Raw genomic sequence first — 57,671 nt, 5'->3', positions numbered from 1 at the left:
AGGTGTTACAGTTGCAGTCGGGGTCGCGGTTGGTGTAGGTGTTGCAGTAGGTGTAGGCGTTGCAGTAGTTGTTGGTGTTGCAGTAGGTGTAGGTGTAGGTGTCGTTGCAGGCGTAGCGGTTGGCGTAGGCGTCGGGCCGTTATCAGGAACAGGCACATAGCCGGGAGTCGTGTAGATTTTGCCCAGCACAGAGGTTGCGAGTGTTCCATAGGAGCCATTCACAACGGTTTTGCCCCAATCGGTTAAGTTGCCGGAAGGTCCGTTAGACAAGTCGAGATATTCGACCCCTCCGCCGTTTCCGTACCAGGACCAAGCCAGCCATCCGACGCCTTTTTCCTGTGAATAGCTCATTATCGTCGCTTCGTCTACATCTCCGCCGGTATGCTTGAAGCCGAACTCACCGACAATGACCGGCACACCAATGGCGAGGGCGTTATCGATGTTGCTTTTCACTGTTGCTGCTGTTCCTCCGGCATATTCATACATATGGATGGAGAAGATGGTATTGCGCAAAGGGTCGGAATTGAACACGGCATTGCCGCTTGTGAAGATGGAGGTTGGATATTGTCCCCACCCTGCGGCATCTACAACCAGCGTGTTCTTGATTCCGGCAGCCCGGAGGGCGGGAATGGCGGACTGGTAGGCGCTGGCCCAGGAAGCTGTACCCCAGGAGCCGAACCATTCGTTCGCAATGTTGACGATGACCCGGTCTTCTTTGCCAATCAGGGCATCCTTGATGCTGATCCAATAGTTCACGGCCGCGTTCAGGTCGGAGGCGTTGTCCGAGCCGGTCGCGTCATGCACCTCAAGCATGGCAGTCAGCTTGTATTGATCGCACAGCGCGAGGATATTCTTCACATCGGACAGGCTGTCGAGGGACCACTTGCTCCCATTGGACAGCACGATGCGAATTGTATTGGAGCCGGTTGCCGCAATGGCCGGAATGGCTGTCGCCAGATCGTTTTTGTACCAGGTATGGGCATGATTGACACCTCTCATTACAAAGGGGCTGCCTGTTGCGTCATATAACTTGGTACCGCTTACATAAAAGCCCTTAACCGAGGCCCCCGCCGCTGCCGCTTGCTTCTGAGGAATAGAGAAGGAGAGGAGAAGTGCACAGGCTAAAGCTACAAGACTAAAGCTTCGGAACGAAAAACGCTTGCCGGATTTCATTACAAGTTCCTCCTTGTCAACATTGGATTTTTCATTTTGTCTGCGTATACTCTCAGAAGTGTATGACGAACCTGGCCCCAGACCACCTCCTGACATCCATATATATCCAAGATAACATAAAAAGGTTTGTTTGGGTATGTTTATATAGTTAGGATAACAAAAAAATCATCACACCCTTATTTACTTCTTTTGCAGTACAAAAGCGATAAAGTTCAAGTATTTCCCGCCGCCGGCTTCCATTGTTTTGCGGTCATTAACCGCAATCTCATTTTCTTGGTTCAGCCACACGTCCCAGAGCTCCTCATTGCCCTCCATCTCGTAGATGGAAATGACGTTGGCGTCTTTACATTGATTTAAAATTTCTGTCCAGTAGTGAATATCACGCAGGTAGATAAGCTGTTCCGGCGTCCATGAGAGAAGTAATTCTTCCGGCAGATTATCATGGCAATCTTTTTTCATACCGGGAACACAGGCATAAATATAACCGCCGCTTTTGACGAAAGGCAGTAGCTTTGCATCCAGGTATTCCGGGTCGCGTCCCCAATAATTATAAGAATCCGTGCTTACTACCGCATCGAAAAATTCTTTTTCAAATGGCAAATTGGTGGCGTCGGCCTTGACCGGTATAATCTGTTCGCGGGTTAACCCCATCTCATCCCAAAAATCCCGGTTTACCTGCGGTTCGCTCCAAAGATCGGCGGCGTAAACAGTGAACCCGTAATCTTGAGCAAGCATAATGCTGGTAACCCCTTGCCCGCTGCCCAAGTCGCAAACAAGGCTTCCGGCAGGAATGTTATGCTGGATAAGCATTTCCTCCTGCAATTTTAAGGGGTTAGGCCCCATCATTTTTGCTTGTAATTCGGGCGTATTGTATTTTTGGCTTATCATATATTTCATTGTGATTGCTCCTTTTCTTTATTCATTTTCGCTGTGTTTTTTTGCATAAAGCGCTCGATGTGCGCCGCCAGGAGCTTCGCGCCTTTCTCTTTGTCCGCGGATACGTCGTAAATACTCAACAGCAGGTGAAATGGTGCATAAAACTCAAGTGCTAATTGCTTCGGATTACTTTTGCTCAAAGCACCTTGTTCTATCATTTCGCGAAACAAATCCTCCATATAATCTACCGGCCCGCCGGCAAGGCACTTTTGATACAGCTCTGCCATATCAGGATTTCTGTATTGCTCCAATGTAATCATTCTGCGGAAATTGCAGCCAAATTCATCCTCTGTCCAAAAACGGAATTGCGCCTTGATGAAAGCGTCAATGTTATCTACAGAAGTATGGTGGTATGGCAATGGCGCTTTCTCGAATACCTCTGCTGGAACCTCAAACTGCTGCGCCCGCTCATCATCCATTTGATAGATACGCTCTACAATGCTGTCAAATATATCCCGCTTATTCTTGTAGTGCTTATACAAAGCGCCTTTTGTCATTCCAAGCTCCCCGGAAACAGCGCTAACGGAAACAGCTTCATAGCCATCTCGCGCGAACAAGCGGAGTGCGGTATGCAAAATATTTTCTTTTGTACCCGGCATCTAAAAACCCCTCTCAAAAGCAGTAAACCATCGTTCACCTTATATTGTAGTAAACGATGGTTTACCTGTCAAAACATTGACAACAAATTTGGAATTGACTATACTTTCAGTAATCTTATAGCTTACATACGTTGAACGAGACAGTAGCAGCCTTTGTCCCTGTCACAGAAAGCCGGGGGGTGATGGAACCCGGTACACACAAGGATTGCGAATTACACTCTGGAGTATCTTGGGTAATGCCAAGCGGAATCAAGCGAACGTTAACTCGCTGTGAGTGGTGCGGATCTGGCCGTCAGGCTGTCCGTGCAATTTGGGTGGTAACACGGTTAATTATAGTCGTCCCTGTGTCTGATTAGACAAGGGGGCGATTTTTTTGTGGCCTGAACCACCGGGATTTGCAGGCGGCGCTGCTTGCTCAACGTGTATATGGATACGAAAATTCGAATAAAGGGGCTGTACAGCTTGAACATTATTGATGAACTGGAATGGCGCGACGCGATTAACCAGCAGACGGATGCCGAAGGATTGCGCGAATTGACGGAGACGAAGGCCGTATCGCTCTACTGCGGCGTTGATCCTACGGGCGACAGCATGCATATTGGCCACCTGATTCCATTCATGGTGCTGAAACGCTTCCAGCTCGCCGGACACCGTCCGGTGATCCTGATCGGCGGAGCCACAGGCACAATCGGCGATCCGAGCGGCCGCCAGAGTGAGCGTTCCCTCCAGACGATGGAGCAGGTGCAGGAGAATGTGGATGCGCTGACTGCGCAAATGAAGAAGCTGTTTGTGACCGAAGGCGATAATCAGGTGCGTATGGTCAACAACTACGACTGGACGCAGAAGATTAACGTCATTGAGTTCTTAAGAGATTATGGCAAAAACTTCAGCATCAACACGATGCTTGCGAAGGATGTAGTCTCCAGCCGTCTGGAGAGCGGGATTTCGTTCACTGAATTCTCCTACCAGATTCTGCAGTCCATCGACTACCTGCATCTGTACCAGCATGAGGATGTGCAATTGCAGATCGGCGGCTCTGACCAATGGGGGAATATCACAAGCGGACTGGACCTGATCCGTAAAAAAGAAGGCGGCGAAGCCAAGGTCTTCGGTCTGACCATCCCGCTGATGCTCAAAGCGGACGGCACCAAATTCGGCAAAACCGCCGGCGGCGCCGTATGGCTCGATCCGAAGAAAACAACGCCGTACGAGTTCTACCAGTTCTGGGCCAACACCGACGACCGCGATGTGGTGAAATACCTCAAGTACTTCACGTTCCTGACGAAGGAAGAAATCGAAGCGCTGGCGGAGAAGGTGGAGACGGAGCCTCATAAACGCGAAGCCCAAAAAACGCTGGCGGAAGAAATGACCCGGTTCGTGCACAGCGAGGAGCTGCTGGAGCAGGCGAAGCGCATTACCGCAGCGCTGTTCAGCGGAGATATCCGCTCGCTGACTGCGGAGGAAATCGAGGAAGGCTTCAAGGAAATGCCAACCTACACCGCAACCAAGGATTCGAAGAACATCGTGGACTGGCTGGTGGACTTAGGCATTGAGCCGTCCAAGCGCCAGGCGCGCGAGGACATCACCAAGGGAGCGATTTCGCTGAACGGCGAGCGTGTTACTGATGTCGCGGTGGAAGTGACTGCCGGGGATGCCATCGGCGGACGTTTCATCATCATCCGCAAGGGCAAGAAGAATTACAGCCTGGTCAAGCTGGGCTAAGGCTGCAAGCGGACGATCCGCAAACAAGCACAAGCCGTCAACCTCAGAGGGGTTGGCGGCATTTTTTTTGCTCACTGATATAGCACAAGTTCAAACGCAGTCCGGTTGGCACGGTTATCCAGTACCAGTTCACCGCCCTGCCGCTGCATCATTTTCCTGGCGATGGCAAGTCCCAAGCCGGTTCCTCCGTCTCCTTGCCTGGAGGAATCTCCCCGCACAAAAGGCTCAAAGATTACCGCCTTCAATTCATCGGAAATGCCGACACCGTTGTCGATGATCGCAATCCGCACCGAATCCTTTTTTTGCTCCAGCCGGATGGCGACCTCTGTGCCTTTGGGGTTGTACCGCAGTGCATTCGACAGCAGATTGGAGAGGGCGCGCCGCATCAGGACAGCATCATGGGGGACCCGCACTTCGTCAGATGGAATTTCTACATTCAATACGAACTGCTTATCCTCAAATTGCTCATAATAATCTGCCGTTGCTTCTCTAAGCAGCTCTGCAATATCTCCAGGCTCCATGTTTACGGGAAAATCAGGGCTATCCAGCTTGGACATTTGGAAAATATCATCAATGAGCGCGGTGACAAACTGGGATTTGGTATATATGAGCTGCAAATACTTCTCCCTCTTGTCCTCATTGTCGGCATATCCGAGCTGCAGCGCTTTGGCGTAGCCCTGAATGGTGGTGATGGGGGTCTTCAAATCATGGGAAAGGTCCACCAGCATCCGGTCCTTGCTCATCTGCAGTCTGTGGTTCTCGGCTTCTGTCCGCTGCAGCGATTCGGCCATGTCATTGAAATATTGCTGTACCTGTACGAATTCATCGCTTGCCTTGATGTTCAACCGCTTTTGAAACCTGCCCTGCTGCATTTCCCGGATGCCTTCGGCAATCTGCCCCAGCGGCTTGGTGATTTTTCTGGAGGTCCACAGACTGTAGAACAAGACATTCAGGCCGAACAGGAGCAGCAGAGGCAGCAGCGAGTAGATAGTAACCGTAATGGTGCCCTGGTCCACGTCGACAACCACTATCAGAAACCCTATAAAAACTGCACCGAGTGTACATGTGAACAGAATATAGGATTTGACCAGCCTGGACAAAAGGGTGTTTGACTTCAGCGGAATTCATCCTTTCTTGCGAACTTGTAGCCAAGGCCCCGTATGGTGCGGATAAATACCGGCTGTCTGGGGTTGTCTTCGATTTTCTCTCTGAGCCGCGACATATGAACCATAATGGTGTTGGCATCTTCAAAATAATCATCGTCCCACACCTGCTCGAATAGCTGTCTTTTGGTCCAGACCCGGCCCGGAGCACCCATTAAGGTCCGCAGCAGGTTATATTCAATGGCGGTCAGCGGGATTTCATGATCCTCCTTGTACAGCATGCAATCCTGATGATCCAGCTTCAAGGGCCCGATGATGGTTGGCTCTACATGCTCCTTAGGTTCTTCGGCAGCGGGATCATTAAATTCATAAGTCCGTCTGAGCATGGCCTGCACACGCGCCACCACCTCCAGCGGATTAAAGGGCTTGGCTATGAAATCATCCGCACCAAGCTGAAGGCCGAGGATTTTGTCGCTGTCCTGATTTTTGGCGGAAATAAAAATAACCGGAATGGTGTATTCCGCACGCAACTGCTTAAGCAGCCGGATGCCGTCCATCTCGGGCATCATGATATCAATGACAGCCAGGTCTATTTTCTGTTCACAGATATGTCTCCAGGCTTCAGCGCCGTTGCGCGCTTCGAGTACCTGCAGATTCTCCGTCTCCAGGAACATCCTCAGCAGCTCTACAATATCCGGATCATCATCCGCCAGCAAGACGGTTCTGCTCATTGTGGCTATACCCCTTCCAAGATAGCTTGCTTTTTCCCAGTGTAGCATCCTTATCCTTGTATCCAGCTATTGTAAGGTAAATTTAAGATTGAGGGAAGATTGGAGACAGAAGCGGGTCTTATGCTGAATCCGTAAAACTCAATACGACATGGAGGTTATATGGATGAGGATCATATCCCAAAGGCTGCTTATCTTGCCGGTTCTATTTACATTGCTGCTTGGCTGTGGCGGGGCTGAAGCGGCGGCTGCACCTGACGCCTTGACTGCCGGCCAGCTTGAACAAATTGTTGATCCGATTATGCAGGACGGGCTGGACAACCGGCATGTTCCCGGCACGGCGGTGGTTGTGACCCAGGGAGAGCAGATAATTTGGAGCAAGGGCTATGGTTACGCAAATGTGGAGCAAAAGCTTCCAGTGGACCCTGCCCGGACGGTCATGCGTGTAGGCTCAATTACCAAAACGCTCACTGCCGCAGCCGCCATGCAACTGACAGAGCAGGGAAAGCTGACGCTGCATGAGGATGTTAACCGTTTTTTGCGTACGTACAAGCTTCCGGTTTTCGAGGATCAGCCCATTACGCTGCACCATCTGCTGACGCATACTTCCGGTCTGGATGAATTTGTGTACAGAATAAATGCTTCTTCGCGCGAAGATACGCTGTCCGCAGAACAATATTTGCGCGAATATGTAAGCCCGCAGACTCCGGTTAGGGAACCAGGCCAGGAATATGAATACAGCAATGCAGGTATGGGTCTCGTCGGCAATGTCATTGAACAGGTTACCGGTTCGGGCCTGGGTGAGTATATGGGCAAGAATCTGTTCACACCGCTTAAAATGTCCAGTGCAAGCCTGACAGTTCCGGCGGGCAGCCCGGACATGGCGAAATCCTATGAGTATTCCGGGGGAGCGTACCATGAAATTCCTTACACTTATTTAAGCATTCCGGGGGCAGGGGGGCTTAGTGTCGTTCCCAATGAGTTCGCCCATTTCATGATTGCACTGCTGAACCGGGGGGCGTTCCGGGGTACGGATATCCTTGAGCCTTCCAGCGTAGATCAGATGGAGCAGAGCCAATTTGCCGAGCACCCGGATGTGGCAGGAGTAGGATATGGCCTCTTTAGGGGGCGGCTTGCCGATGGAAGCCTGACGCTGACGCATACCGGAGACATTGAAGGCTTCAGCGCCAAAATGGAGCTGATTCCCTCGCAGAAGCTTGGTATTCTGATCGTCAGCAACGGAGCTGCGGAAGGCGTGAATATAAACGATAAAATAACGGATGCGATTACCGGACTTATTACAGGAGCAGCAACCGCTGTGAAGCCATTGCCGCTTTCCCTGGAACAGTTGCGGAAATATGAGCATACCTATTTATCTGCTCCCGCGCCGCAGCAGGGCTGGGGCAAATGGTTGTATTTTCTTGGCGGCAAGAAATTCAAGATTACAGCGGCTGAAGGCGGGGTGATCCTGAGCGGGGTACTTCCAGACGGGACGGGGGAACAGCGGGAGAAGCTTTTTGTACCGGTTGCAGAGGATCTGTTCCAGGAACAAGGCGGCACGCAGCAGCTATGGTTCGACCGGCAGCATAATTTCCGCATGACCTATATCCAGGGAACCACTATGGAAGAGGCGCCGGAGTTCTGGCAGCAGCCTTCCACGCTTATTGCGCTGTACCTGGGCTGCGGATTATTAATTTTGGTGCTGTTCCTAATCTGGCTGATCCGTTATGTACTGCGCTTGTTCCACAAGACTAATAAGCCTGTATCCCTGCATATAGGCATAATTACATTATCCCTGACCGTCTTTCTGATCGTTCAGTTAAACTACGGCAATTCGGCAATCACCTTCGGGTATCCCGCATGGTATGCTTGGGGAGTTTCTTCATTGCCATTTCTCTCTGTGATTGCTGCAGTTCATCTGATCTGGCGGGATGGCGCTAAGGGCTTGCGGGATAAAGGGGCTCCGCTGGCACGCTGCGCTGCTGCAGCCGGCTCCATTGCGTATTCAGCGTTTTTATTCTATTGGAATATGCTGTCCATCCATTTCTCATAGCTTGCAGAGTTAAAAGGCTGTCAACCCTCCAAGGGTCCGACAGCCTTTCTAGTAGAAGAGCCGCGTCTCAGGTGCGCTCGTCCGTTAGATATGTTTTCACTGGTGGAGGGGAGTAGTTCAGAAATTGGCGGATCATGCCCTCGGGCGTGGTATCGGTGAGGACCATGGACCGGTGCTTCTCCGGCATGAACTGCTCCCGTGTCATCTGGTCAAGCAGGGCAATGAGCGGGTCGTAATAATGCTGGACGTTCATGATTCCGCAAGGCTTCTGATGCAGCCCTAGCTGCGCCCACGTAAAAATCTCAAAGTACTCCTCCATCGTTCCCGGACCGCCCGGCAAAGCGATGAAGCCTTCGGCGAGCTCTGACATTTTTAATTTGCGTTCGTGCATAGAGTCTACCATGATCAATTCCGTCAACTGCTTGTGTTCAATTTCCCGGCGTTTGAGAAAATGGGGCAGGACTCCGATCACGCTCCCGCCGGCATTAAGAGCAGCGTCCGCCACCTCGCCCATCAAACCGACAGTCGCCCCGCCGTAGATGAGGGTGATGCCGCGTTCTGCCAGCACTTTCCCCAGCGCATGGGCGCTTTCCTTATAGACGGGAGAAGCACCGTCACGTGATCCGCAGAATACAGCGATACTTTTCATGGTTGATAACTCTCCTTTGCATAGTAAGATCAACTCACCGGAAGCCTCTCACGGAGCACACATCTTAACGGTAGCACATCACTGGGCGGATTGCACATCGGTAATTCCTGATGGTTTGTATCTGGATTGGCAGAAATGTATATCATAAGGATATACATCGTAAAGGCGGTGGGGTATAATTGAGCCAACAAAAGGGAAAGGATGCGAGGATCATGACGACTGTAACACTCAGTAAGTGGGGACACAGCAGCGCGATTCGCATACCCAGTCAATTCATTAAGCGCTTGAACCTGGAAGAAGGATCTGAAGTCGAAATTATCCTGACACCCGAGAATGACTTATTATTGCGCCCCGTCAAAAAACCAAAAGAAGCGGACGAGGATCTGCGCGCTCATTTGCAAATGCTGCTCTCAAAAATAAAACCGGGCACATCTCATGACGAGGTCGATCTTGGAATTGAAGGAGACGAATTGTTGTGACAGTCCCGAGACGCGGAGATTTAATTTGGCTTGACTTTAATCCTCAGACCGGACATGAACAAGCGGGGCGGCGCCCAGCCATTGTGCTGTCAGATTCCAGTTTTAATGAGTTAACCGGTTTTGCCGTCGTATGTCCGATTACGACACAGATCAAGGAATATCCATTTGAGGTTGTTTTACCGGAGGGGCTGCCTTTTTCGGGTGTAATTCTGACTGATCAATTCAAAAGCCTGGATGTGGTAAAACGCCGGATCAAAGTTGTCGGACATCTCAGCCCCGAGTCGGATTGTATGAAGGCCGTTCTCCGCAATACGAGATCCATCCTGGCATGAATATGTGCTGAGGCAGTTTAAAAGAGATTATGTTTTTCCTTGCCAAGAGGAACGCATGGTCTCTTTTTTTTGAAAACTGTGTTGATAATTAGAGTAAATCATAGCTTTGTCGGGTATTTCGGCTGGGATACTTATGCTATCGTCATTAATGAAAGCGTTTAAATTCACTGGGGAGGGAATTGAATGGCGAGACTTAGATCAAAAAAATGTTTTATTCTGTTCGTTGTGGCAGCCATGCTGCTGGTGAACTTCTTAGGGGTGATAGATCCTTACCGGACACCGGTTGCTTCCGCCGCACCCGCGAGCGGTAATTTGCTGGCCAATCCGGGCTTTGAAGCGGATGGAGCGGTGACCACTGCGCCGGCAGGCTGGAAGACGGTTACGACGGCGGGGACAGTGACGACGCAGGCTGCGGGCAAAACGGGTTCTTACTCGGTAAACGTAGCTTCGACGAGCAAAACGGGGTCTTTTGACGCGCCTTCGGCGGGAATTTATCAGACCTTTACGGGACTTGAGCAAGGTACATATACCTTCCAGGCATGGATTAAGACAAGCGCCTATAAGGCGGCTTCCTCTTCCGGGCCGGATACATCCGCTTATCTGGAGGCCAAGAACACGGGAGCGCCTGTTATCCGCTCTTATATCAACGGCTATCCAAATGCAGACGGCTGGGTATTGATCGTGATGCGCAATGTCATCTCCTACAATGGTCAGGCAACAATCGGCCTCTACCTTCAGAATGCGGCACCTGGAATGTCAGTCTCCATGGACGAGGCTTCCTTCACGCTGGAGCTAAGCGACCAGAATCCGGTTCAGAACTGGGGATTCGAGAACGGGCTGAACGGCTGGACAGCGGCGGGGGATGCAGCAGTACAATCCTCTGGAGCAGATTCTGAATTGAAAGCGCTTAAGCTTGCCGCTGGTGCCAAGGTATCGCAAGCAGTTCCGCTTAAGCCGAATACGAGCTATATCGCTTCCGTAAGAGCCAAGGTGGGACAAGCAGCGGGACTAGTGAAAATCGGCGTATCAGGTATTACCAACGCACGCAGTGCTCCATCTGCAACAACGGACTATTCCTTGCTGACGGTAGGGTTCGCGACTGGCGCTAATGAGACGCAGGGCACACTCTACCTTGAGAATGCAGGAACCGTTGACGCGACCCTTGACAGCGTAGATCTGTTCGAAATGGACAATACGATTATCAAAGGTGTCGATATCTCCTTCCTGCCTTTGATCGAGGATTATAACGGCCATTATTATGCCAACGGCGTACGCCAGGATTTCTTCGATATTATGCAGAACCGGGGAGTTAACGCCGTCCTGCCGATGACATTCGTTGAAGCGGGGAACACGGTACAGGATTATCAGATGCTCAAAGGTTATTTTGACAAAACACATACCATCGCTTTAGCCCAAAGGGCAAAGGCGCACAACATGAAGTTCGTAGCGTCCTTCCACTATAGCGACGGCTGGATGAGCGCCGGCAAGGCGATCAAACCTCAGGCATGGCAGAATCAGAGCCTTGATCAGCTTCAGACGACGATGTACAACTACAATTATGATTTTCTCAAGAGCATGGACGATGCCGGCGCTCTGCCGGACATAGTCAAGATCGGTAATGAAGAGAATGCAGGGATCGTATGGGATGACGGAAAAATATGGTCGAGCGGGCGTGCGGGTTATGCCAAGCTCATCAATGCCGCCTACCAGGCGATGAAAGACGTTGCTCCGGCAATGAGAGGACATCTTCATGTCAACAACGGTTATGATCCGGCATCAACCAATGCCTGGTTTGATGCCAACACAGCCGCCGGAATCACATGGGACGGCCAGGATTATTCCTTGTACGGCGGACGGCCGACAGGGTCCATCTACAATATGCTGCGCAACAATCTGGTGAAGTGGCCGGATAAGGATGCTATTTTCGTGGAGACGGGCTTCAGCAACACGGGAACCAACTACGGAGCGTCCAACGGCTCCAATATTACGAACGGCTATTATGAGAAATCAGAGCGGGGCCAATATAACTGGCTGATTGATTATATGCAGGCCTTACAGGATGCGCCGAATCCGACGAACCAGCAGGTAGGCTTCTTCTACTGGGCCGCTGAATGGATTGAGAAAGGCGACGGCTACGATGGTCCGAACAGCCCGTGGCTGCCTGGCGGTTCCTCTGCGGAATGGGGGAACTCCGTTGGCGACCGCACCTTGTTCACCTATGATGGACAAGCCTTGGACGGAACCTACGCCTATTTGTGGAGAGGCAAGCCCATTGCCAAGCCGCTGGGCGGGGAAGTTGCATTCTCCGATGATTCGGCTACTTATGCCGTTGCTCCGGCTGGTGTAACAGGGATTGCAATGAAGGACAAGAGTGTGGAGGTCGCAGCAGGCGGCATGAAGCAGCTTGTGGCCACTGTCGCTCCTGCGGACCAAGTGACCAACTCCCGCATGACATGGGCATCGTCCAATCCAGCCGTTGCCAAGGTCAATGAAGCCGGTATCGTCACAGGCGCGGCGGCAGGCACCGCCACGATTACGGTTCGGACGGTGGATGGCGGCTTCACGGATACAAGCACGGTTACGGTTACGCAGGCTGTACCTGCCGGCAGTATCACCCTTACCGGCAACGAGCTGTCGGGCGGGGCAATGTCCCTGATTGTAGGCCAAACCTCGCTGCTCAAGGCAGTGCTGCCTCAGGTGGCAACTAATCAGGTTGTCAAATTTACTTCGTCCGATCCTTCGGTAGCTGTGTTCTTGGGTGAACCTGTACAGACAGCTACACCGGGGATCTTGTACCAGCAAAGCAATGTGACTTCCGGTGTGACCGTTATCGCCAAGAAGGACGGCAAGACGACGATCACCGCTTCAGCAATGGACGGGTCGGCTTCCCAGTCCTTTGAGCTGACGGTTGCCAAGGTGCCGGTAGATGCTGTCACGCTGGATGCTACCGATGTGAAGCTGGCCATTGGCCGCACCAAGCAGCTCAAGGCAACGGTCTCACCAGCCAATGCTTCGTTCCCGGGAGTGACATGGGCGTCCTCCGATGAACAGGTGGCGACAGTAGACAGCACAGGACTTATCACGGGCAAGAATGTCGGCACTGCCACGGTTACGGTCACAACGAAGGATGGGGCCAAGAAGGCGCAGGCTTCTGTGGTTGTCACCAATGTGCTGACAGAAACAATTACCCTTAACGTAAGCTCCGTCCGCCTCCGTGCGGGAGAGGCAGCGGCCCTCACAGCAGATGTGCTGCCTGCCGATGCTAAGGATAAAGGACTTAGCTGGACTATAGGCGACAGCTCAATTGCCACCGTGAGTGACCAGGGAACCGTCACCGCGATCCAGAACGGTACGACGACACTGACCGTCAACGCCCTTGACGGCGGGGCTTCCTTGACCATTCCGGTGATTGTCGCCGATGTTCTGAACGTAACGGGTGTCACTGTCTCACCTGAAACCGTAACGGTTGAAGCAGGCAAGACGGCGCAGCTCACTTCGGCAGTGGTCCCGGCTTCCGCCGATAATCCGAAAGTAAGCTGGAGCTCGAGCGATCCGGCAGTTGCGGTTGTGGATGAGAACGGGCTGGTCACGACGTTACAATCCGGTACTGCAATTATTACAGCTACGACGGAGGACGGCGGATTTACGGCTGCCTCGACGATTACGGCTACAGACCTCTTGTCGCAAGGCAAGACGGTAACGGCGAGCAAGTCCGCTGCCGCTAGTCCTGCCGGAAATGCAGTGGATGGCAACAATGCATCGGCATGGTCGCCAGGCGGATTCGTGGTTCCTTCGACCCTTACGGTTGATCTGGGCCAAACGGCTGTCATTGACTCCACGCTGGTCAATGCCTGGGTAGCGCAGAATTATACGATTGAAGTGTCCGAAGACGGCACGAATTATACGAATATCGCTACCCGCAACGATATTATCAGCGCGCACACGAAGAAAGAGGCAGTGATTACTACCGATGTATCTCCGGCAGACACTTATGCGCGTTATGTCAGATTAACGGTGACGGGAGTCATCAAAATCGGATCATCCCAGCAGTGGACCGGGATCAATGAATTCAAGGTATTTGGACGATTCGTCGCTCCGGTACAGTCCATTGTCTTCAAGAATGCACCGTCCACGCTGGTTATCGGCGATTCTGCTGCTTTGTCGGCCGAAATTTCCCCGGTCAACGCAGATCCGCGTCTCGTCTGGTCCACCTCCAATCTGAGTGCTGTTACCGTTGATCAGAACGGTAAGATAACAGCCGCTATGCTCGGAGGCACACAAGGCGATATTGCCGACACGGCAGTTATAGCCTTAACGGCTAAGTCTGGTATAGCAGCAAGCCAAACCATCGGGGTCAAGATTCCGATTATGGTGGAAGGGATCTCGATCTTTTATAAGGGGACCAACTTGCCCGACGACCGGCTGGACCTGATTCCAGGGCAGAAGGCCAAGCTTCACGCCAATATTTTTCAAGGCAATGCGGATTACAAGTCGGTTGTGTGGTCTTCGGATGATCCGGAAGTGGCAGCAGTAGACGCAGCTACCGGCGAAGTTACCTCTATCCGCGAAGGCACCGCCAAGATTACGCTGACTGTGGATTCGTACAAGAATCTGCCAGGGGGCAATGAATTCTCGGCCAGCATTGACGTTCATGTCATTTCTGCCCCGGCAGCTCCGGGCAATCCGAGCGCTGCGGCGAAGAGCGCCAATGCTATCGAGGTGAACTGGAGTGCAGTAAATGGTGCGACTGGCTACAACGTCTACCGCTCGGATTCAGCAGACGGTGAGTATGTCAAGCTAAATGCTGCACCGCTGCCAGGCACTTCTTATACCAACAATGGATTGAATGCATCCACAATGTATTATTACAAAGTGACGGCAGTGAATCTTGCAGGTGAATCAGACCAGTCGGATGTGGCATCCGCTAAGACGGCTGAGGGGCCGGCAACTGTCGTGAAGGTCACTTATGTCGAAGTGACTCCGGCTGAGGTCACGCTTACTGAAGGCATGAGTGCGCAGTTGACGGCTCAGGTCACGCCGCAGAATGCGACAAATCAAGCGGTAAGCTGGAGCTCCAGCGACGCGGCGGTGGCAGAGGTGAGTGCCAGCGGGGTGCTGACAGCGAAGAAGGCGGGTACAGCGACGATCACGGTTACAACCGTTGACGGTTCGTTTACGGCAACCACACAAGTAACGGTAGAGGCCGTGCCGCCAACTGTTGTGCGAGTGACTTATGTCGAGGTAACACCGGTTAAGGTGACGCTGACCGAAGGCAAAAGCTCGCAATTGACCGCGGTAGTAGCCCCGCAGGATGCGACGAATCAGGCGGTGAGCTGGAGCTCAAGCGATACAGCAGTGGCAGAGGTGAGCGCCAGCGGTATGATAACAGCGAAGAAGGCTGGCACAGCCATGATCACGGTCATGACCGTTGACGGCTCGTTCACAGCGGCTACGTTGGTAACCGTAGAGGCCGCGCCGCCGGTAGCGGTGGCCGTAACAGGTGTTAGCGTAACGCCTTCAGCCGCAACGCTGACTGAGGGCGGGAATTTGCACTTAACGGCTGCGATAGCGCCTAAGGGGGCAACGAATCAGGCGGTGAGCTGGAGCACCAGCAATGCCTCCGTTGCTACAGTCAACGCTAGGGGTCTTGTTTCCGCAGTAGCTCCGGGAACGGCAATCATTACGGTAACCACTGCGGATGGGAAATTTACCGCTTCGGCTACGGTTACGGTGCAGGCAAAATCCTCCGGGTCAGGTGATTCGGGGAACTCTGGAAACTCGGGAAACTCGGGGAATGAATCGCCATCGAAGGGGATCGTGCCAACGGTAACGGTTGATCAGAGCGGCAAGCTTAATGTGGGGGCAGCACCGGATAGCCAGGGAGCTGTAGCTGTAACCCTGTCACAGCAGGACCTGGAGCAAGCGATTAGTCTTAGCTCAGGCGGCAAACTGGAGATAGCCATCCAGCCTGATGCGGGTACTAAGGAAGTTTCAGTAGTCCTCCCTGTCGCTCAGTTGAAGGGTCAAGGGAACGACAAGGTTAATCAGATCAGCATTAATGTAGGTGGAGCAAGCGTCTCGTTCAGTACAAATCTGCTTAAAGAGTCCAGCGCAGCGGCAGCTAAGCTCCTGCAATTAACGGTTACGCATGTTGATCAGACTGCACTTCCGAATGATTTGCTTGGAGCAATAGGCAGCTCCGCTCAGGTCTATAATTTCACACTGACGCTTGACGGAACTCCGGTCACATCGTTTGAACCGCAAAATCAAGTTGAAGTCGCAATGGATTACGCGCTTAAGCCGGACGAGAATCCTAAGCAGGTAGTCATTTATTACATTTCCGACAAGGGTACGCTTGAAGTTGTCAAGAACGGCAGATATGATGCTAAATCGAAGAAGGTTATCTTCAAAGCAGCCCATTTCAGCAAATATGCCGCCGCTTATGCGCAGGTCAATTTCTCCGATCTGGCAAAAGCCGGATGGGCCGCCGATGCAATAAAAGCGATGGCAGCCAGAGAAGCGATCAGCGGGTATGGCGATGGCAGCTTTAAACCAGCGGCCGCAGTAACCCGGGCAGAATTTATCACGATGCTCTTGAACGCTTTTGACCTGGTGGATGATCAGGCCGTCAGCACCTTCAGCGATGTAAAGGCAGGAGCCTGGTATGCCTCTGCTATTGCATCTGCGGAAAAACTGGGCATCGTCAACGGCAAGCAAAGCGGAGCCTTTGGCGTTAACGACACCATTACCCGCCAAGAGATGGCGGTCATGGCCTACCGCGTTTCGAAGCTGCTGAACCTGGATTTAAAAGGCAGTTCAGCCGCCGATGCTTTTGCCGACCAGTCTAAGATAGCTGGTTATGCAGCAGAGGCAATCGCAGCTCTGAAGCAGGCCGGATTAATGTCGGGCCTTGGCGCTAACACTTTCGGACCGGAGCTCTCAACAACAAGAGCCCAAGCCGCTGTCCTGATCAATAACGTATTTGAACAAAGTAATTAAATGTAACGATAAAGGGGCTGTTGACGGCTATCAAAAGATGGCTGTCAATGGCCTCTTTGCCGTTGACAGATAAGTTATCAGTACTTAAATATTGTTGTTTTATTCTGGGGCTGGTATCTATGCGGTTATTGGTAGGATATACTATACTTAACAAAGAGGATATTCCATATTAATGTATATCTGTGATTACAAAATGACTTTTTGAAAGGTAAGAATGCCATGAAATTGAAAATTAACAATTTTAATATGATCTCAAGCGCAGAGATTGAATTATCTGGGTTGACAGTAATAGCTGGAGAAAACGATACGGGTAAGAGTACAATTGGGAAGTTGCTATTTTCAGCCATAAAAGCTTCTAATATGTCTCGCGTAAAGCAGACTAAAAAAAATAAGACTCCTGCATATGAAGGGACTTTTAAACAAGTGCTTTCGCTTGTATTTGATGACTATGAAGCATCAAATTCAAAAATAATAATATCAAGTGAAAGTAGTGAGGTATACCGAATTGAAAGTGATCATAAGGGGTGGTTTACTCATAAAGGTAATATAGATTCACTACAGTTACTTGATGCAACATATATTGAAAGTCCTATCGTATGGAGTCTTGTAGACTTTTTTACAACTGTTGGGAAAATAAGAGAACAGGATCAAATGTTTAATATTGCTGATGAGATTAAGTATCCTTATCTGCTATGGGATTTATACAGGAAGTTAGTGCTGAAAAGGTCATATCGAGTTGAAGAAAATGAGACGTATGATCAAATTCTTGAAGCTATTCGTAAAATTGTTGGAGGAAACATTACCTCAAGTTTTGAAAAATTTTATTTCAACAGGCTGCAGGACAACAAGCAGTTTCCGGTAACTACTGTAGCTACAGGCATTAAAAGCTTTGGATTGTTGGAAATATTGACCATTAATAAGTACATTAATCCTAAAAGTATCATCATAATAGATGAACCAGAAGTCCATCTTCATCCGTCTTGGGAGGTAGAGTATGCAAAACTTGTTTCCCAATTCGTTAGACTAGGTGTAAAAGTAATTGTTACTACCCATAGTTTGTACATGGTAAAAGCTTTAAGGGAATTCACTAAAGATATTCCAGATAACGTGAAGTTTTATTTGACAAGTAAGAGCGAAAATCAAATGTCCGTTATTGAAGATGTTTCGAAAGAAACGCATAAAATATTTAAAAAGTTTGCTGATCCTTTGCAGGATATTGTGTGGGGGAAGTCATAAATGAGTGAATCTGTCCTTACGGCATTTTATGAATATGGGCTAAATGAAGGCTTGTTTGAATTACAACCAATTAAGGATTTAGCTGCAACAGCCTGCACATCACTGGAACTGGAGGTTATAGATTTTGATAAGACAAAGGAGAGAGTATCAGAGAAGTTACGATTGGCGCAGCAACCAAAATCCTGTGACGCCTTAAAGATAATACCCCAAAACAAATCTATCTTATTCATTGAAATGAAGAGTTTCAAGAAATTCAAGCGATGGATGTTACTGCCGAAATCACGAGATGAACACGAAAGTATAATAGTCAAACAAATCAAAAAATATAACATTGCTCAAAAAATACATGACAGCATAATGATTTTGGATCAAATATGGAAATGGAGTGGAGTAAGCAGAGGGGAGAAACTTGAAATCCAAACTATTATTCTTACAGATATTCCTTTGCTGGAAGAGAGAAATTCAGAAGCACTAATTGATTTTACACTCCTCTATTTGGCTGATGGCGCAATTTCCGAAGACTTGCTAATACAGGCGAAGATACTTCAAGCTTTAGAAAACCTTATTGATCTTAAAGAAAAACCATTGTTAAAAACATGTAATGAACTACCTGGTATGTTTAAATAAATGAAATTAATTATAAATAATTGAAAGCAGTGCGTCTTTGGTTATTTGAGACTCGCTGCTTTCTTTATATGATCTATTGTGGTTTGATTCAGAATTGTTAGTAGCAAGCGAGAGCCGTATTACTTTCTAACGCTGACTTAGTTTTGAGTGCCTCTTCGGAATCATCTAAAAAAACCACGGAACAATCTTTAGTTTTGAGTAAGACGTGCTTTTGTCAGTATGCTACGATTTTGGGTGAGAAAGGGGGAGGCTTCTTCCACATATGTAAGCGCTTAACTCAACTAAACCAAAATCATACAGAGGAGTGCAGTAAATGAGTAAAATGATCAAACAGGTCTTTTCGGTCTTACTCGCAGCAATCCTGCTTATTCCGGCAGGCTGGCATGCTCCCGTTGCGAAAGCTGCGGCACAGAAGCTGGAGAATACAAAAACGGTTTATCACGAAACCTTTGCGAATGGTGCAGGCAAGGCCGTTCAATCAGGAGGAGCCAGCCTGACGGCTGTTACCGGCAAAGCTTTTGACGGAAACACAGATGGGGCGGCGCTGTACGTAAGCAACAGAACGAACAACTGGGACGCGGCTGATTTCAGCTTCAGCGACCTTGGTCTCGCTAACGGGAAGACCTACACAGTGACAGCAACCGTGTATGTTGACGCAGAGGTGAATCTGCCAAGCGGCGCAAATGCGGCACTTCAAACCGTAAGCAGCTATGGAAACTATGCGGAAATCCCTTATGAGGCTGGCAAAGCCGTCACCTTGACTAAGGAATTTACTGTGGATTCGAGTAAAGATACGGCTCTGCGCATTAACTCCAACGGTGATGGAGCCGCTGTTCCTTTCTACATCGGAGACCTCCTCGTCACTGAGAAGGCCGCTTCGGGCGGTGGAGAAGAGACGCCGAGAAACCCGGCTTTGCCTTTTACCACAATCACCTTTGAAGATCAGACTGCAGGCGGCATTGAAGGCAGAGCCGGAACGGAGAAGTTGACCGTTACCAATGAACAGAATCATACCAAGGACGGTTCCTATGCTCTGAAGGTGGAGGGCAGATCAGCCACCTGGCATGGACCGTCATTGCGTGTGGAGAAGTATGTGGACAAGGGCAGTGAATATACCATTTCAGCCTGGGTCAAGCTGATTGATCCTGCAAGCACGCAGCTCCAGCTCTCTACACAGACTGGCAGCGGCGGCAGCGCGAATTACGTGGCTCTGTCCCCCAAAACAATCAGCACCAGGGACGGCTGGGTCAAGTTCGAGGGCAGCTACCGTTATAACAGTGTGGGCGGTGAATTTTTAACAATCTATGTCGAAAGCTCAAGCAACGCAACAGCATCCTTTTATATTGATGATATCAGCTTTGAGAAAACAAGCTCAGTTCCAGTCGTCATACAAAAGGACCTGGTACCTGTAAAAAATACGTATCAAAACGATTTTCTGATCGGCAATGCGATCTCTGCCGAGGATTTGGAGGGTGTCCGGCTTGAGCTTCTAAAAATGCATCATAATGTCGTTACCGCCGGCAACGCCATGAAGCCGGATGCACTGCAGAACGAGAAGGGCAAATTCACCTTCGGCGCGGCAGATACAATGGTTGATAAGGTGCTGGCTGAAGGAATGAAGATGCATGGGCATGTCCTGGTATGGCATCAGCAGTCTCCAGAGTGGATGAATACCGCCAAGAATGCGGAGGGCAAGGACATTCCTCTGGGACGGGATGAAGCTCTTGGGAATATGAAGACCCATATCAAGACCGTCATGGAGCATTTTGGCGGCAAGGTGATTTCCTGGGACGTTGTTAACGAAGCGATGGGCGATAACCCGCCTAATCCGTCCAATTGGGAAGATTCGCTGCGGAAGTCCCCTTGGTATAATGCCATTGGAGCAGATTACGTTGAGCAGGCCTTTTTGGCGGCAAGAGCAGTGCTCGATGAACATCCGGAGTGGAACATCAAGCTGTATTATAACGATTACAACGAGGATAACCAGAACAAGGCCCAGGCCATCTATAACATGGTCAAAGCCATCAATGATAAGTATGCGCTTACACATCCCGGCAAACTACTCATAGACGGTGTAGGCATGCAGGCGCACTACAATATCAACACCAACCCTGAGAACGTTAAGTTGTCGCTGGAGAAGTTCATTTCCTTGGGCGTAGAAGTGAGCATTACCGAGCTTGACGTTCAGGCTGGAAGCGACTACCAATTATCTGAAAAGCTTGCAAATGCCCAAGGTTATTTATACGCGCAATTGATGGAGCTCTATAAAGCTCACGCTGCAAATATCGGGCGGGTCACCTTCTGGGGATTGGATGACGGCACGAGCTGGAGATCCTCCAATAATCCGCTTTTGTTCGATAAGAATCTGCAGGCCAAACCGGCTTACTATGCTGTCACCGACCCGGAGAAATTTATGAAAGAGCATCAGCCTGATGTAAAGGATGCCAATCAATCTACTGCGGTTTATGCTACGCCTGTAATTGACGGAACTGTAGATGCGGTGTGGAGCAAGGCCCCTGAGCTGCCGGTGAACCGGTTCCAGATGGCTTGGCAAGGGGCGAGCGGTGTGGCGAAAACCCTCTGGGATGATCAAAATCTGTATGTTCTAATCCAGGTTAGCGACGCACAGCTCGACAAAACCAGCAAAAACGTATGGGAACAGGATTCCGTCGAAATGTTCCTGGATGAGAATAACGGGAAAACCACGTTCTATCAAGCCGATGACGGGCAGTTCAGAATCAATTTTGACAACGAAGCTACCTTCAATCCGGCCAGTATGGCTGACGGCTTCCAATCGGCAACCAAGGTATCCGGGACGAACTACACGGTGGAAGTGAAAATTCCGTTCAAAAAAATAACGGCAGGCAACGACAAAAAAATCGGTTTTGACGTACAGATCAACGATGCCAAGGACGGTGCCCGTCAAAGTGTAGCCGCATGGAATGATACGACCGGCAATGGCTATCAGGACACTTCCGTTTACGGCGTGCTTACTCTTACGGGCAAACCTGCCCAACCGAATGATGGCGGCAATAACAATAACAATAACAGTAACAGCGGCAGTATTCTCTCGGCTCCTCAGGCTGGAAACGTTGAGAGCAAGGATGGCGTTGTTACAATCACACCGAAATTAACGACCGACAAAGGACAGGCGAAGGCAACGGTTACGGGCGATGAGCTGAAAAAAGCGCTGGAGCAAGCCGCTCCGGAGGCCAGCGGCAAGAAACAGATCATCATCGAAGTGCCGAAGCAGGGTGATGCAGCATCGTATGAAGTACAGCTTCCGGCGCAAAGCTTGAAGGGCCAGGCGAACTATGTGCTATTGCTGAAGACAGAACAAGCAACACTCCAGCTTCCAAGCAATATGCTGTCTAACATGACAGACAATACGGAATATGCCTCTATCCGCATAAGCCGGGTTGCACCGGATAGCCTGGATGCGGCATTGCGCGGGCAAATTGGCAAGCGTCCGGTAATAGCTCTGCAAGTGCTCGCTGGCGGGCGTGTGGTTGCATGGAACAACCCGAATGCGCCTGTAACGGCAGCTATTCCTTACACGCCAACAGCAGATGAGCTTGGCAACCCGGATTCACTTGTGGTTTGGCAGCTTGCCGATAACGGCAAACAGGTCCCGATCCCGAACAGCCGATATGACGCGGCAAGCGGATGTCTTGTTTTCCAGACGGCTGAGTTCGGCACCTATGCGGCAGCGTATGCGCCCGTAACCTTCGAAGACCTGGGGAACCTATCTTGGGCACAGCAGGCTATTGCGGCTATGGCTGCCCGCGATATCGTTCAGGGCACCACAATGAACAGCTTCTCCCCTGCTGCTGAGATGAAGAGAGCGGACTTCATCGCGCCGCTTGTGCGGGTCCTTGGGCTGAAAGGCACAGGCCAGGAGAGCACAGCAGCCTTCAGCGATGTTCCGAAGGATGTGTATTACAGCAGTGAGCTGGCGATCGCGAAGCAGTTAGGCATCGTCACCGGCTATGGCGACCATACGTTCCAGCCGGACAGTCCAATTACCCGCCAGGAAATGATGGTGATCGCTTCGCGCGCGCTGGCGGCAGCCGGCACAGTGCCAAACGGCAGCGGAACCTTGGATGCCTATTCCGATACGGACCGCATTTCGGGTTATGCCAAAGACAGCCTGAAAGCTCTGGTGAAATACGGAATTGTGAGCGGCAAGAACGGTAAATTGGCCCCGAACGATACGCTTACCCGTGCTGAAGCGGCAGTTATTCTATATCGTATTTGGAAGCTGTAAGCCTAATAAAAGTCTAACAAACCGCCCGTTGCCGGATGCTCTCCGGCGGCGGGCGGTTTTCTGCTGGAATATAATATTCATCTGGAGCCCAGAATAATGGAAAAATGATTTTCGGAATAACGGTTGACACCGTTTTCAGCTTGTGATAAATTGTTTCCGAGGCTTGTTACCGGTAATGCGGGCAAAACCACAGTGGAAATGATACATTCATTGCCATTGTTGTTTTGCCCTTTTTTATTCCTCAAAAAAACAGGTGGTCTAATGTGATAATCAAACAAATCTTCAACAATAATATCGTCAGCACACTCGATGAGAAGAACCAGGAGCTGCTGATCCTCGGCCGGGGAATCGGGTTCCAGTTCCGTGCAGGCGACCGGATTGATGAACAGCGGATTGAGAAAGTGTTCCGCCTTCAGGACTCCTCCATATACGAGCGGTTCAAGGCGATAGTTACAGAGATGCCGATTGAGATTCTGCAGGTGACCGATGATATTGTTACTCTGGCACGGATGCAGTTGAACAAACAGATCAGTGACGGGATTTACGTATCGCTTTCGGATCATATCCACTTTGCGGTGCAGCGGCTGGAGCGGGGGCAGATTGCCCGCAACCCGTTGTCCTGGGAGGTGCAGCATTTCTACAAGGCTGAATATGATGTGGCGAAGGAAGCGCTGACCATTTTGAAGGAACGGCTCGGGGTGGAATTTCCGAAGGACGAAATTTGCAATATCGCGCTTCATTTCATTAATGCCGAGGTCAATGATTCCATGAATGATGTGACTCATCTGATGCAACTGCTGCAGGAGATTATGAACATTATCAAATATCATTTCGGCGTGGATATGGATGAGGACAGCGTCAACTATTTCAGATTCATTACGCATCTCAAATATTTCTGCCAGCGGGTAATTACCCATTCCAGTCATGACGACACAGAGGAGTATCTGTATGAGGTGGTCCGCAAGAACTATCCCGATACCTTCAAGTGCATCCGCAAGATTGAAGCGTTCATTCTGAAAAATTACGAGTATGTGATGACGCATTCCGAGCAGTTGTATCTGACACTGCATCTGGAGCGGCTGATGAAATCGAAATAACAAGGGGCTTGTTACTGTTCAATCAGGCAAAACCCGGATGAAGCACGGCACGCGTATATGCGCGGAGTCACGTGTTCATTCGGGTTTTTTTATTACCAAAATTAGTAGGAGGGAACACAATGAAACATCAAGAAACAGCGCAGCAAATCGTCAAGTCTGTGGGCGGAGTGTCCAATGTCAATTCAGTGTACCACTGTGTGACGCGGCTGCGTTTCGATCTTAAGGATAACAATAAGGCCGACCAGGCCGCACTCAAAAAGCTGGATATGGTTATGGGCACCAACATCTCGGGTGAACAATTCCAGGTCATCATCGGCAATGATGTGCCCAAGGTATTCGATGAAATGGTCAAGGAATTCCCGGCTCTGAAGCAAAGTGCTGAAGGCGGCAAGCAAGAGGGCGAGAAGAAACAGAATGTCATTCTGAAAATTTTTGAAACGATTGCAGGCGTATTCGCACCGATGCTGCCGGCCATTACCGCCGCCGGTATCCTCAAGGGGCTGCTCGCCTTATTTGTAACCTTAGGCTGGATGTCTGCGGGAACGGATACGTACCGGATTCTGTCCGCTATCGGCGATGGTGTGTTCTACTTCCTGCCAATACTGATCTCTTTCAGCGCAGCGCGGAAATTCGGCAGTAATCCGTTTATATCCGTAGGACTGGGCGCAGCGCTGATGTACCCGGATATGGGGGTACTGCTCTCGAGCGGGAACCCGGTGCATTTTATCGGCATTCCGGTTACAGCCGTCTCCTACGGCTCCTCCGTTATTCCGATTCTGCTGGCGGTCTGGCTGCTGTCCTATGTGGAAAAGGCAGTAGACCGGATCATTACACCTTCCCTGAAGCTGCTGCTGGTTCCGCTCATTTCGCTGCTGGTCATGGTTCCGGTTACGCTGATTGCCATCGGACCGCTGGGCACACTGATCGGTGACGGCTTATCCGGCGGCATCAACTGGCTGCTCACAGAGGGTGGCCTGTTCTCCGGGATCATCCTTGGCGGAGCGATGGCCCTGATCATCATGACCGGGATGCATTATGCGCTGGTTCCGGTTATTATCAGCAATCTGGCGACACTCGGCTTTGACAAATTCCTGCCGCTGACTTACATCTCCAATATGGGTCAGGCTGGTGCTACGATGGGCGTATTCCTGCGGGCGAAGGACAAGAAGCTGAAATCCGTCGCCTTGTCCACCAGCGTCACCGCCTTGATGGGTGTAACTGAACCGGCGATGTACGGTGTCAATATGAAATACAAGAAACCATTTATCGCCGCGATGATCGGGAGTGCTGCGGGCGGCGGCTTTGCCCTGGCCTTCGGAGTCAAGGCATATGCGCTGGCCGGCAACGGCGGGATACCCGGTCTGCCCGGACTGGTTGGACAGACCTTCTGGTACGCCCTCGGCGGTATGGGGATCGCCTTTGTGATCGCCGCTGCGGTCACGGTTATGCTCGGCTTCAAGGAGGATGCCGATGATGCGGAACTAATCTCCGCGAGCATCGCTCCTCCGGCAGCCCCGGCTCCGGCAGCGGTTCCTGAGGAAGCAGCCTCTGCGACTGCAGACGACACGGCGTATGCCCCGATGACGGGCAGAGCGGTTCCGCTGAAGGAAGTGAACGATCCTACCTTTGGCGACGAGCTAATGGGTAAAGGCATTGCCTTTGTGCCCTCGGTTGGCGAGCTGGTATCTCCAATCAGCGGTACCGTCATGAATGTCTTTAAGACCAAGCATGCGATGGTAATCCGCAGTGCCACGGGCATGGAGCTGCTGATTCATGTCGGCATTAATACAGTGAAGCTGCGCGGGCAATATTTCGAAGCCCATGTGCAGACGGGCGACCAGGTGGAGGCAGGCGATAAGCTGCTGACCTTTGATCTGGAGCAAATCACGCAGAATTACGATATCACTACCGCGATGGTAATTACCAATACCGCCGATTATAAGCAGATTCTCCCGCTCAAGCTGGGCGAGGTTGGCTTTGGCGAGCCGGTACTGAAGGCGGAACTATAATCTAAGATGACAAGGAGACGGGCAAATTGAGCAATCAACAAGGATTTCCGGAAGGGTTCCTGTGGGGCGGCGCCATTGCCGCCAACCAGGCAGAGGGCGCTTATGCCGAAGACGGCAAGGGCCTGTCCACCGCCGATATGGTACCGTATTTTAAGAAAAAGGATTATACCAATCTTAAAGAGCTGATGCATGTCACCAGTGAATCCATTCAGCGCGCCATGCAGCATACGTCAGCCGAAGGCTATCCGAAGCGTTACGGGATTGATTTCTACCACCGGTACAAGGAGGATATCGCTTTGTTCGGGGAGCTGGGCTTCAAGGTGTTCCGCATGTCGATCAACTGGCCGCGCATTTTCCCGAACGGCGATGATGCCGAGCCGAATGAAAAAGGGCTGCAGTTCTATGACGACATGTTCGACGAAATGCGCAAGTTTAACATCGAGCCGCTCGTTACGCTCTCCCACTATGAAATGCCGCTGTCGCTTGTGCTGAAGTACGGCGGCTGGAGAAACCGCAAGGTTATTGCTTTCTATGAGAAATACGCAGAGACTGTGATGAACAGATATAAGGATAAAGTTAAATATTGGCTGACCTTCAACGAGATTAACACCACCGTCATCGAGCCTTTTACCGGCGGCGGTGTAGTTGAGGACACCGTAGAGAATATCCGCGAGGCTTCCTATCAGGCGCTGCATCATCAATTTGTGGCGAGCAGCCTGGCTACGAGAAAGGCCCGGGAGATCAATCCCGACTTCAAAATCGGCTGCATGCTGGCGCGGATGATTCATTATCCGGCAACCAGCAGCCCGGAGGATGTGCTTCAGGCACAAGTGGATAATCAGCTCAATCTGCTGCATACGGATGTTCAGGCGAGAGGAAGCTATCCTCCGTTCGTGAAACGGTATTTTGCCGAGAATAACATTCAGCTTGCCGTGGAGCCGGGAGACGAGCAACTGCTGCGGGAGCATACGGTAGACTTCATCTCCTTCAGCTACTATACCTCGCTGATCTCCACCGTGGACCCCGAAAAGTACGGAGTGACTGGCGGCAATCTGTTCAGCACGGTGAAGAATCCGAACCTGCAGATTACCGAATGGGGCTGGCAGCTTGACCCGATCGGTCTGCGCATTGTGCTCAAGGAGCTGTACGACCGCTACCAGCTTCCGCTGTTTGTCGTGGAGAACGGCCTGGGAGCGAAGGACAAGGTGGAGGAAGACGGGTCGATCATCGACGACTACCGGATTGACTATTTGCGCAAGCATATCACACAAGTGAAGGAAGCCGTTCTGGACGGTGTCGATGTGATGGGCTACACCAGTTGGGGGGCCATTGATATTATCAGCGCCTCCACCTCCGAAATGTCCAAGCGTTACGGCGTGATCTATGTCGATCAGGACGATGAAGGGGGCGGAACGCTGAATCGGCTGAAGAAAAAGAGCTTCCACTGGTATAAGCAAGTGATTGCCTCGAACGGTGCTAATCTGGACTGATCCAGGGATAAGCGTCGCCAGATAGTAGAGCACATAGAGCAGATACACAATAAAAAAACAGTATGCGGCCTGAGTGGTATCAGGGCTGCGTACTGTTTTTTTTGCGGGCAATTTCTTTCGCTAGATCAGCATCCGTTCTAAAGCTGAGGCGTAGAACGGCGCCTTTGTGGTTCGGGGGGAGAGCAGATTAATCCTATCCTTCCTTCTGTGCCTTAACGGACCGTAAAGCCTTTACTTTCCCGGAAGGGGTACATTTAGCCGAGCTAGCGGACCGTGAAGCGCTTATTGCCTCTTCGGCAGGTACATTTGGGGTGAATGTCTGCCCATAAGGGCGCTGGAGTCCGTTCACTTGCGGAAAAATGACTTCCAGCAGAAATAAGAGCGGTTCAGTCCGTTACAAACGGGCAGACTCTTCCGATCTACTAGATTCTCAAAAAGGAAAACCTAGAATTTTCCTGGTTTTGGTCTGGGTAGAAGCTGGCAATAATTAACGATTCACCCGCCGGGCTGGCGTCTGAATTTCAGCGGCGTAAGTCCCGTTTCCCGTTTGAAAATCGTACAGAACTGGGAGTCCTTCACGAATCCTGATTTTTCAGCAATTTCAGATATGGGCATCTGGGTCTGCAATAGGAGCGACTTTGCATACTCCAGCCTTTTGCGCTGCAAATACTGCTGGGGAGAGATCTCGGCTGTTTCTTTGAATAAATGCCTGAAGCGGTCATAGCTGTATCCGGACATTTTAGCCAGGGTTTCCACTGAGATATGCTGCCGGAAATGCTCATCCATGAAATTCATTACATATCTAAGCCGCCCTCCATAGGGCCGCATCGGTTTGTTCAAGCGGGCCAGCCGCTGGATCTGTGTGGTCAATTCCTGGACGAGCAGGTTCAGCATATCAAAGAACCCTTCCTGCTGCTCCGTGAATTCATGTTCCATGCGCAGCATGAGCTGGCGGATGGTGTTCTTCTCGTCATCTTCAAACAGCTTGTTCAGGTTCTGAATAGCTGCATCATTCTCACAGTGAAAGCCAATGAACAGAAGCTCGGACTCGACGTCATGCTGCTCATCATGCAGGACTCGCGGCGACATGACAGAAAAGCTGCCAGGCTTGATTGTATAGCTGGTCGAGCCGATATTGGTAATCCCGCTTCCAGTGAAATAATAGACAAGCTCATAGCATTCATGCTGATGTAGCTGAATATAGGTGTTTTTGGAATGCTTTGTATGGAAAAGAAACAGCAGCCGATCCATTTTTACCCTCCATTTCAAACAGGTTAGCCGAATCATTAAAAAAAATGACCGATTTAGGGTGATGTAAAGCATAGATTATTGGTACTATCCTATCAGTTGGTATGTTAAACTGCAATGGAAAAACAGTCTTGCGTTAGACAATCTGACATTACTACACACATTGAGGAGTGGTCTACTGATGAGCGTAAAGAAAAAAAGTTGGCTAATGTCGATTGTTCTGAGCCTAACGGCTGTTCTGGGAGCTTGTTCAAACAACTCTACAGCCTCTAACACCGGGGCAGCCGGAGAAGCCTCATCGGCTCCTTCCGGAGAGTCCAAAACACTCACCATTATGGCAGAGAAAAGCTCGCATGCGGATGCATTCAAGAGCATTATTCCTGATTTTGAGGCGAAATACGGGGTGAAGGTGAAGGTGGTTGAACTCCCTTATGACCAATATCATCAGCAACTGACGCTCAAGTTCACCTCCGGTTCTGCCGATTTTGATCTAGCTTATGTTCCGATCGGCTGGGTTTCCGAACTACAGGTGCCAAACTATATCGTCCCCGTAGCCACCGATGAGGCCAAGCTCAGCGCGCTTAAGCTGGATGACTTCCCCGGCATCGAAAATGCTTATTTTGGCGAGAATAAAGAATTGTATTTTGTACCTTATATGAACGAGACTCAGGGGATATTATACCGGACCGATCTCTTCAATGATGAGAAGGAGAAGGCCGCCTTCCAGGCCAAATACGGCTATGAGCTCGCTCCACCGAAGACCATGCAGCAGTATAAGGAAATTGCGGAATTTTTCAATCGGCCGGATGAGAATTTAAGCGGTGTAACCCTAATGGGCGAGAAAAGCATCCTGCTCGGCTTTGCCTTTTATAACCGTCTGTTCAATTACGGCGGTGATCTGTATGATGCCGGCTATAAACAGCAGTTCGACAACGAAGCAGGCGTTAAGGCGCTGAACGACCTGAAGGAGCTGTTCCAATATACATCGGCAGCCTCCAAGCAGTACGGCTGGTCAGATGCATCCGGGGAATTCCTGCAGGGCCGCAGTGCCATGGCTGAAATGGCTACAACGATTGCCCAGGTTGCACAGGACCCTAATCAGTCCAAGGTTGTCGGTAAAGTCGGTTTCTCCGCAATTCCGGGAGTGAAAGAGGATACGGGCGATATTAAACGCTTCTATCTGCCGTTTGGCTTTGTCGTTACGGGTTCTTCTAAGCTGAAGGAAGAAGCCTATGACTGGATTGAATTTGCAACCAGCCAGGAAATGATGGAAAAAGCAGCTCCAGCCGGCAATATTCCGGCCCGGACCTCTGTACTGACTGGTAAGCTTGCCAAGGAGTATAGCTTCTATGCGCCCCATGCAGACATTATGAACTCGTTCCGGCTGGAGCCGCTGCCACTGATCTCGGAAGGCGCGACAATTACAGGCGATATTCTGCCGAGCGCAGTGTCGAGGTTCCTGAACGGTGAGCAGTCCGCCCAGGAAGCTCTGGACCAGGCCGCAAAGGAATATGATGACCTGATGAGCTCCAGAGGGTACTAGAAGGCTTACATGAATCACCTGCAAGACTATACCGGAGAAGGAAGAACTCTTCCTTCTCCAACCATTATAAAGGGTAAGGCGGTTTTGCTGATATGCTCTCCAAATCGCGTGAGAAATGGGGATTTGTACTGCCTGGTGTGCTAATTGTCGTGGTCGTGTTATTGATTCCGATTGCTGTAGCGCTGGGGTTAAGCTTTTTTTCATATCCGCTGCAGCGTCCCGACCTCGGGATACGTTTTACCGGACTGGACAACTTCTCCAGGCTGCTGTCAGATCATAATTTTCTGAATTCACTTGGGAAAAGCGTTACGTTCACCATAGGCGCCGTTGGGGCGGAGCTTGTGCTCGGTATGGTGCTTGCTTTGCTGCTTAACGGGCAGGTATGGGGCAAAACCCTTTTTAAGGTCTCGTTCATGATTCCGATGATGATGGTTCCCGTCGTAGTGGGTGTAGCCTGGCGTTTGTTTCTGTTGCCGGACTTCACGCCGCTCGGGCCCATCCTTGAATTTTTCCATATCCCCTTTGATACATCCAAGCTGCTGACGGAGCCTGGCTGGGCCATGTTTTCGGTCATTCTTGCCGATGTCTGGCAGTGGACGCCGTTTGTTATGCTGCTGATTCTGGCGGGTCTCCAGGGCATTTCGCATGAAATTTATGAAGCGGCGCAGATGGACGGCGCCTCGAAATGGCGGGAGTTCTGGCGGATGACGCTGCCCCTGGTGCTTCCAGGTGTGCTGTCAGTAGGCATTATTCGCGCTATGGATGCGATGCGCACGTTCGATCTGGTCTATATCCTGACCAGCGGCGGGCCGGGCACGGCGACGGAAATGGTGTCCATTTATAACTATAAAATCGCCTTCAGCCGTTATGACATGGGATATGCCTCTGCGGTATCCTCAGGCGTGATACTGGTGCTTGGTGTTGTAATCTTCGGGCTGCTTACCTTTGTGAACCGGGGAGGGAAGACACGATGAGAACTAAACGTATCCGCACCACCCTGACAACGGGACTGAAAACCGCTGTGCTGTGTTTGTTTTTTATCTTTTTCATGCTGCCGATTCTTTGGGTCATCCTGACCTCGATCAAGCGTCCCGTCGACCAGATGGCAATCCCGCCGATATGGATTCCGGAACATCCGGTGTTCAGCAGCTATGTCCAACTGTTCCAGCATCCCGACTTTATGACCAGTCTAATCAACAGTCTGCTGATTTCCGGGATCGCAACGCTGATCACTGTTATTTTTGGCGCATTGGCTGCGTATGGCATTGAACGCTTTCGCATCGGCGGAACGCTGCTGCCCAACCTGCTGCTGCTGACAAGAATGATCCCGCCGGTGGTTGTTATTGTGCCGGTCTTCCTGGTCGCATACCGTACGCATATGCTGGACACCTATTTCCTGCTCATCGCCGCTTATACAGCCTTGAATATGGCGCTTGTGATCTGGCTGCTCCGTTCATTTTTCGCTTCACTGCCTGTGGATATGGAGGAAGCCGCCATGATTGATGGCTGTTCCCGCTTGAAGACCTTCTGGAGAATCGTGCTGCCGGTCGTTATGCCCGGAATTGCGGCAACCGGATTGATCTGCTTTATTTTCTGCTGGAATGAATTTTTATTCGCGGTTACGCTAACCGGTCAGGAGACCAAAACAATGCCGGTGCTAACCAGCACCTTTGTCAGCCAAAAAGGCCTGGACCGCGGACTCATGTCTGCCAGCGGTGTGATTTCCAGCCTTCCTGTCATTCTGCTGACCGTCTTTTTCCAAAGATATCTGGTGAGCGGCCTTACGCAGGGAAGTGTGAAATAGCCTCCGCTTAAATGCTCTAATGAGCAGCAACCCTTGAGAGGATGAACGAATTGAAAAAAGTTATTATTGATTGTGATCCTGGAATGGATGATTCCCTTGCCCTTATCCTTGCGATTAAATCCGGGGTGCTTTCAGTGGAGGCGATAACTGCGGTTGCGGGAAACTACCCGGTGGATATTACAAGTGCGAACGCACTGAAGGTTGTTGAGCTGTTGGGACGTACCGATATCCCTGTGGCCAAAGGAATGGCCAGACCGCTTGTGCGCGAGCTTCCGTCCGATCCGTTCTCGCATGGTTCAGACGGACAGGCTGAGGTTCATTTGCCGGACCCTGTGACCCCGCTGTATACGAGCCACGCGGTCGATTTAATAGTGGAGATGATAAAAAAGAACGCAGGGGATATCCATATTATCGCGCTCGCCCCTTTAACCAATATTGCCCTGGCGATGATGAAGGCTCCGGAGATCATTCCTATGATCTCCGGCATAACCGCCATTGCTGGCTCTTATGGCCTGAACAGATATTCTACAGCCAACGCAACCGGGGACAATCCGCAGAGTGAATGGAACGTATATGTCGACCCGGAGGCTGCTGATTATGTATTCAAGTCGGGGGTTCCGCTCCAGGCGATCGGGCTCGATGTTTCCACCCATTTCGATGTGAATTTTACCGAAGAGGAGCTTCTGGAGCTAGAGGCTTCGGATAAGCCGGAGGCGGCTGCTCTCCATCAGATGATCCGGTTTGTTCTTGGGCGCGGCTTTGAATCGTATTGCGTTCTGATAGATTCCATGGCCGTTGCGGCTGTCATTGATCCCTCGCTGATCCAATATTTGACTGCCAAGGTTGGCATCGAGACGAAGGGTCATCTGACCCTGGGCATGACCGTGATGGATACCCGCCATCATCATACCTGGACCGGGCTTCCGGATATCAATGTCGCTTATCAGGCCGACTACCGCCGCTTTTTGCGGCTAGTTATGGATGCCGTGTTGTCGTAACATCAACGTCAAAAAGCCGATATAATGCGGCAAGCGGACCACTTGTTTTCCAGACTTCCGGGCTCGGCAGTTAAATTTGCAGACAGGATACCTGCCTCGATTTTGAGGAAAGGTATCCTGTCTTTTTGTGATAGAATGATAGAGAATATGTCGTGATAAGTCGAAAACAGGGGTGAAGTTAACATGAACATACCACGTGATAAGCTTCATGGAAGTAAACGCTCCTCTTCTCTGCGAAGATTTTCGATAAAAAACAGATTGCTCGGCGCTTTTTTTATCACTTCATTGCTGCCCGTCATCTTTGTCACCTTGTATTCCAACGTCAGGTACGAGGACTCGATATCGGAAAAGCTAAGCGCTTTCTCCATGCAGGTTCTGTCGGAATCGGCGGTAAACGTGTCGCGGGAGCTGGCCCAATATGAGACGCTGAGCGAATCCATCATCGTGAACCAGGAGCTGCAGAACGGGCTGAAGCGGGCGGAATCCATGACCGACTATGAGCGCAATGAATTCCAGACCAAGATCAACAACGTGCTGGGTGAGCAGGTGTTCAGGCTCAGCAATCTGTCCAATGTGGTCGTGTTAACCGAGAGCATGGACACCTTTTTTGATTTGGGCTTTGAGTGGTATCCCGGCAGCCAGGTCGCGGAGTCGATCAAGCGGATCAATCCGTTCGAAGGCAATACGACGTGGAATTATTTGCGTTCGAACCGTGGAGCCGACAAAATTGCGCTCAGCCGGGTGATTTTCTCAGCGGATAATCTAAATCAAAAAATCGGCTATCTGATCATCGTAATCGACGGAAAAGTCTTCACACGGAATACATATGAGCATGTGGATCTTGGAACGGGAGGGAAGCTGTATATCGTTGACGGCTTCGGCACAGTCGTCTCTTCCGCTGACCCGAATATCGCTCAAGGCACAACCTACAAGCAGGAGGAGGTGTTCGGGAAAATAACTAAAGGCCAGGCGAACAAGTCATTCTACACACAAATTGACGGCAAAAGAGTTCTGGTGACGAACACCTATATCCGTTCCGCCGACTGGTATATGGTTGGACTGATTCCGCATACGTATATTGTCTCGGAGCTGCTGGAGATCCGCGGCAATCTTCTGTACATCAGTCTGATTATTTTGCTGCTCTCGACCCTGATGGCCATGTGGGTATACAGGAGCATCAGCACCCCGATGCGGGAGCTCCTGCAATATGCCAAGCATATCAAGCTGGGCCGTCTGGACCTTAGCTTGTCCGCCGAAACGCCGCCCGATGAAATGGGCAAGCTGACCGAAACCATCGCCCAGATGGTCGGCCAGCTCAAGCAACTGATTGATCAGGTCGGGCAGGAGCAGAAGGCCAAACGGGACGCGGAGCTGAAAATGCTGCAGGCGCAGATTAACCCGCATTTTTTGTTCAATACGCTGAATTCCCTGAAATGGAGCGCGATGATGAGCGGCAACACCATTGTCGAGGAGGGCATTGGCTCACTGTCCGAGCTGCTGCACAACACGATACTGGACCAGGAAGAAATGATTCCGTTACGCAAAGAAATCGACAACCTGCTGCACTATGCGGTGATCCAGCGGATCAGGTACGGCCAATCGTTTGAGCTGAACTGCACGGTGGAGCGGGATGAACTGTACGAATGCCTTGTTCCGCGGTTTATCCTCCAGCCCATCGTTGAGAACTCCATCCTTCATGCCGGAGGGGACGAAGGCCGCGTAGTCAAAATCAGCGTGGAGATTACAAGTGTGGACAGAATCCTGCAGGTGGCTGTGGCAGACAATGGAAAAGGTTTCGATCTCAAGGAGGTTCAAAGCCGCAGGCATGTGGGTAACAAGCTCTCGGGCATCGGGATTGTGAACGTGGAGGAACGCATTCATATGTATGTCGGTGAGCCGTATGGCATGCTGACCCGGAGTGAACCGGGCAAAGGAACCATGACCGTCATCCGGCTGCCGCTAAAACAGAAGGAAGGGTAGAAAGCTTATGTACAAGGTGCTGATTGTGGATGACGAGATGATCGTCAGGCATGCGGTGAAATCGCTGATCCGCTGGGAGGACAGCCGGTTTGAATATGTGGGTTCGGCGGCCAACGGGGCAGCAGCGCTGGAGATGGTGCAGAGAACTGAACCGGACATTGTGATCACCGACATTAAAATGAGCGAGATGGACGGTCTGGAGCTGATCAAGCTGCTGATGAAATCCTCCTTCTCCGGCGAGGTGCTGGTGCTCAGCAACTATAATGATTTTGAACTGGTCCGGGAGGCGCTGAGATGCGGCGCGCATGACTATATGCTCAAGCTGACGCTGAAAACGGAAAATTTCATGGCCGCCCTGGAGGAGATTGCCCAAAAGCTGGATCAAAAGCATGATCACAGTAAAAGCCCCCTTCTCCAAGAAGCAGGACAAAAGAATACGAAATCTGAGGTGGAGGAGTGGCTGCGGGAGATGGACTCCGGCGTCGGTACACACGGGGAACAAGCCGGCAAAGAAGCGCTGCTGGAGGTGCTTGCGGGACATCCGGCGCTGCATGCCTACGCATTTTGTATACATAATCTGGAGCGTTCCGGCCTTGGACAAGAGACTGCCCGCCCTCAGGAGACGCTGCACCAGATCGCAGAGGGCCTGTTCCCCGGAAACCACGGCCTGTATGTGGTACCGGCGGAGCCGGACCGGTTCTTGATGCTGATTGTATCCCCCATTCCATCGTCAGACGCGGGTTTTCCAACGGCCGAAGAGCTGGCGCAGCGGATCAGGGGCTTGTCCAAAAGCTATTATAATATGGAGATTTGTATCATTTACGGCAACCCTGTTGCTGCTTATGACGGGATCGCCGGGCAGATCAGGCTGAACAAGGCGGCAGATTATCTTTCGTTCTACAGCAAGCACCAGGACAGGGGCATATTTAATGGTGCCGCCGCTGAACAGAGTGAACAAGATGTTGAGTTTAAGCTGCTGGCAAATCAATTCAAGATCAGCCTGCGCCACTCCGGCGGAACCGAGATAGATCTGTGGCTGGAAAGTGCATCGGTATTGATCCGGGCGTCCGCCGATTTGCGTATTCCGCCCAATTCCCTGAAGAGAGCGATCATCGGAGGGGTATGGGGCATTGCTAGCTCGAATATTGTCAGCAGAGAGGCCATGTGGAACGAAAGCCTGTGGATTCAGCGCATTGAAGCCGCCCCTACAGACTCGCAGCTAATGCTCATTATTCAAGACATGTACGATGAAGTGATGAATATGATCGGAAGGAACGCCGGACAGAAGTATATGCGCCAGGAAATCAGGCAGGCCAATGCCTATCTGGAAAAGCATTTCTCCGAGCGGGTGTTTATTTCCGAGGTGGCGGCGCATGTCGGATTCTCCGAGCCTTATCTGTGCCAGGTGTTCAAAGCCGAGACAGGCTCAAGCATCTTGACCCGGCTCAATGAAATCCGCATGCTGAAGGCTTATGAAATGCTGTCCTCCGGTAACTATTTAATCAAGCAGGTGGCGATGGAGGTCGGCATCCCGGACCCTTTTTATTTCAATCGTCTGTTCAAAAAAAGGTTCGGGGTAGCCCCGAAGACGGTGAAGAATATCCAAGACCGGTAAATGGACGATTTTAAGAAGAAGGAAAAGAAAGTTTAGTTTTCATGAAATTCATAACTATTCTTTCATAGGAAGTCAGCTTTGTGCATAAAATCGTCCATTAACCTCCGTTCTTTTGTTAATATGTAGCCGCCCCTTGCGATTCTATAATTAAAGACATCCAAAACCAGAAAGGGGTCAAATCAAAATGTCGATTAAAAAATGGACTGCCCTTGCTTCGGCAGCCGTGCTCATGGCTGTGCCGCTTGCCGGCTGCGGCTCGGACAATGCGGACAAATCTGCTCCTTCGGCTTCGGCTGCGGCTGAAGCAACTGCGGAGGCTTCAGCCAGCGCAGCACCGGCAGGGGAGACGTTCGATAATCCCGAGCTGAACATCGCTGTATTCCAGGGCGGCTATGGCCGTGAATATTGGGACAGTGTAGCCGCCGAGTTCATGAAGGATCATCCGGGCACCAAAATCAACATTACCGCAAGCCCCAAAATCGCCGAACTGGTCCGGCCCAAAATCGTTGCCGGGAACCCGCCGGATTTCATGTACATCTCGGGTAGCGACAACACGCCAATCCTGGACGGACTGGTTAAAGACAAGGCGCTTCTCGATTTGACGGATGTCTTTGAATTGAACACAGAATCGGGCACCCCGCTGAAAATGCAGATCCTGCCCGGGGTGCTGTCGTCCAGCTCGATTTCTCCTTACGGGGACGGCAAAATTTATTTGGCCCCATACAATTTTGGGGTGATGGGCCTCTGGTACAACAAGAATTTGTTCGATACAAAACAAATCCAGCCGCCGAAGACCTGGGATGAGCTGTTCGCCGACAATGCCGTTGCGAAGGAAAACAACCGTGCGCTGTTCACCTATCAGGGGCTCTATCCGGGATATCTGGAGGAAATGATTGTTCCGGCGATTGCCAGCGCCGGCGGTCAGGAGGCGTTGAAGCAATTTTTCAACTATGACCCGGAATTCTGGAAGAGCGACACCTATAAGAAGGTATGGGGATTGCTTGAGCAAATCGCCACGGAAGACAATGGGCTTATGAAGGGCACTGTAGCCCTCAATCATACCCAGTCCCAAACCGCCTTCCTGCAGGGCAAGTCGCTGTTCATTCCGAACGGCACCTGGTTTGAGGATGAAATGAAGGATGCGCCGCGTGAGGACGGCTTCCAGTTCGGATTCCTTGGCGTGCCATCGCTCGGAAGTGACGGCAAGGTTATGGCGCTGACTCAAGTCGAGCAGATGGTCATTCCCGCCAAAGCCAAAAATCCCGAGCTGGCCAAAGCCTTCCTGAAATACCTGTACAGCGAAAAAAGCATTAAGCTGAACGCAGAGAAGGCCAAGGGAGTTATGGCGGTCAACGGTGCGCCTGATCTGGTCAAAGAATATATATCGGAAACCACCTACAATATTTATAAAGCGGTGGACAGCGGAATGGTCGCCGTCAGCGGCTCCTTCAAGCCGGTCGCCAAAGGAAGCAAATACAACGCCAGCGACGAAGTGTACAAACCGATTTCCTCCATTATGAGCAAGCAAATGACCCTGGATGAATATTCAGATAAGCTCTACAAGGTCTACACCCAAATTCAAAAAGAATTGCAAGACCAAGGCCAGCAATAAACCTCCTTGCTAGTACAGAAGCCTGCCTTTTCATGTAAGGGCAGGTTTTTTGTATAACATTATGGCGGATGCCCCAAGACAACGGAGCTCGCCAGGAAAGGAGGAGCCTGCTGCAACACCGGTTAGCTGATAGGGATCACCAGAATAAGGAGGAATCAAAGTGAAAAAGCTGTACTCACTGGTATTATCGCTTATTGTACTCTCATCCCTTGTGTTCACCGTGGGACCGGTTCAAAACGCCGACGCTGCCGGAACCACCTACTATGTCGATTCCGCAAGCGGCAATGATTCTGCTAACGGCACCTCTGCCGCCACGGCCTGGAAATCGCTCGCCAAAGTCAATGCGACAACGTTTCAGCCGGGGGACCAGCTCCTGTTCAAATCCGGCGGGGTGTGGAATGGACAGCTCTGGCCCAAGGGCTCGGGAAGCGCAGGGCTGCCGATCAAGATTGACCTGTATGGAGGCACGGTGCGCCCGATCATTAACGGGGGAGGTGTCCAGCGCGACTATCAGGCTACAGGAGCTGTGATGCTGCGGAATCAGCAGTATTGGGAGATCAGCAGCCTGGAAGTTACCAATGACGATAATTTTGATGTCGATCTGACCACCGTAACCTATCAGAACAGCAAGCCCTCGAATATCCGCGACGGAATATTGGTCGTGCTGGATACCGATCAGGTTCCCGCTGGGGGCGACACGGTCATGGACCATATCTATATCCATGATAATTATGTGCATGATGTCGACAGCCCCAACCAGTGGCCGAACCAATACGGCAATGCTTCCTTTAACGGCGGGATTATGTTCTATGTTATTGGCTCGCTGAAGCAGAATATGACCTTCAATGATGTGCGGATCGAAAATAACACCATCGAAAAGGTCGATTTGCTGGCGATCGCCAACTTTAACTACACTACGCCGTCGGCTTTTCAGGATGAGGTGGACACCTACAACCTGTGGCAGACCAATATCTACATCGGCCACAACTATATGCGCAATATCGGCCAGGGCGCAATTGACATCTGCGATGCCAAGGATGCTGTCGTTGAATACAACGTGGTCGATGGCTGGTCCCGCCGGTACAACGCGGAGAGCGCCGGGATTTATCCCTGGAAATCGCGCAATGTGATTTTTCAGAACAATGAAGTGTACGGGGGCCCGACCACGACCGGAGCGAACAACGGGGATGGGACCGCTTTTGATTTTGACTCCCCCAATGTGGACATTGTCTACCAATTCAATTACACGCACAACAATCCTATGGGCTGGATGTCCTACCTGGGCAGAAGCAGCAACAATATTGCCCGCTACAACATCAGTGACGACAATGCGGCTTACCTGATCAAATTCGGCTGGTTCGATGTGGATTCCTCAGCTACGTATTTCCTGAACAATGTGTTTATTTATGACGGGGCCGTGACCAAATTCACCAGCTCGAACGCCAATCTGGCTTCGACGTATTTCAAGAACGTCCCTTATTACTTCTACAACAATGTTTTCTATGACAAAAACAAGCCCTCCTCCAGCTTCTGGCCAAGCAGTCCAAGCGCCTACGGAACGGCTGTGTTCAGAAACAACGCCTTCTATGTGGCAAATGGCAGCCATGCTGCCGGAGAGCCAAACGATGCCGCCAAGGTTATTACGCCGCCGCAGATGGTGAATCCGGGTCAGGCGCCGACGGCCGGGGCGAACGGCTTTACAAGCGGGGCCACCGTCTGGAACGGCTACAAGCTGCTGGATACCTCCCCGCTGATCAATGCCGGTCTGTATGTGCCGCAACTGGGCAGCAAGGATTTCTACGGGAACCCCGTGTATAAGGGCGCGGCCCCGGATATCGGCGCTTTTGAATCGGCTGTGGAAGGCGGATCGACGGGTCCGGTGTCCGTAACGGTTGGAGGAACGGTGACAGCGAGCTCTACGAGCAGCCCTTCCGGGGAGGAAAAAGAGAAGGCTTTTGACGCGAACCCTTCCACCAAGTGGCTGATTACGACGAACAGCGGCTGGATTCAGTATAAATTTGCCACAGGGGTAACCCAGAGTGTCACCTCGTATTCCATTACTTCAGCCAATGACGTTCCCGGCCGTGACCCGAAGAGCTGGACGCTGCAGGGCTCGAATAACGGCACAAGCTGGACCACGCTGGATACGCGAACGAATGAAGCTTTTGCAAGCCGGTTCCTGAAGAAGACCTACACGTTCAGCAATACAACCGCCTATGCGTACTACAGGCTAAATATATCTGCTAACAACGGAGAACCGCATTTACAATTAGCGGAAATCGGACTCTACAACTAATCATGCACAGGGCTGCCTCAGGTTTCGTCAGAGATGAAGCGGAGAGGCAGCCCCTCTTTTACACGGCAAACCTGTACAATTTTAAGATGTGCTGTAGTGCTTAAAATCCTCCATAAACATCCTCCCTTTTGTTAATATGGCGGATTGGCGTTCAAACCTATAATTAGAGCATCCAGAAGAAAGGGGCTGCAACATCACATGACTCGGACAAAGAGACTGCACCGCGCTGAAGCAGCGGAAGGTTGTATTACATTATGACAATGAAGACGAGGAGAAGCCTGTTTATTGCCTTATGCCTGCTGCCGGGGCTGGTCTTGTTCCTGCTGTTCAAGGTGTACCCGACGGTGCAAATTTTTCAAAAATCATTGTATCTGTGGACTGGACTCAGCGATAAGCCAAAGTTTATCGGGTTGAAGAACTATGCGGACATGTTCCAGGATGACACGTTCCTGCTGTCTCTCAAAAACACCGGGCTGCTGATGCTGGTCGTACCCGTAATCACCCTGCTGATCGCCCTGGTGAATGCCTCCATTCTGACGAAATCCAAGCTGCGGGAACGCGGCCTGTACCGCACGGTATTTTTCTTCCCAAGCATCTTATCGTTTGTGGTCATTGCCATTCTGTGGTCGTTTATTTACCATCCGACGATGGGCTTTCTGAATGCCGGACTGGAAACGGTCGGACTCGGGAAATGGGCGCTGCCCTGGCTTGGTGACCAGCGGGTCGTGCTGTGGGCGCTTGCGGTTACGCTGATCTGGCAGGCGGCAGGCTATTATATGGTCATCTACATGGCCGGCATTGATGGCATCTCTCCCGATCTCTATGAAGCGGCAGAGCTTGACGGGGCCACGCGCATTCAGCAATTTTTCCATATCACCATCCCGATGCTCTGGGAGATTATCCGGGTGACGATTATTTTCAGCATCAACGGTGTGCTCAGCATCAGCTTTGTCATTGTTTCAGTCATGACTGCGGGCGGGCCGGACCACCATTCCGAGGTTGTTATGACCTACCTGTATAGCCAGGCCTTCGCCAATTCAAACTTTGGTTATGCGATGGCAATCGGCGTGTTTATTTTCATCATCTCCATGCTTCTGGCGTTACTTAGCAACAGGCTGACCGAAAGGGGATCTCACTAACTATGGCTGCTGAGCAGACTTTTCACCATCCCAAAAGAACCTACGGCGCTCTTATCGGCAAGACCCTTCTCCGCCTGCTGCTCATTGTGCAAACGATCGCGGTGGTCTACCCGCTGCTGTGGAACGTAATGGCATCTTTTAAAACAAACGCGGAAATTATGGATAATCCCTGGAAGCTGCCGGGGGGCATTGAATGGATCAACTATGTGCATGCCTTTACCACTGCCAAGATCGGGGACTACATGCTGAATTCCGTGCTGGTTGTGATCCTGTCGATGTCCATCCTGCTGGCAGCCGCTGTGCCTTCAGCCTATGTGCTGGGGAGAATGCGGTTCCGCGGACGGTCCTTCTTCAATAATTTTTATATCGCCGGACTGTTTATCGGGGGCGTGTATGTCATTGTGCCGCTGTTTATCCTGATGAACAATCTGCATATGCTGGACAACCGCTTTTGGCTGAGCGCGGTGTATGCAACCGGAAGCTTGCCTTTTTCAATTTTTCTGCTGACCGGGTTCATGAAATCCATTCCCCACGACTACGAGGAAGCGGCAATGATTGACGGCTGCGGCTATTTCAGCACCATGCTCCGCATTATTGTACCGATGGCCCGGCCGGGGATTATCACCTTGATTGTGTTCGGCTTTTTCGATTTCTGGAACGAATACGTGATGGCTATGACCTTCATAAGTGATGATGCCAAAAAAACCATTCCCGTAGGCCTGTCGAACCTGATGCAGATTCAGCAGTATGCCACGGACTGGGGCTCCTTGTTCGCCGGTCTCGTAATCGTTCTTGCTCCGACCATTCTGATCTACGTGCTGCTGCAAAAGAAGCTGACCGAAGGCATGATGCTGGGCGGGGTAAAAGGCTAGGGGCTCAGGTTTTTACTGGTATGAACGGTGTGACAAGTCATGCGGCGGGAGGAAGCGGAAATGAAGGTTTTCAAGTGGGTGTTCTGTTTCTGTGTTCTTGCAGCAGTGATCATCATCGGGGTTATCCGGTTGCCCGCCTTATCCTCTACTGAATCTGCCGAAGCGGCGGAACCGGGCCCCGGCAAGATCATTCTGTATGTTAATGGCGAGCCCGTAACCAGACAGGAATTCCAATTGTATATGGACAAGGAGCGGGGTTCGGTCACCAATTATTTCAGTGTCCAGCACAACGCTGAGGACCGGGGGAATTACTGGACCACTGAATTTGGCGGAGAACGGCCCATCGACAAGCTGAAAAGCCGTGCCGCCGAGGAAGCGGCCAAGGGCAAATTGCTGCAAACCCTCGCGCTGGGCAAAGGAGTGGCGAAGCATACCGGGTTCGAACAACTATTGAAGGATTGGGCAGACGGCAACAAGCAGCGTGAGCAGGAGATCGGCAGCGGCAAAGCGATTTTCGGTCTGGGACAATACAATTTGAGCCAGTACTATTTCTACATGCTCAGCAATCTGAAGCTTGAGCTGGAGGAACTGTTGGGCAAGTCGGAGTTACAGGTCACCGCAGAGGACATTAAGAGGGTCTACAAGGCGCATGCCAAGGACTATCAGAACCGGACCCGGCTGGATATCGAGGTATTGTCCGTTCCTTATGCTGGTGAGGAGGCGAAAAGCCAGGCCCTGCAAGCCATCCAAGCTGCTCATGAGCAGTTACAGGGCGGGGAATCGCCAGAGCAGGTCACTCAAAGTCATACGGGACTCCGCTTACTTAAGAATACGGCAATTGTTGATAACCAGACCAATCCGCTTTCTTCGGAGGCTGTGATCATCCAAACCGCTATGAAGCTCGAAAAGGGCAGCTACTCCACTATTGGAGACATGGGCGACAGCTACTCTATCGTTAAGCTGGTCGATAAAACTGAGAACTATGCCGTGCCCATAGAGGAAGTGGAAAGCCAGCTAAAGGCGGAAGCGTTGAGCCTGAAATTTGCGGACTACTTGGAGCAGCAATACAGCCAGAGCGACGTGAAGCTGGAGCAGGGCAATTATGACGCAATTGCAGCGCCTTAATGGGGTTATAGTTTTGAGTTTTTGAGGTTTAAAAAGAACTGCCAAAAAAGGCAGGAGTGGCGGAGGGGAAGTTTGGAACTGGAGGAGCGGAGCGTCCGCCTTTGTCTGCGGATTTCCACCGCTATATAAACTGAACTAAGAACTACAAAAGGATGAAGTGATGGAGGGGAAGTTTGGAACTGTAGGAGCGAATGCGTCCGCCTTTATGTTTGGATTTCTACCGCTAAGAGCGGTTCCAATCAAAGAAATCCAAACATAACAGCGGCCGGAAGTCCAAACATTCCCCGCAGTCACGACCAAATCCGATGGAGTAAATCAACAGTTCAGTTTATATAGCGCCGGTCTTCAATCATTCCCCGCAGTCACGCTTTAGCCTTTTCATATCATCATTTCATTTCATTTTAACAATAAGGAGAGACATAGATGACCAAACCTAAAGGAAGAGTAACCCTGCCAAGTGAAGAGGGCTTTGCAGCAGAGACCAGGGAAATCATGCAGCGCTGGGGCGCGGATGCCATCCGCGACAGTGACGGCACCAAGCTGGATACGGAAATCAAGTCGCTGGACGCCAAAATATACACCGCCTATTTTCCAACCAGAGGCCATAATGAGTTCATCGGGCAGCATATGGAGGAGTGTCCGCAAATCTACCTGCTGTCGGATTTCACGCTGGCGCGGGCGGAGGAGCTTACGATTGATATACTGGAGTCATATTACAGGGAGCAACTGGATGTGGACTATATCCATGACCCCAAGCGGTATTGGCAGGTAATGGACAGAACCTCCGGGGAGCTAGTGCCGGTGGAGCATTGGGAGGTTCAGGAGCAAGGCAACAAGGTAGTCATTCAAAAAACTACGCCTTGGCACGAATACACCGTCTCTTTTCTCGCTTATATCAAGTGGGACCCGGTTCAAATGTATAATCACATTACCAACAACTGGGGCGACAAGCCGCATGAAATTCCGTTCGATGTGAAGCAGCCGCACTCTAGCGCCTTCATATTGGATACCATGAAGCAGTGGCTGAGGGACAACCCCGAGGTGGATGTGGTGCGGTTCACGACCTTTTTCTATCAATTCGGCCTTGTGTTCAACCAGTACGGGAAGGAGAAATTTGTGGATTGGTTCGGCTATGGGGCAAGCGTCTCCGTGGCTATGCTTGAGGACTTCCGCAAGGAGAAGGGGTATGCCCTGACTGCGGAGGATTTTGTGGACCAGGGGTATTACAACTCCTCCTTCCGCGTGCCAACCAAGTCCTATTTGGAGTATGTTGATTTTGTATCCCAATTTGTTTCAGTAGAGACGAAGAAGCTGGTCGATCTGGTGCATCAGAGCGGCAAGGAAGCGATGATGTTCCTGGGGGATCAATGGATTGGCGTGGAGCCTTACGGCCCTTATTTCGAATCCACCGGACTGGATGCCGTTGTCGGCAGTGTGGGCGATGGCACGACGCTGCGGATGATTTCCGATATTCCCCATGTAAAATATACCGAAGGACGGTTTCTGCCCTACTTCTTCCCGGACGTATTCCATGAGGGGAACGATCCGGTAGTGGAAGCGAGGGAGAACTGGATCACGGCGCGCCGCGCGATTCTTCGCAAGCCGATTGACCGGATGGGCTACGGCGGTTACTTGAGCCTGGCTTATAAATTCCCGGCATTTGTAGAGTATGTAGAGCAAATTACGGATGAATTCAGGGATATTCATGGGCATATCCTTGGGACCAAGCCGTATGCAGGCCTGAAGGTGGCCGTGCTGAACTGCTGGGGAGCTTTGCGCACTTGGCAGGCTTTTACGGTAGCTCACAGCTTGTACTCCAAACAGGCGTATTCCTATTATGGAATACTCGAATCGCTGAGCGGAATGAGCGTTGATGTGGTGTTTATGAGCTTCGAGGATGTGTTGAATAAAGGAATAGACCCTTCAATCGACGTAATCATTAATGCGGGGGATGCCCATACGGCATTTTCCGGCGGAGAGGTGTGGAAGAACACCTCCTTAATCGAGCTGCTGCGGGAATGGGTGTACAACGGCGGCGGGCTGATCGGGGTCGGCGAGCCATCGGCAGTATCGCATCAAGGACGGTTCTTTCAATTGGCCGATTGCTTCGGAGTGGACAAAGAGCAGGGCTTCAGCCTGTCCACGGACAAGTATTTCAGCAAACTGACGGAAGGTCATTTTATCACCGGAAATATTACGGAATTCAGCTTCGGGGAGAGCATGAAGAACGTGTATGCCCTGCATGACGGTGTGAGCATTCTGGAATACTCTAAGGGCGAAATCCATCTGTCCGCCAATCAGGCGGGCGACGGCAGGGCGGTATACATCGCCGGTTTGCCGTACACTCCGCAGAACAGCAGACTTCTCATGAGAAGTCTGTACTACGCCGCCGGAAAGGAAGCGGACTTGCAGAAATGGTACGCCGATAATCCAGCCTGCGAGGTACACGCATATCCTGAGAGCGGTACGTATGCCATCGTCAACAACTCGCTCGAGCCGCAATCCACCACTGTCTACGACGGAGCGGGCAATACCTCATCGGTGCAGCTTGCAGCGGGCGGCATCCTGTGGAAGGAATTTTAAGAAGCGATCATAAAAAAGGTAAAAGTAACGGAGGGGATTTTGGAACTGTAGGAGCGTAAGCGACCGCCTGAGAGCTTTCCGTAGGAAAGCTGGCCGTATGATTAGGCTATGTTTGGATTTCTACCGTGACAACGGTTTAAATCAGGAAATCCAAACATAACAGCGGCCGGAAGTCCAAATATCACCGCAGTTACGGCCAATACCGGAAATGAAGGGTTTTAGTTAATTTGTATACATGTTAATGAGCAGGAGGGCTACTCAAATGAAGCAGACAGAAATTTTCAATGTGAAGCCGTCAAGCAGGCAACTGCGTTGGCAAAAGCTGGAGTTCTACGGGTTCATACATTTCGGCATCAATACGATGCTGGGCGTGGAGTGGGGGGCAGGGCATGAGGATATTAGCCTGTTCAATCCGGCGAAGCTCGATGCTGCGGAGTGGGTCGGCATCCTGAAAAATGCGGGAATGAAGGCGGTCATTCTGACCTGCAAGCATCATGACGGCTTTTGTCTCTGGCCGAGCCGGTATTCCGGGCATACAGTAGCCCATACACCGTGGCGGGGCGGGAAGGGCGATCTGGTCAAGGAGCTGTCGGAGGCCTGCCGGGAGCAGGGGATGATATTCGGGGTGTACCTGTCACCGTGGGACCGGACGGAGATCACCTACGGCGAAGGCAGAGCCTATGATGATTTCTATGTCAGCCAGCTTACCGAGCTGCTCACGAATTATGGCGAGATCGGGTGTGTCTGGCTGGACGGCGCGAACGGTGAAGGCCCCAGCGGCAAAAAACAATACTACGACTGGGACCGTTACTATGAGACAATTCGCAGACTTCAGCCGGGGTGCGTGATCAGCGTATGCGGCCCGGATATCCGCTGGGTGGGCAATGAAGCCGGACATACCCGGGCAGAGGAATGGAGCGTAGTTCCCAGGCTGCTCCAGGACGCCGAAAAGATTGCCGAGAAGTCACAGCAGGCCGATGACGGCGGGTTCTCGCGTTCCTTGAATTCGATGGAAGAGGATTTGGGCAGCCGGGCGCTTTTCACCGCCTATGAAGGGGACTGGGTGTGGTATCCGGCGGAGGTCAACACCTCCATCCGGCCGGGCTGGTTCTATCATCAGGAAGAGGACTCCGGGGTCCGCAGCGGCAGAGAGCTGTTCGATATTTATCTCAATGCCGTAGGGGGCAACGCTACCTTCCTGCTCAACATTCCGCCGAATACAGAAGGAGTAATTGCTGAGCCGGACCGGCTGGCGCTGGCAGATTTGGGCAGCAGAATCGCGCAGTTGGAAGAGTCTTCTCTAATGCGGCTGGCTACGGTGAGTGCCTCCAGTTCTGCCGGTACAGCGGAGCAACTGCTGGAAGGTGCAGACGGCTTGTGCTGGAAGCCTGCGGAAGAGGACCGGGAGCCGTGGATCGAAATCGCATTCCCCGAAGCCATTACCCTGAACTTCGTGATTTTGCAGGAACAGATCATGGAGGGACAGCGGGTAGAAGCGTTCGAACTATGGAGCGAAGTTCAGCAGGAATGGAGCAAAGTGGCCGAAGGCACGATTATTGGCTATCAAAAAATCCTCCGCCTGCCGCAGACCCGTGCAGACCGCCTTAAGCTTGTGTTCAAAGAATACCGCGGCTTTCCGACCCTGGCGCATATCCGGGTTGTGAATACAGAGGGCTGAACAGCGTTTAGAGCCACAGAGCTGCCCTAAGGCATCTTTCGCCTTTGGGGCAGCTCTAGGGGTTTAAGCACCCCCAAATAATCTCCGGCCCCAAGCCCCGGCTATTATATTCCGGGAATACGGATTTGCACCTGTGTCCCGCCGCCTGGCGGACTCTCGAACTGAAGACCATAGGACGGTCCGTACAAGAGGCGTATACGGTGATTGATGTTCCGAATTCCGTAACCCTCCCGTTTCGCTTCGGGTTCCTCGGATAAGTTGAATTGCTTGACCAAAGCTTCCGGAATTCCAATGCCATTGTCTTGAACAACAAGGACAACGGTATTGTCTTCACGGAAGGAGTAGATAAAAATTTCTCCCCGCCGTTTTCCGGTTTCCCTTATCCCGTGCAGAATCGAATTTTCAACGATGGGCTGCAGCGTAATTTTTGGTATGCTGCATTCGAACAGCGCCTCGTCCACATCCATATGAAGATCAATAGTGTTGCCGAATCTGCGGTTCTGGATATCCACATATAGCTGAACATGTTCCAGTTCCTTCTCGACGGAAATAATTTCTTCGCCTTTGTTGAGGCTCAATTTATAGAACTGGCTTAGCGATTGAACCAGTGAGGCAATCTCCGGCACCTTGTGCTGGATAGCGGTCCAGTTGATCAGGTCCAGCGTATTATACAGGAAATGCGGGTTAATCTGCGAGTGCAGCGCCCTAAGCTCCGAATTTTTGGCCTCCTGGCCCAGCTTGTATTGCTCCTCCAGAATGACCTTCATCCGGCTGATCATATAGTTGAAATTCTCCACCAGCTCGCCGACCTCGTCGCGGCTGCCATCGGATTTAACAGGCTCCAGCTCCCCGCTCTGAACACGGCGGATTTTGCGGATGACCATCCCGATTCTTTTCGTTTGGGAAGTGGAAATCCAGTATACTAGCAGGTTCACCGCTATCACAAGGGGGAACATCAGAGCAAGGATTTGATTCCTGATTTTATTGCTGGAGGCGTATACATCCTGGAGGGGGACGATAGAGACCAGACTCCAGTCCGTCCCGGCAATCATTTTGACCCCGGCCAACACCTTTTCGCTGCCGAACTGAAGCGTTACCCAAGGGTCGGCTTTGCCGGAGACGGCGCTGGCTGTATCCTGATTCAGCTTCCAATGAGTCAAGAGCGGGGAGCCTGATCCGGCGATGAATTTACCTTTCGAATTCTGCAGGTACGCCACACCGTTGGCTGAGGTATTGGCCCTTTGTACGATATTGCTGAGAACATCTTCGCGGACATCGACATCCAGCATCCCGAGCCGGACATCCAGTGATCTCAAGCTGCGGATGAAGCGGATGGAATGAATTGTGCGCACGTTAGGGTGCTTCATTGAAGGGATGGCGTCTTCATCTGTAATCCACAGCATCTTTCCTACATGTTCTTTCAGGACAGTGTATTGCTTGGAATTGGTAAATTCACTATACGGCAGGAAGTTCACCCCTTCGTAGGCGTATTCCAGCTCGTCAGGAATATAGACGCGTATCCGGAAGATATCATCCTCTCTTTGAAAAGCGGATAAATTGAGGGAAATGTTCCCGAAATCCCGCAGTTGCATCGCAAGCTCATACTCCGAAGCCGGCTTGGAGAGCATTTCATTCAGGTTGCTGTCCAGAACAAGGGCATCCGAGACATCTTCGATTTTGCCGATCTTGTAAGAGAGGAATGATTCCGTCTGGTCCAGTAATTGCTTGGTCGTGCTGAGAATCTGGGAATTAAGGGTTCTTGAGCTTTGCTTATATGAAATATAAGTGACCGTTCCAAGACTGATCAGAATAAGAAGGGAATTCAGCAGCATAAGCTTGTTTCTCAGCTTCATGTCTTGATAGCGTTTTAAGATTCTCATGTATGCTTCTCCTTGAATTCGGAAGGCGTCATCCCCGTTACTTTCTTGAAGGTCTTGGCAAAATAATTCGCATCCTGAATGCCCACATGGGCAGCAACCTCATACAGCTTGCGGTGCTGGTCCGCCAGCAGTTCCTTTGCCTTCCCAATCCGGTAATCCGTAATGTACTGGTTGATGGTCATTCCGGTTTCCTTCTTAAATTGCAGGCTCAAATAATTCGGGGTCAGAAAAAGGTGCTCCGCGATCATTTTAATCGACAGGTTGGGATTCTCGTAGTGCACACGCACAAACTTGCAGATATTGGAGACAATAGAGCCTCCTGCCGGCTGCTCATGAAGCTGCTCAAAGAAATAATTCAATTTGTCCTCTGTATAGGACATGATTTCCTGTAAAGTGTTGAACTGGAACAGAACATTCCATAGGTATTCCTTATCTTGTAAGCTATCGGCCAAGTGAATCTTTTTTTGGTCTGCTGCCCTGAACAGGATAAGCAAGAGATCAAAAAACATATTCTTGGCGTCGTTGACAAGAGTATCCTCATTCGCCTTCAGGATGGAGGCTGCACGGGCAAGTACTTCGAAGGCTTCGTCTTGCTTCTCTTCCTGCAGACTGGTCAAGAAGGCTGGAGTCAGAGCGTCCCTTCCGGGCAACTCCCCGTCAGGGGTCCGCCGGGCTTCCCGGAAGACAACGATCTGGTTATAGCCTGTGAAAAATTGCCGCTGGATGGTGACGGCAGCCGTGTAGTAGGAATCTATGAGACGCTGCGGCTGGTGGACGAGATGCCCGATGCCGATGAATGATAGCAGCGGCTTGTGCAGCAATTGCTGCAGATCGCTGCGGACTTGAGCAAGGGGAGGGACCAGCTCCTCGGGAGCCGCAAGGTTCCGCGAATAAGCATGAATGATGAGGTGCTGGCTATCCTTGAAGCCTCTGAGCGTCTCCAGGCCGAAGGCGGAGAAACGGAGGCCGATCTTTTCCAGGATGTCGTTTTTATGGAGAAGCAGATGTTGAAGGTCCGATTCCAGTGGATTATGGATTTTGATGATGGCTGCGGCAAAATTTGCTCCCGCTTGCAGCGGCGGAACTTCTGGGCTTGCGGTTATCTCTTTGCCGTCATTGGCATAACGGGTGATCCAATACAGGGCATATTGTTCCTGCTTCAGGAGCTCGCTAATATTTCGGACATGCTTCTCTGCCAGCTCGACCCTCTGTTCCTCCAGGCATATTTCGACGGCATGACTTATATACTCGCGAATATTGTCCAGATTTACAGGCTTTTCAATATAGTCAAGCGCTTTCAAATGTATGGCCGATTTCAGATATTCCTTGTCAGCATAGCTGCTAAGAAACAGGATTTTACAGTGCGGCTGGATAGCCTTCAACCGAATAGCAAACTGGATGCCATCCATGCGCGGCATTTTAACGTCCGTAAGAACGATGTCGGGTCTAAAGCTGCTGCAGAGCTGGAGCGCTTCCCAGCCATCCTCTGCTGTCTTAACCATCTCAATACCCATATTGTCCCACTCTACGTAATTCAACAGACCTTCGCGGGTCGTTTGTTCATCATCAACAATAAGAAGCCGGATCATTGGAGCAACACCCCTAAACAGGATAGGAATCTTTTTTTTATTATCGGGGGTAGGCAGGCTTTTATCAAATGTAAAAGTAGAAGAGTGTTAGATTTTACTCTAAATTATAGTTTTGTCCGGTACAATTCCCCTCTTCCGGCAATTAAGATTAAGCACAGAGAACAGGTTACAAAGTAGAGTATGGAAAGGGAGAACAAGAAAATGAACACCATCGGGAAAGGGTTTCTATGGGAGCTGAAAAAACATAGGGTTAAGCTGCTTATGCTTCTGCCGGCCATTCTGTACTTCTTTATCTTTGCTTATTTGCCTATGGCCGGAATCGTAATTGCATTCAAAAAATACGATTATATCGGCGGTATTTTCGGCAGCCCCTGGGTAGGGTTTGAGAATTTTCGCTATTTCTTTGAATCCGGCCAACTGTGGCATGTGACCAAAAATACAATCCTCTATAATCTGGTTTTTCTGACCTTGAACAACCTTCTTGAAATTGTGATGGCTATTCTGTTAGCCGAGATGGCAGGGAAATACATCCGCAAATTTTTGCAGTCGGCTATTTTTCTGCCGTATTTCATTTCCTGGGTTGTGGTATCGGCATTTATTTACAATGTGTTCAGCTTCGAAACCGGCTCCTTGAACACCTTGCTGAAATCGTTTGGTATGGCTCCGGTCGATGCGTATTCCAGCCCCACGGTGTGGATCTATATTCTTATTTTCTTCAGCGCTTGGAAATCGGTAGGTTATGGCACTGTTTTCTATTTGGCAGCGATCACGAGCATCGACTCGGAAACCTATGAGGCAGCCGAAATGGATGGAGCCAATATTTTTCAGAGAATCCGGCATATCACGCTTCCTGCATTGATTCCGACCGCAGTAGTCCTGCTGATGCTCTCCATAGGCGGGATCGTCAAGGGTGACTTCCAGATGTTCTATCAGATTGTTGGCGACAATGGCCTGGTCTTTAATACGACAGACGTTATTGATACGTTCGTTGTACGGTCACTGCTCACCATCCAGGAGTTCGGAATGTCTTCGGCTGCAGGTCTTTACCAGTCCGTACTGTCTTTCATCCTCATCGTTACAGTTAACTACTTTGTTCGCAAATATCAAAAAGACTACGCATTATTCTAAGGAGGAGACAGCATGCGCCTGCAAGCAGACCGTGCGTGGTTCAACACACTCGGTTATATCATCGTCGGTATCTTTGCCCTGCTTTGCCTGATCCCGTTTTGGCTGGTGATCACCGGGTCTTTCATGACTCAGGAAGCGATCAACCTGCACGGATACACGCTGTGGCCTTCCGAATGGTCCGGCAAAGCGTATACCCTGCTATTCGAAACCTCAGGCGCACTCGTAAGAGCCTACGGCGTTACAATTCTTGTTACGGTGACCGGTACAGCCGTTGGCCTTTTGATTACGGCCATGACCGCATATGTCCTTAACTGCAAGGATTTCCGTTACCGGAATCATATCGCCTTCTACTTTTACTTCACAACGCTGTTTAGCGGAGGACTGGTGCCGTGGTACATCATGATGGTTAAGTATCTGCATATGAAAAACAGTCTCTTAGCCCTGATCCTGCCGCCTATGCTGAATGTGTTCTATATCCTGATCATGCGCAGCTTTGTCTCCGCGATTCCGGAGGCTATCCGGGAGTCCGCCACGGTTGACGGAGCAGGGGACTTCACCATCTTCACCCGTTTGATTCTGCCCTTGCTGAAGCCTGCGCTCGCCACAATCGGCTTGTTTATTGCGCTGAACTACTGGAATGATTGGTTCAATACCATGATGTTCATAGACAATGAGCAAATGTACAATCTCCAGTATTACTTATATCAGGTCCTGAGCAAAATGGAATTTATGAGCTATGCGGTCGAACAGGCCGGGATCGCGGTTTCCGATATGCCGACTGACGCCTACAAAATGGCAATAACCCTGGTTACAACGGGACCTATCATTCTTCTGTATCCGTTTGTGCAGCGTTATTTTGTCAAAGGCATCACGGTAGGGGCGGTCAAAGGATGAGGATGCATGCGGTGAAACTGCCGGATGATCATATTGAAGCTAAAAAAAGGGGGAACAACAAAATGAAAAAACTGTTCAGGTGGCCAAGCATCCTAGCACTAACTCTGATTCTAACATTTGTACTCGCCGGCTGCGGAGGTTCAGCAAACAGCAACGAAGCCTCTTCAAGCACTCCTGCGGAATCTGCAGCGGCTTCTCCGGGAGCCAGCGGAAGCGTGGACACTTCCAAAGAAGTGAAGCTTAAAATGTATCTCATCGGTGAGAAGCCAAAAGACTTTGATCTGGTGTACGGTGAAGTCAACAAGCTTCTAAAACAGGATATCAATGCGACGGTAGATGTCAAATTCCTCTCCTGGGCGGAATGGGGGCAGAAATATCCACTTCTGTTCGCATCCGGCGATGATTTTGATCTGATCTTCACGGCCAACTGGGCACAATACAGCACACAGGCGAGCAAGGGGGGCTTCCTGGAGATTACCAAGGATATGATTAATCAATATATGCCGAAAACAGCGGCGAACATGTACCCGGAAGCATGGGAGCAAGCCAAGATCGACGGCAAAGTATATATGCTTCCCTACAACTACAAAGAAATCCAAGGGACCTTCATGCTTCTTCGCGGCGATCTGCTCGCCAAATACGGGTTGAAGGTTGAGGATGTGATGAAGGACTCCAAGAGCATTGAGAAATATAATGAAGCTTTCGCGAATGACACGAAGAAACCTCCAATCCTCGGGGGCGGCGTGACCTGGTGGGGGATGCCGATGTACCTTCCGGCTGACAAGATGAGGAACTGGTTCGGGGTCGGAGATATGGGGAACTACCACTTTTATTACGATGGAACGGAGGCTTCCCCGAAAGTATTTCCGTTTATCGACACCGACGCGTTTGTAGAAGGGATTAAGGTTGCCAAAGAATGGGTGGATAAAGGCATCATCTCCAAGAGTGCCATGGTCAACAAATCGTCCGACGGCGATGACTTCCTGAACGGAAAAGTGCCCAGTACGGGCGGCAACCTGCTGACGATGAACTCCAAATATATTGCAGTCAATGAACAGCACCCGGATTGGAAAGTCATCGCTGCCGATGCCAACTACGGCAATCCCGTCGATATGAAGCCGTTCATCCAGGGTGGCATTGCCATCAACCGGGCTTCCCGGAACCCTGAACGGGCGTTAATGATGCTGGACTTGTTCCGCAACGATGAACGCTATTTTAATCTCACGACCTATGGAATCGAAGGCAAACATTACAAGCTGTCCGACGATGGCAAGAGTATCGTTCCTCTGGCTGACAATTCCAATTTCGCGCCTGACAGTGCAAGTCCGTGGGGCTGGCGGGATGATAAGCTGTACAAGACTATCGGCGGAGGTATACCTGATTACCAGACGATGCGTGATAACATGCTCGCAACTGCAATCAGTCCGACATTACAATCGTTTGTATTCGATGACAGCAATGTGAAGAACGAGCTTGCGACCATTAACAATATACTGGAGCAATACGAGAAGCCGATGGTCTACGGTATTCTCAAGCAGAGTGCGGAAGAAGATGTCCAAAGTCTCCGTGACCGTCTGAAGAAGGCGGGCTCCGACAAGGTTGTGGCTGAAGTGCAGAAACAAGTAGACGCCTATGTGGCTGCCAATAAGAAATAGATCCAAACCCGCCTGTAAATGCAAAAAATCGCAGCCCGAAAGCCGCGAATCCTTAAGTATGTATGGTCGAGACGACAGGATTTGAACCTGCGACCTCTTGCTCCCGAAGCATGGGGCGGGGGTTTTTTGGCGTGTTACGGGGTCTTGAATGGTGTTATTCAGTATAAATATAAAGTTGGTATTGCTGTTGAGTAGTAAGGTGTGTTGTTCAGTATTATCGGCGTTACTACATTATTGCTACATTGTTACCGCTAATCCATAATGACCAGAGGCAGACGGCTACGCCTCCGAAGCAGGGGAGAATCATGACAATTCTCCCTGAATCACGCTTTCACCATGCATGGATATCAATAATGAAGACTATAAAATGTGGTGTTATTTTACAAATGTAAGAATTGATTCGCTAGACATCCTTTTACTTAAGGAACTAATCTGATTTTTAGGAGGTGGTAAATATCTTCTTGTTGGATTTAGTGGTCTTTCTACAGTTTCAATGAGTGTCAAATCATATTGATTAGCAATAATCTCCATCAACCTTGCAGTATTGAAATAAGTTCCTTGGATGTTACAATTACCAACAATAAGTGTTGCTAAGCCATCTTTTTTTAGTACCCTCGCAATTTCAGAAATAACAAGCCCCATATCATAGGCGAACTTTTTCATAATTCCTTGCATTCTACTGTTTACCTCATCTGGTTTGCTCATCTGTTCTAACATGAATATTATTTTTTGATCCTCTTCAGGCTTTTTAAGAGCCTTTTCTGCACCTACCAAAGATGAACGAATATTGCGTAAATCTGAAATTTTATATCCAAACCATACCAAGGCTAATTTATGTCCTCGAAGATAGTCAATTGCATTAAGATATGGAGGTGATGTTAGTACATAATCAATTGAATAATCCTTAAGGGGTATATTACGTGCGTCATTACGGGCTATGTTTACACTCTGAAAGCCTTTATTTGTTGAAAGTCCATTAAAAACTGTTGATAGTTTTTTTATTGATTTTAAGAAATTTGAATAAACATCAAATTCTGACTCAGTTTTAACTCTATGAGGCCTACTATGAGAGACATCCCTGGCTAAAGAGGCACCGTTATCTTTTGTAATAATAATTCTACTCAATGCTACTCTTAGGGCATCGCTGATTGAATCCTCTCTATGCTGTAATAGAAATGCGAGTTTTCTAAGCGCATTTCTTTGATGTTCACCAAACCAGAATTCAATAAAATCTGCAGTCTCCTGATCGGAATCTATCCAATGTAGTTTAACTTCTTGTAAAGTTAAATGTTCAGCTTGTTCTATTAGTTCCCCAGCTTCTTCCATTAATGCATTAATATCAATCGGTGTTACCCAGACTCTTGACATTAAGACGGCTAGTGGGTCCATGTCGAATCCAACTGTGTTATGACCAAGTGAATTGGCAACTCTAAGTACAGTTCCTGATCCTGTCATTGGGTCAAGGACTGTAATCGGTGATTTAAAGCTTGAGAGTGTGTTAAAAGCTATTTCTGGCGCCATTCTAGCCGGAAAAGGATGAATTGATTTATGAGAGTTCATATTACTAACAACACCTTTTTTTAGAATAATGAGCGGTATTCAGCAGGTACAAACTGTAACTGACGTAGGATTTCCGTCTTGAATTTACTTACTGAAGTATGAATATAAATATCATTTCCTGAGATAGTAATGATATTTGAAAATAAAATTTCAAGTCCTTTAATTACTTTCATAACATCTTGTCTGGAAGGTTCATCACCTGTAATAAGCCCGATTTTACTAGCGATAGTTTCTGGAGTTATTGGATTAGGACCATTAAAGTTGAATTTTTCAATAGCTTCAATAATTGATTGAAAGGATATTTTGGGTCTTTTATTTTCATGCTTTTCTTTTAAAGCATATATTCCAGTAGAGAGGTCATCTATTGTATTACATTCTAATAGTAACTTAAACTCTTCAAGATCAATAGGGCCATTTGTAGCAGCAAGCATAAGTAGGTTTCCTAACTGGGAAGCCGTCATAGGTGTAATCTTGTGCTCTTTACATTCTTCATCTACAGCGCCGCCTTGATAATCAGGTGCAACTACAAGAGTATAGTCAGCATTGTAATTGTTTCTATGACGGACTAATCCAGCAACATTTAAATTCTGCGTTTTAGCTTTACCATGTGAAGAGACTTTAGCATCATAGGTGAATGTATAAGTTCTAACTCTATCGTCTTTAGCCGAGAGAAGTGCCGTTGCGACACCTTCGGGTTCACCAGGCTGCCCTTTCCGGTCAACTAAAAATCCTAAGTATTCAAGGGCATCCCCAATTGCTTGTTCCATCCCTTTAGCATGAGTGGTGGCGACTTCATGTAATAAGTTTGAAATTTCAACTCCTGTTTTTCTACGAACCCTTGCCATTAGACGATAAACATGATCCCTATAACTTTGAATTTCTTCAATTACGCTATAATCAACCCCATGTTCAGATGCATATGTATCTGCCATTATTTCAACAAAAGCTGTATCTAATAACAGGTTTAATTCCT

At 50.3% G+C, this 57,671-nt stretch carries 38 protein-coding genes and 1 other annotated feature (2 of these 39 only partly in view); of the genes, 27 read left to right on the top strand and 11 right to left on the bottom strand.

Going from position 1 to position 57,671, the window contains the following annotated elements:
• The 3 genes from B212_RS31850 to B212_RS0118545 form a co-directional block, all read right to left on the bottom strand.
• A protein-coding gene (locus B212_RS31850; protein ID WP_019912481.1) for a cellulase family glycosylhydrolase crosses the window boundary here: on the bottom strand, positions 1–1,173 show its 5' portion. It extends 471 nt beyond the left edge of the window; 1,173 of the gene's 1,644 nt are visible here — the first part of the coding sequence; its start codon is at positions 1,171–1,173; its stop codon lies beyond the left edge, outside the window.
• Between the two features lie 180 nt (positions 1,174–1,353).
• Positions 1,354–2,070 (bottom strand): SAM-dependent methyltransferase, encoded by a 717-nt coding sequence (locus B212_RS0118550; RefSeq protein WP_019912480.1) that lies wholly within the window; start codon positions 2,068–2,070, stop codon positions 1,354–1,356.
• Positions 2,067–2,708, bottom strand: a complete 642-nt coding sequence (locus B212_RS0118545; protein WP_019912479.1) for a TetR/AcrR family transcriptional regulator — start codon at positions 2,706–2,708, stop codon at positions 2,067–2,069. The genes B212_RS0118550 and B212_RS0118545 overlap by 4 nt, the downstream gene beginning before the upstream one ends.
• Positions 2,709–2,830: 122 nt before the next feature.
• Positions 2,831–3,055: a binding site (T-box leader), on the top strand.
• A 115-nt stretch (positions 3,056–3,170) separates the two neighbouring features.
• On the opposite strand from B212_RS0118545, the gene tyrS reads away from it, so the two are divergent.
• Complete coding sequence (gene tyrS, locus B212_RS0118540; RefSeq protein ID WP_028530918.1) at positions 3,171–4,430, top strand: tyrosine--tRNA ligase; 1,260 nt, start codon at positions 3,171–3,173, stop codon at positions 4,428–4,430.
• A 71-nt stretch (positions 4,431–4,501) separates the two neighbouring features.
• Here the strand turns inward: tyrS and B212_RS31845 are convergent, their stop codons facing one another.
• Entirely contained in the window at positions 4,502–5,458 is a 957-nt protein-coding gene (locus B212_RS31845) for a HAMP domain-containing sensor histidine kinase (RefSeq protein WP_198015871.1), read from the bottom strand.
• Between the two features lie 86 nt (positions 5,459–5,544).
• The gene (locus tag B212_RS0118530) at positions 5,545–6,264 is read right to left on the bottom strand and encodes a response regulator transcription factor (RefSeq protein ID WP_019912476.1); all 720 of its coding nucleotides are present in this window, start codon (positions 6,262–6,264) and stop codon (positions 5,545–5,547) included.
• A gap of 163 nt (positions 6,265–6,427) precedes the next feature.
• On the opposite strand from B212_RS0118530, the gene B212_RS0118525 reads away from it, so the two are divergent.
• Positions 6,428–8,314, top strand: coding sequence for a serine hydrolase domain-containing protein (locus tag B212_RS0118525; protein WP_019912475.1), 1,887 nt, complete (start codon positions 6,428–6,430; stop codon positions 8,312–8,314).
• 67 nt (positions 8,315–8,381) lie between these two features.
• On the opposite strand, the gene B212_RS0118520 is transcribed toward B212_RS0118525, so the two are convergent.
• A complete protein-coding gene (locus tag B212_RS0118520; protein ID WP_019912474.1) occupies positions 8,382–8,963 on the bottom strand; it encodes a TIGR00730 family Rossman fold protein in 582 nt (193 codons plus the stop codon).
• Between the two features lie 212 nt (positions 8,964–9,175).
• Between B212_RS0118520 and B212_RS0118515 the strand changes: the two genes are divergently transcribed.
• The 9 genes from B212_RS0118515 (at position 9,176) to B212_RS0118470 (ending at position 27,499) form a co-directional block, all read left to right on the top strand.
• Positions 9,176–9,442: an AbrB/MazE/SpoVT family DNA-binding domain-containing protein gene (locus tag B212_RS0118515; RefSeq protein ID WP_036669669.1), complete on the top strand. Its 267-nt coding sequence runs from the start codon at positions 9,176–9,178 to the stop codon at positions 9,440–9,442.
• The gene (locus tag B212_RS0118510; RefSeq protein WP_019912472.1) at positions 9,439–9,774 is read left to right on the top strand and encodes a type II toxin-antitoxin system PemK/MazF family toxin; all 336 of its coding nucleotides are present in this window, start codon (positions 9,439–9,441) and stop codon (positions 9,772–9,774) included. Before B212_RS0118515 ends, B212_RS0118510 begins: the two co-directional genes overlap by 4 nt.
• Positions 9,775–9,957: 183 nt before the next feature.
• Positions 9,958–16,773: an Ig-like domain-containing protein gene (locus B212_RS33275; RefSeq protein WP_051128181.1), complete on the top strand. Its 6,816-nt coding sequence runs from the start codon at positions 9,958–9,960 to the stop codon at positions 16,771–16,773.
• A gap of 219 nt (positions 16,774–16,992) precedes the next feature.
• Positions 16,993–18,009 (top strand): AAA family ATPase, encoded by a 1,017-nt coding sequence (locus tag B212_RS0118495; protein WP_019912471.1) that lies wholly within the window; start codon positions 16,993–16,995, stop codon positions 18,007–18,009.
• On the top strand, positions 18,010–18,636 hold the full coding sequence (locus tag B212_RS0118490) for a hypothetical protein (RefSeq protein WP_019912470.1): 627 nt from the start codon (positions 18,010–18,012) through the stop codon (positions 18,634–18,636). It abuts the gene before it with no gap.
• Positions 18,637–18,949: 313 nt separating this feature from the next.
• Complete coding sequence (locus B212_RS0118485) at positions 18,950–22,903, top strand: endo-1,4-beta-xylanase (RefSeq protein ID WP_019912469.1); 3,954 nt, start codon at positions 18,950–18,952, stop codon at positions 22,901–22,903.
• A gap of 263 nt (positions 22,904–23,166) precedes the next feature.
• Positions 23,167–24,000, top strand: a complete 834-nt coding sequence (gene licT, locus B212_RS0118480; RefSeq protein WP_019912468.1) for a BglG family transcription antiterminator LicT — start codon at positions 23,167–23,169, stop codon at positions 23,998–24,000.
• A gap of 119 nt (positions 24,001–24,119) precedes the next feature.
• Positions 24,120–26,009: a beta-glucoside-specific PTS transporter subunit IIABC gene (locus B212_RS0118475; RefSeq protein ID WP_019912467.1), complete on the top strand. Its 1,890-nt coding sequence runs from the start codon at positions 24,120–24,122 to the stop codon at positions 26,007–26,009.
• Positions 26,010–26,035: 26 nt separating this feature from the next.
• Positions 26,036–27,499, top strand: a complete 1,464-nt coding sequence (locus tag B212_RS0118470) for a glycoside hydrolase family 1 protein (RefSeq protein WP_019912466.1) — start codon at positions 26,036–26,038, stop codon at positions 27,497–27,499.
• Positions 27,500–27,994: 495 nt separating this feature from the next.
• Here the strand turns inward: B212_RS0118470 and B212_RS0118465 are convergent, their stop codons facing one another.
• Positions 27,995–28,750, bottom strand: coding sequence for a helix-turn-helix domain-containing protein (locus B212_RS0118465; protein ID WP_019912465.1), 756 nt, complete (start codon positions 28,748–28,750; stop codon positions 27,995–27,997).
• A gap of 178 nt (positions 28,751–28,928) precedes the next feature.
• Between B212_RS0118465 and B212_RS0118460 the strand changes: the two genes are divergently transcribed.
• From B212_RS0118460 to B212_RS0118395, 13 genes are all read left to right on the top strand, one after another.
• Positions 28,929–30,290, top strand: coding sequence for an ABC transporter substrate-binding protein (locus B212_RS0118460; RefSeq protein WP_019912464.1), 1,362 nt, complete (start codon positions 28,929–28,931; stop codon positions 30,288–30,290).
• 92 nt (positions 30,291–30,382) lie between these two features.
• Positions 30,383–31,264 (top strand): carbohydrate ABC transporter permease, encoded by an 882-nt coding sequence (locus B212_RS0118455; protein ID WP_019912463.1) that lies wholly within the window; start codon positions 30,383–30,385, stop codon positions 31,262–31,264.
• The gene (locus tag B212_RS0118450; RefSeq protein WP_019912462.1) at positions 31,261–32,094 is read left to right on the top strand and encodes a carbohydrate ABC transporter permease; all 834 of its coding nucleotides are present in this window, start codon (positions 31,261–31,263) and stop codon (positions 32,092–32,094) included. Before B212_RS0118455 ends, B212_RS0118450 begins: the two co-directional genes overlap by 4 nt.
• A gap of 50 nt (positions 32,095–32,144) precedes the next feature.
• On the top strand, positions 32,145–33,092 hold the full coding sequence (locus B212_RS0118445) for a nucleoside hydrolase (protein WP_019912461.1): 948 nt from the start codon (positions 32,145–32,147) through the stop codon (positions 33,090–33,092).
• 183 nt (positions 33,093–33,275) lie between these two features.
• A complete protein-coding gene (locus B212_RS0118435) occupies positions 33,276–35,072 on the top strand; it encodes a sensor histidine kinase (protein ID WP_036668298.1) in 1,797 nt (598 codons plus the stop codon).
• Positions 35,073–35,079: 7 nt separating this feature from the next.
• Positions 35,080–36,687: a response regulator transcription factor gene (locus tag B212_RS0118430; RefSeq protein WP_019912458.1), complete on the top strand. Its 1,608-nt coding sequence runs from the start codon at positions 35,080–35,082 to the stop codon at positions 36,685–36,687.
• Between the two features lie 184 nt (positions 36,688–36,871).
• Entirely contained in the window at positions 36,872–38,299 is a 1,428-nt protein-coding gene (locus tag B212_RS0118425; RefSeq protein ID WP_019912457.1) for a carbohydrate ABC transporter substrate-binding protein, read from the top strand.
• A gap of 160 nt (positions 38,300–38,459) precedes the next feature.
• Complete coding sequence (locus B212_RS0118420) at positions 38,460–40,595, top strand: discoidin domain-containing protein (protein ID WP_019912456.1); 2,136 nt, start codon at positions 38,460–38,462, stop codon at positions 40,593–40,595.
• Positions 40,596–40,849: 254 nt separating this feature from the next.
• Positions 40,850–41,734 (top strand): carbohydrate ABC transporter permease, encoded by an 885-nt coding sequence (locus B212_RS0118415; RefSeq protein ID WP_019912455.1) that lies wholly within the window; start codon positions 40,850–40,852, stop codon positions 41,732–41,734.
• A gap of 2 nt (positions 41,735–41,736) precedes the next feature.
• Positions 41,737–42,606 (top strand): carbohydrate ABC transporter permease, encoded by an 870-nt coding sequence (locus tag B212_RS0118410; protein WP_019912452.1) that lies wholly within the window; start codon positions 41,737–41,739, stop codon positions 42,604–42,606.
• A 60-nt stretch (positions 42,607–42,666) separates the two neighbouring features.
• A complete protein-coding gene (locus tag B212_RS0118405; protein ID WP_019912451.1) occupies positions 42,667–43,731 on the top strand; it encodes a peptidyl-prolyl cis-trans isomerase in 1,065 nt (354 codons plus the stop codon).
• Between the two features lie 423 nt (positions 43,732–44,154).
• Complete coding sequence (gnpA, locus tag B212_RS0118400) at positions 44,155–46,314, top strand: 1,3-beta-galactosyl-N-acetylhexosamine phosphorylase (protein WP_019912450.1); 2,160 nt, start codon at positions 44,155–44,157, stop codon at positions 46,312–46,314.
• Positions 46,315–46,576: 262 nt separating this feature from the next.
• Positions 46,577–47,992 (top strand): alpha-L-fucosidase, encoded by a 1,416-nt coding sequence (locus B212_RS0118395; RefSeq protein WP_019912449.1) that lies wholly within the window; start codon positions 46,577–46,579, stop codon positions 47,990–47,992.
• Positions 47,993–48,096: 104 nt separating this feature from the next.
• Here the strand turns inward: B212_RS0118395 and B212_RS33270 are convergent, their stop codons facing one another.
• Positions 48,097–49,872: a sensor histidine kinase gene (locus B212_RS33270; protein ID WP_019912448.1), complete on the bottom strand. Its 1,776-nt coding sequence runs from the start codon at positions 49,870–49,872 to the stop codon at positions 48,097–48,099.
• Complete coding sequence (locus B212_RS0118385) at positions 49,869–51,461, bottom strand: response regulator transcription factor (protein WP_019912447.1); 1,593 nt, start codon at positions 51,459–51,461, stop codon at positions 49,869–49,871. The genes B212_RS33270 and B212_RS0118385 overlap by 4 nt, the downstream gene beginning before the upstream one ends.
• 201 nt (positions 51,462–51,662) lie before the next feature.
• Here B212_RS0118385 and B212_RS0118380 point away from each other — a divergent pair, with 201 nt between their 5' ends.
• The 3 genes from B212_RS0118380 (at position 51,663) to B212_RS0118370 (ending at position 55,138) form a co-directional block, all read left to right on the top strand.
• Positions 51,663–52,589 carry an ABC transporter permease gene (locus tag B212_RS0118380; RefSeq protein ID WP_019912446.1) on the top strand — a complete coding sequence of 309 codons (927 nt, stop codon included), beginning with the start codon at positions 51,663–51,665 and terminating at the stop codon, positions 52,587–52,589.
• A 12-nt stretch (positions 52,590–52,601) separates the two neighbouring features.
• Positions 52,602–53,483 (top strand): carbohydrate ABC transporter permease, encoded by an 882-nt coding sequence (locus B212_RS0118375; protein ID WP_019912445.1) that lies wholly within the window; start codon positions 52,602–52,604, stop codon positions 53,481–53,483.
• A gap of 62 nt (positions 53,484–53,545) precedes the next feature.
• Positions 53,546–55,138 carry an extracellular solute-binding protein gene (locus B212_RS0118370; protein ID WP_028530916.1) on the top strand — a complete coding sequence of 531 codons (1,593 nt, stop codon included), beginning with the start codon at positions 53,546–53,548 and terminating at the stop codon, positions 55,136–55,138.
• A 375-nt stretch (positions 55,139–55,513) separates the two neighbouring features.
• Here the strand turns inward: B212_RS0118370 and B212_RS0118365 are convergent, their stop codons facing one another.
• Both B212_RS0118365 and B212_RS0118360 read right to left on the bottom strand, forming a co-directional pair.
• Positions 55,514–56,698, bottom strand: a complete 1,185-nt coding sequence (locus B212_RS0118365; RefSeq protein WP_019912443.1) for a hypothetical protein — start codon at positions 56,696–56,698, stop codon at positions 55,514–55,516.
• A 20-nt stretch (positions 56,699–56,718) separates the two neighbouring features.
• Positions 56,719–57,671, bottom strand: partial view of an ATP-binding protein gene (locus B212_RS0118360; protein WP_019912442.1) — the 3' end only. It continues 1,606 nt past the right edge of the window; only the last 953 of its 2,559 coding nucleotides appear in the window; its start codon lies beyond the right edge, outside the window; it ends in the stop codon at positions 56,719–56,721.

This window comes from Paenibacillus sp. HW567, from assembly GCF_000374185.1.
Classification (GTDB): domain Bacteria; phylum Bacillota; class Bacilli; order Paenibacillales; family Paenibacillaceae; genus Paenibacillus_AQ.
The sequence above is the reverse complement of the archived record's forward strand: the minus strand, read 5'-3'. Positions and strand labels throughout refer to the sequence as shown.

What these genes read in the sequence shown, in the direction of transcription:
- B212_RS0118550 (WP_019912480.1), bottom strand. Translation starts at nt 2,070, where the DNA reads ATGAAATATATGATAAGCCAAAAATACAATACGCCCGAATTACAAGCA.
- B212_RS0118545 (WP_019912479.1), bottom strand. Translation starts at nt 2,708, where the DNA reads ATGCCGGGTACAAAAGAAAATATTTTGCATACCGCACTCCGCTTGTTC.
- B212_RS0118530 (WP_019912476.1), bottom strand. Translation starts at nt 6,264, where the DNA reads ATGAGCAGAACCGTCTTGCTGGCGGATGATGATCCGGATATTGTAGAG.
- B212_RS0118525 (WP_019912475.1), top strand. Translation starts at nt 6,428, where the DNA reads ATGAGGATCATATCCCAAAGGCTGCTTATCTTGCCGGTTCTATTTACA.
- B212_RS0118520 (WP_019912474.1), bottom strand. Translation starts at nt 8,963, where the DNA reads ATGAAAAGTATCGCTGTATTCTGCGGATCACGTGACGGTGCTTCTCCC.
- B212_RS0118515 (WP_036669669.1), top strand. Translation starts at nt 9,176, where the DNA reads ATGACGACTGTAACACTCAGTAAGTGGGGACACAGCAGCGCGATTCGC.
- B212_RS33275 (WP_051128181.1), top strand. Translation starts at nt 9,958, where the DNA reads ATGGCGAGACTTAGATCAAAAAAATGTTTTATTCTGTTCGTTGTGGCA.
- B212_RS0118495 (WP_019912471.1), top strand. Translation starts at nt 16,993, where the DNA reads ATGAAATTGAAAATTAACAATTTTAATATGATCTCAAGCGCAGAGATT.
- B212_RS0118490 (WP_019912470.1), top strand. Translation starts at nt 18,010, where the DNA reads ATGAGTGAATCTGTCCTTACGGCATTTTATGAATATGGGCTAAATGAA.
- B212_RS0118485 (WP_019912469.1), top strand. Translation starts at nt 18,950, where the DNA reads ATGAGTAAAATGATCAAACAGGTCTTTTCGGTCTTACTCGCAGCAATC.
- B212_RS0118475 (WP_019912467.1), top strand. Translation starts at nt 24,120, where the DNA reads ATGAAACATCAAGAAACAGCGCAGCAAATCGTCAAGTCTGTGGGCGGA.
- B212_RS0118465 (WP_019912465.1), bottom strand. Translation starts at nt 28,750, where the DNA reads ATGGATCGGCTGCTGTTTCTTTTCCATACAAAGCATTCCAAAAACACC.
- B212_RS0118460 (WP_019912464.1), top strand. Translation starts at nt 28,929, where the DNA reads ATGAGCGTAAAGAAAAAAAGTTGGCTAATGTCGATTGTTCTGAGCCTA.
- B212_RS0118455 (WP_019912463.1), top strand. Translation starts at nt 30,383, where the DNA reads ATGCTCTCCAAATCGCGTGAGAAATGGGGATTTGTACTGCCTGGTGTG.
- B212_RS0118450 (WP_019912462.1), top strand. Translation starts at nt 31,261, where the DNA reads ATGAGAACTAAACGTATCCGCACCACCCTGACAACGGGACTGAAAACC.
- B212_RS0118435 (WP_036668298.1), top strand. Translation starts at nt 33,276, where the DNA reads ATGAACATACCACGTGATAAGCTTCATGGAAGTAAACGCTCCTCTTCT.
- B212_RS0118430 (WP_019912458.1), top strand. Translation starts at nt 35,080, where the DNA reads ATGTACAAGGTGCTGATTGTGGATGACGAGATGATCGTCAGGCATGCG.
- B212_RS0118425 (WP_019912457.1), top strand. Translation starts at nt 36,872, where the DNA reads ATGTCGATTAAAAAATGGACTGCCCTTGCTTCGGCAGCCGTGCTCATG.
- B212_RS0118415 (WP_019912455.1), top strand. Translation starts at nt 40,850, where the DNA reads ATGACAATGAAGACGAGGAGAAGCCTGTTTATTGCCTTATGCCTGCTG.
- B212_RS0118410 (WP_019912452.1), top strand. Translation starts at nt 41,737, where the DNA reads ATGGCTGCTGAGCAGACTTTTCACCATCCCAAAAGAACCTACGGCGCT.
- B212_RS0118405 (WP_019912451.1), top strand. Translation starts at nt 42,667, where the DNA reads ATGAAGGTTTTCAAGTGGGTGTTCTGTTTCTGTGTTCTTGCAGCAGTG.
- gnpA (WP_019912450.1), top strand. Translation starts at nt 44,155, where the DNA reads ATGACCAAACCTAAAGGAAGAGTAACCCTGCCAAGTGAAGAGGGCTTT.
- B212_RS0118395 (WP_019912449.1), top strand. Translation starts at nt 46,577, where the DNA reads ATGAAGCAGACAGAAATTTTCAATGTGAAGCCGTCAAGCAGGCAACTG.
- B212_RS33270 (WP_019912448.1), bottom strand. Translation starts at nt 49,872, where the DNA reads ATGAGAATCTTAAAACGCTATCAAGACATGAAGCTGAGAAACAAGCTT.
- B212_RS0118385 (WP_019912447.1), bottom strand. Translation starts at nt 51,461, where the DNA reads ATGATCCGGCTTCTTATTGTTGATGATGAACAAACGACCCGCGAAGGT.
- B212_RS0118380 (WP_019912446.1), top strand. Translation starts at nt 51,663, where the DNA reads ATGAACACCATCGGGAAAGGGTTTCTATGGGAGCTGAAAAAACATAGG.
- B212_RS0118375 (WP_019912445.1), top strand. Translation starts at nt 52,602, where the DNA reads ATGCGCCTGCAAGCAGACCGTGCGTGGTTCAACACACTCGGTTATATC.
- B212_RS0118370 (WP_028530916.1), top strand. Translation starts at nt 53,546, where the DNA reads ATGAAAAAACTGTTCAGGTGGCCAAGCATCCTAGCACTAACTCTGATT.
- B212_RS0118365 (WP_019912443.1), bottom strand. Translation starts at nt 56,698, where the DNA reads ATGAACTCTCATAAATCAATTCATCCTTTTCCGGCTAGAATGGCGCCA.